Genomic DNA, 49,057 nt, shown 5'->3' with positions numbered 1-49,057 from the left:
GGAGTACTAACCGACCGAGGGCTTGACCTGATTCTTCTTTTCACCACTTTTTCCCTAGCTTTTGCAGTCTTGAGGGTTCTACCCTTCTTGGTGTCTTTAACGTGATGGCACCACTCCGATTCCATCCCGAACTCGGTTGTGAAACTTCACCGTGGCCAAGATACTTGTCGGGTTGCCGACCGGGACAATAGCTCGATGCCAGGATTATTCTTTCCTACCCCTCAATCTCACCAGATTGGGGGGTTTGGTTTTATCTAAGCTATGGTCTGAATTAACACAAAAGGTTGCACGATTAGTGTATTAAAAAGGTTATCGGGATGGGAATTCCAATCGCTTAATTGCTCCTGTGTCGGTTTTTCCAGTAGTTTTTCCCCGATCCAATTCTGCACTTGAGCAACCTGATCACCAGCGATCGCTTCTGCCACTTCGATTAAATTGAGGGAATCGGAAACCAGGATCAGCGCATCCCTTTGAGCATGGGGGATCAAGTCACTCCACTCCACTTCGGCTAATTCCTCTAATAACTGATCGTGAATACTACCCATACTGTCAATCCTTGCGAAAAAGCTCGCTCAATAACGAATTAGCTCCTCTTTCTAGCATACAGGCAAAGGGACAGCCGATTTCCTTCCATCTATAGTAATTGTAGCGGTTCTCACACCCGTGTGTGACAGTTAAACCTTTGCTGATTAAGCTTTTCAACATCGATAATGTACCTCTTACGAACAGGAAACGCTATATCACTGTTTACTGATCACTGAAAAAGCTGACGGCTGACGGCTCAGATGTGTAATTAATTGTGCTTAGAACCTTATGACCGAAACGATTTGCGCCCCTGGGAAAGGCAGTGCTTCTCCTTCTCTGCTGCCCCAAGAGAGTCCTTCCACAGAGTCAATGCCACTGGCGGCTTGACACCTCTCCTGAACGGTTACAAAATTACTACCGGACTTGACAATTAAATAATTAAATTTTGTTTAACTAAGTATTTTTACTTAGGGTAAGCCGCTAGAATAAAAATGGGAGCGGTAAAAATAAAAAACAGTAAGCAGTCTTTATTGAGTTTAGGTAAAGTAGACCCAGAGGAGGGATAGGGTAATCGCATAAAAAGACCTCTTGACAGATACAGCTTGGCCTCGACCATTGACCATGCAAACGTTTCAGACTTTTGCTTTGTAACGAAACAGTCATAAACCTGACGTAAGCAATACTAAAGCAAATAGGTTCTTCGGTTTGTGTTATGCAATGGAGGGGGGTTATAAAGGATAAAACCCTTACATAGAAAGACATTGCTTCGATTTTTGCCAATTGTTTTCTATCTAGAACGAGCTAATCAATTGAGTCTTTTGCCAGATAAGGATTTAGTCGATTTATGCCCCCCTATCGAACCATACCAAGTAACGAAGAACCAGCAAATATTCAATCAAAAGCCAAAACCCTGTATCAGCAAGACTTTTTGCCATTCTCAATTGTCAGGTTATGTTGAAGTGCGTGCGATTGCTTTGTAATTAGTTTTATGTTAAAAGAACTTCAGAAATCAGTTGTAGAGGAAAAAATGCTTGATCTGTCTGTAGAGTCAAAATCTCAAGGCGAAGGCGAAATTTTTCAGGACATTTCTACTTTTGTAGATATTTTGAACCATAGAGCATTGCAGCAAGCCGAGCAAACAGCTTATATCTTTTTGGCTAATGGAGAAACAGAAACCGCCAGACTGACTTATCAGCAATTAGAGCAAAAAGCAAAAGCTTTGGCGGCTCAACTTCAGTTACAAATGTTTCCGGGAGAAAGAGCTTTATTGCTCTATCCATCGGAGGAAGAATTTATCATTGCTTTCTTTGCCTGTTTATATGCGGGTGTTATTGCCGTTCCCGTTTATCCTCCCCGACGTAATCAAAAGCTCTCTCGACTACAAGCAATAACTAAAGATGCTCAAGCCAAACTGGCCTTAACTACTACATCCTTATTAAGTACTATTGAGGAAAAATTTTCGAGTGACCCTGAGTTAGTAACAGTACCTTGCCTAGCTACTAATAACATCCCGGATAAGCAAGCAGAAAACTGGCAAAAACCGAATCTTTCTTTAGAGGACATAGCTTTCCTACAATATACTTCTGGTTCCACAGGTATGCCTAAGGGAGTTATGGTTAGTCATAAAAATTTACTTCATAATGAAAAACTGATTGCTTCTGCCTTTGGACATACAAGCGAAACTATTGGTGTAGGATGGTTGCCACTATTCCATGATATGGGACTAATTGGTAACGTATTACAACCAGTATACGTCGGATTTCCTTGTGTGATTATGCCTCCAGAAGCATTTATCCAAAAACCGCTCCGATGGTTACAGGCTATTTCTCGCTACAACGCTACCAGTAGTGGCGGTCCTAATTTTGCTTACGAATTATGTGCTGATAAAATTAAACCTCAAGAGCGAGAAAATCTGGATTTAAGTTGTTGGGATGTAGCTTTTACTGGGGCCGAACCTGTTCGAGCGGCTACCTTAGAAAAATTTGCTAATACTTTCGCTGATTATGGTTTTAAGAGAGAGGCATTTTATCCTTGTTATGGGATGGCTGAAACTACTCTATTTGTATCGGGGGGAATTAAAAGCCAATCTCCTGTGATTGCAGCAGTTGATAAATTAGCTCTTTTAGAAAATAGTGCCGTTACTATTAACTCTCAACACCCGAATGCTCAATTATTAGTTGGTTGTGGTCACGCTTGGTTATCAGAAAAAATTGTAATTGTGAATCCTGAATCTTTAACTGAATGTCGAGATGGGGAAATAGGAGAAATTTGGGTATCTAGTGATAGTGTAGCTCAGGGTTATTGGAATCGAACCGAACAGACAGCAGAAACTTTCAAAGCTTATTTAGCTGATACCCAGGTTGGGCCATTTCTGCGGACAGGAGATTTAGGATTTTTACTGGCTGGTGAGTTATTTATCACAGGAAGACTCAAGGATTTAATTATTGTTCAGGGACGTAATCATTATCCTCAAGATATTGAATCCACCGTCGAAAAAAGTCACCCGGGATTGCGGCAAGGGTGTGGAGCAGTATTTTCAGTGGAAATTGCTGGTCAAGAAAGGCTAGTAGTTGTTCAAGAAGTCGAACGAAGCTATCTGCGTAAATTAGACTCACCAGCGGTAATTGAGCAAATTATTCGCTCTGTTGCCGAAGAACATCAACTAGATGTTTATGCTGTGGTACTGCTGAAAACAGCAAGTATTCCCAAGACATCTAGTGGCAAGATTCAACGTCAAGCTTGCCGAGCTAGTTTTCTAGCAGGAACTCTTAATGTGATTGGGGATTGGAGTAAAAATCCTGAACATAAGAATGGATTTAAGCAGCTTAAATCAGATATTAACTCTCTGCTAAAACAAGTCAAAAGTTATCAGGTTGTTGAAGAATTCTCTGAGGTCAGTCAGAATCAAATTGTGTCCGATACTCAAGAAGCAATTGAAGAGTGGCTAATTAAAAAAGTTGCAGAGAGCTTGCAAATAGCACCAGAAAAAATAGATATTCAACAAGACTTAGCAAGTTATGGACTGAGTTCTTTAGCGGCAGTAAGTCTTTCGGGAGAGCTTGAGCAATGGCTCGGGAAAAGTGTATCTCCTATGCTGGTTTATGAATATCCTAGCATTCATGCAGTTGCTCACTATTTAGCCCTAAATGGATTAAGTTCTGAAGCTCTAGCTACAACTTCATCCACAGTCGCTCAAAAAACCTCATCACAACCTCAAAATGAGCCGATCGCTATTATCGGTATTGGCTGTCGTTTTCCTCAAGCTAAATCTCCAGACGCATTCTGGCAACTATTACGCCAAGGAGGGGATGCAATAACAGAATTATCTTCTCAAAGATGGAATCATCAAGAACTGGGCAATTTAAACCCCATAAATGGTGGATTTTTAGATAATGTTTATGATTTTGATCCTCAATTTTTTGGCATCTCACCTCGGGAAGCAGTGGAAATGGATCCCCAGCAAAGACTTCTCTTAGAAGTTAGTTGGGAAGCTCTCGAAAATGCTTGTATTGCCCCCGAAACTTTAGCAGGGAGTCAAACAGGTGTATTTGTTGGCATCAGTAGTGATGATCATGCTCGCTTGTTATCTAAAGATAATGAGTCTATAGGCACTTACTATGGCACGGGTAACGCTTTTTGTGTGGCGGCTAATCGTTTATCTTATTTTCTAGATTTCCATGGGCCTAGTTTAGCTATAGATACGGCCTGTTCTTCCTCGTTAGTTGCTGTCCACGAAGCTTGTAAGAGCTTAACAGATGGGGAATGTCATCTCGCATTAGCAGCCGGGGTAAATTTGCTGCTATCTCCCCAATTAACTATTAATTTCTCAAAAGCAGGGATGTTAGCCGCTGATGGTCGCTGTAAAACCTTTGATGAAAGTGCTAATGGCTATGTCAGGGGCGAAGGTTGTGGGGTGGTTATCCTCAAACGCCTAGAGAAGGCTATTCAAGATGGCGATCGCATTTATGCAATTATTCGCGGTTCAGCAGTTAATCAAGATGGTCACAGTAATGGACTAACTGCACCCAATAAACAAGCTCAACAAGCTGTTATTAAAAAAGCCTTAGCCAAAGCTCAGGTAAGCGCCAAAGATATTAGCTACGTGGAAGCTCATGGTACAGGTACATCTTTAGGGGATCCGATTGAGCTTAATGCTCTCAAAGAAGTATTAATGGAGGAGCGTCAATTAGATCAGCCCTGTTGGATCGGCTCTGTAAAAACTAATATTGGTCATCTCGAAGCAGCCGCAGGAATTGCCGCACTGATTAAAGTTTGCCTCGCTTTACAAAATCGTGAAATTCCTCCTCACCTTCATTTGCAAAAACTCAATCCTTATATTTCTCTAGAAGGAACTTCCTTATCTATTCCTACTCAATTACAGCCTTGGAAAAAGGGTAAAAAAGGGCGATTAGCTGGGGTATCTTCTTTTGGTTTTGGTGGCACTAATGCTCATGTTATTTTAGAAGAATTTGTTCCAGAAACCTTGGAGCAAGAGCAAAATAAACCATCTCTTGCTATCTTGACTATTACCGCTAAAACTAAGTCATCTTTGCGAGAATTAGTATCAAGTTATCACAATTATCTTCAAGCAAATCCGCAAATCAACTTACAAGACTTTTGCTTTAGTGCTGATGTGGGGCGCTCGCATTTTCATCATTGTTTAGCTATTCAAACTGAGTCTTTAACTCAATTACAATCCCAGTTAGAGGCTATTATTGAGGGCAAAGAAGCTGGGGGAATTTTGACCGGTGAACTATCGCACCAGAAGCACCAGAAAATTGCGTTTCTTTTTACAGGTCAGGGGTCACAATATATCAATATGGCCCGGGAACTTTATGAGACTCAACCTACTTTCCGTAGAACCCTTGAACACTGTCAAGAGATTCTTAGTATCTATTTAGACAAACCTTTGCTATCTATTCTCTATCCTCAAGAGGGAGAGAACTCACCCATAGATGAAACAGCTTACACCCAACCCGCCTTATTTGCCATAGAATACGCACTCGCTCAATTATGGAAATCTTGGGGTATTGAACCTAGTGCAGTTATGGGTCATAGTGTAGGAGAATATGTGGCCGCTTGCATTGCCGGGGTGTTCAGTCTTGAAGATGGGTTAAAACTCATCGCTTATCGAGGTCGTTTAATGCAAGCATTACCTTCTAACGGTAAAATGGTAGCAGTTACTGCCGACGAAGAAACTGTCAGACGTGCCATTATTTCTTATGAAAAACAGGTTTCTATCGCTGCTATTAATGGGCCATCTAGCATTGTTATTTCTGGGGACAGTCAAACCGTTGATGCAGTAGTCGCTAATTTAGATACCGAATGGGTGAAGACAAAAACCTTACAAGTGTCTCATGCTTTTCACTCACCTTTGATGGAGCCAATATTGGCCGAGTTTGCCAAAATTGCCCGAGAAATCACCTACTCAAAACCAAATATTAGCTTAATTTCTAATGTCACTGGTAAAATAGCGACAGCCGAAATAGCTACGCCTTCTTATTGGGTGAATCATATTCGCCAGACCGTAGAGTTTGCCGCAGGAATGAATACACTAGCGAGCCACGGTTATGAGGTTTATCTAGAAATTGGTCCCCAACCCATTTTAATAGGAATGGGAAGTCATTGTATTCCAGAAGGCAAGGGAGTATGGTTGCCAAGTTTGCGATCTAGAAAATCAGATTGGCAACAAATGTTACAAAGTTTGGCAGAATTATATGTTAGAGGAACACCTGTAAATTGGACTGGATTTTCAAAAGATTATTCCTATCATCGTTTGAGTCTGCCAACTTATAAATTTAGCCGACAATTGTATTGCCATGGCAGTATATTGTCCGACTGCTCCACTACAAGAGTTGAGTCAACCAATGGTAAAGGACATATTTCTCACAACAATCCTCAGGGTACTCAGCAATTTGAGTTATACTCTAGCAATGGCAATGGACATCTTCATCCTTTAATAGGAAAACGGTTACATTTGCCACTAAAACCAATTATCTTTGAATCTCAAATCAGTCAAGATTGTCCCAATTATATTCAACACCATCAGATTCAAGCAACCACTATTTTCCCTGCTACTGCTTACTTAGAAATGGCTCTTGTCGCCGGGATCAATGTTTTTAAATCCGACTCAATCAGCCTAGAAGATGTGAAGATTGAGCATCCCTTATTTTTCGAGGGTAATCAAGTCAAAGACATCGAGTTAATTCTGACTCCTCAAGATTCCCAGACTTATACCTTTGAAATCTTTAGTCTTAATCCTGTTGGCGATTCTTGGACACTTCATACTTTGGGTAAAATTATCAAAGTAACAGATATTACTCAACCCAGTCCAGTCAACTTAGAAAACTTATCAATTGATTCTCTTGAATCCGTAAATGTTGAAGATTATTATCAACAATTACAACAACGAGGAATGGACTACGGAGCAAGTTTTCAAGCCATTACAGACCTGTGGCAGTATGAAGGAATGGCTCTCGGACAGATTCAGTTACCAGAACCCTTAGTTAATGAAGCTTGTAACTACAAATTACATCCCGTTTTACTGGATGCTAGTTTACAAGTATTAGGGGCGGCTTTATCAAGAGAAGACTCTGGCGATGCTTACCTACCTGTGGGTTTAAAGCAATATCAAGTCTATGGTTCTGTACCCCTTCATCTATGGAGTAGAGTTAAGTTAAATCAAGACTCTTCTGAGCCTTCCCAAACCATCACCGCAGATGTGGACTTATTTGATGACAGTGGGGTACTGCTTGCCGAAATTCAAGGATTATCAGTTAAGCGTATTAGTTCTCAAAAACTGGGGCAAGTTGTGCAAAAAGAGGAGACAGAAAACTGGTTATATGAAATAGTCTGGCGACCACAAAACCGTGATTTGAACTTACCTTTAACCGGAGCAGAAAATCTTGGCACTTGGTTACTGTTTACCAAGGGTGATGGAATGGGTTCATCTTTAGCTAATCAACTAACACAATTAGGTGAATACTGTATTCTCGTTTCTGTTGGCTCTCACTATCAAAAGCTAAACCCAGAAAGTTATACAGTTAATCCTCTTGTTACTGATGATTTTACCAAACTTTTCCAAGAGAGCTTAGAAAATAAACCTCCCTTAAAAGGAATAGTTCATTTATGGAGTTGTGAGAATAATTCATCTACAGATTTATCTCTAGAGGCCTTACAAAAGGCGCAAGAAATAGGCTGTGGTAGTGTCTTGTCTCTAGTTCAAGCTTTAACTCAAAAACGAGGTACAAATTTACCCCGTCTGTGGTTAGTTACTCAAGGTGCACAAACTTTAGAACCCTCAGACACATCCTTAGCTATTGAACAAGCGCCTTTATGGGGACTTGGCCGAACGATCGCCCTAGAACATCCAGAATTACAATGTGTATGTGTGGATCTAGAAGCATCACCCAATGCTAACCAATCCCTACTTGTAGCGGAAATATTAGCTCCTGACAGCGAAAATCAGGTGATTTATCGTCAAGAAATCCGTCATGTTTCTCGACTGGTGCGACATAGTGCCCACAGCACAAGTCAACAAGAGAAAATACGCCCTGATAGCAGCTATCTAATTACTGGGGGTTTAGGAGCATTAGGATTAAAAATAGCTGATTGGATGGTTTCTCAAGGTGCTAAATATTTAGTTCTCACTGGACGAAGTGAACCAAATACAGAAGCTATCACATTGATTGAACAATGGAAACAGGCAGGAACTGAGGTAGTTATCATCAAGGCTGATGTTTCTAAACAAGAGGATGTTCAAAAATTATTCCAGAAAATGACAGTATCCTTACCCGTTATGCGTGGAATTGTTCATGCAGCAGGAGTGTTAGATGATGGACTCTTATCACAACTAGATTGGCCACGTTTTACCCGTGTTATGGCTCCCAAAATAACAGGAACATGGAATCTACATTGTTTTAGTTGGGATCTACCTTTAGATTTCTTTGTCTGTTTCTCGTCCATAGCCTCATTAATGGGTTCACCGGGTCAAGGTAACTATGCCGCAGCTAATGCGTTCATGGATGCTCTAGCTCACTATCGCCGGAGTTTAGGACTACCCGGACTAAGTATTAACTGGGGTCCATGGTCTGGAGTGGGTATGGCAGCCAATTTAGACAATCGCTTTTTTGCTCAAGGCATTAATCCCATCAGAATTGAGCAAGGGTTACAGATATTCGGTGAATTAATTCAAGAAAATATAGCTCAAATTGGGGTTTTATCCGTTGATTGGCCACAATTTATAGCATCTTATCCCTTTAATATTCCTCTATTGACTCAAATTGCCCAAGATGTAGGAGGATATGATGGATTATCAGCTACTCAGTCGCCAATTCTGTCTCAGTGGCAAGAGTCTTCCAGTGATTCGAGGATTTTGCTTTTACTTGCTTACATTCAAGGTTTAGTTGCTAAGAGTATAGGGACAGATGCTGCTCAAATTCATCTAGATCAGCCCCTAAAAACAATTGGTTTTGACTCCCTAATGACTGTTGAAATGAAAACTAAGCTAAGTGTTGATTTGGGAGTTGATATTCCTCTAACTAAATTTCCTGAAGATGTTACTGTTACCACTCTAGCCATTTTCGTGAATGAACAATTAATAGAGAAAGTCTCCATTTCTCCTGACCCTGTAATCAATCAAGTTGATGAAGAGCAAATTTCTGAGGAGTTGTTAGCTCAACTAAACCAGTTAACGGATCAGGAACTTGATGTTCTTTTAAGTTCTATATCATCTAATTAAGGAGATTCGAAAATGACTAATACTAGCCAAACTCTAGCTAATCTTTCCTCTCAGCAAAAACTTCAACTCATTGAAAAATTGCGACAACAAAAGGAAAAAGCTAATTCAGCCCCAGTTACTTTAGTTGATTTTTCTAACTTTGATCAACAGCCAGCTTACCAGCAAATGAAGCAGCAATTGATGCAACTTGAAGCAATTGGTTTACAAAACCCTTACTTCAAAATTCATCAAGGAGTAGCTCGCAATATTACTCAAATTGGTGAGCAAGAATTGATTAATTATTCAACCTATAACTATCTGGGAATGTCAGGAGATCCCAAGGTTTCTCAAGCAGCCAAAGATGCTATTGATCGTTATGGAACTTCTGTTTCAGCTAGTCGTGTAGCATCAGGGGAAAAACCCATCCACCGAGAATTAGAACAGGAAATTGCTAATTTACTGGGAGTAGAAGATGCGATCGTTTATGTGGGAGGACACTCTACTAATGTTATTACTATTAGTCATCTTTTCGGACGCAATGATCTGATTGTTTATGACGCACTGAGTCACAATAGCGTTGTTCAGGGTTGTCTTTATTCAGGAGCAAATTTGTTCTCTTTTGCTCACAATGATGGGCAAGCTCTCGAACAAATTCTTAAAGACAAACGTTCCAGCTATGAAAAAGCTTTGATTATCATTGAAGGAGTCTATAGCATGGATGGTGATATTGCCAACTTACCTAAGTTTATTGAACTTAAGAAACGTTATAAGACGGCTTTAATGATTGATGAAGCTCACTCTATTGGTGTACTTGGAAAGTCAGGACATGGTATTGGAGAATATTTCGGAGTTAACCCTACAGATGTAGATTTATGGATGGGAACTTTAAGTAAATCTTTCGCTAGTTGTGGTGGATATATTGCCGGCAACCATGCTTTGATTGAGTATCTCAAATATACTGCTCCCGGTTTTGTCTATAGTGTTGGCATTTCCCCGCCTAATGCCGCTGCTGCCTTAGCTGCCATTCGATTATTAAATGTAGAACCTGAGCGTGTAGAACGTTTGCATCAACGGGCAAAACTGTTTCTCCAGTTAGCCAAAGAAAGGGGACTTAATACAGGATTAAGCGATGATTCTGCTGTTATTCCCGTGATTGTTGGCAATTCTTTGCAATGTATTCAACTGTCTCAAGCTCTTTTCTATCGTGGTATTAATGTTCAACCGGTGATTTATCCGGCTGTCTCAGAACAAACAGCAAGATTGCGGTTTTTTATGAGTTGTACTCATAGTGAGGAAGAAATTCGTTTTACGGTTGAAACGGTTGCTGATGAATTAAAAAAAATTCACAACAGTTTATAGGTTGTGATTTCTGCTTAATCTAAATATCTTAGTTTTCTCAATTCAGAGGTAAAAAAATGACTGCGCTTTTAAAAATGCCAAGACTTTTCTATCAAGTTGCTAAAGTCAAACTTAGCCAAGTTAAATCTAATCAGACTGCTGATTATGACAAGGCAGCTATTTCTTACGATGATTACTACTCTCAATATCTTGGTAGTAGTGCTTTAGAACTATGGAAAAAATTACCTGTTAAAGAAGGACAATGTATTCTTGATTTAGCTTGTGGAACAGGGTTTTTTACGAGCAAATTAGCTACAAAAGTTGGTCAAGAAGGTAAAATTACGGCGGTTGATCTTTCTACTGGAATGCTTCAAAAAAATAAAGAGAAAGCATTGAATAAGAATCTCACTAACATTGATTTTATTCAATCAGATGCTCTGGCATTTTTAGCCAATCTGTCTAGTGGATCTTTTGATGGTTTAGTTTGTGGATGGGGAATTTGTTACATGAATCATTCTAAGTTGAGTAAAGAGATAGAAAGAGTATTAAAACCGGGAGGTTTTTTAGGAATCATTGAAAATCGGGCTTGTTCTCTCAAAGACGTTTCCGATCTTTTTACCCAAGTTTTGATGGATTATCCCCAAGCTATGACCAAGAATATCGATCTTCATCTTCCTAAGGATAAAGATTACTTGATTAAGGCTTTTTGTAAGAATAATCTTGAGCAACAAGAGGCATGGAATGGAGAAGTTATAATTCCTTGTACTAATGGAGAGCAAGTAGCTGATTATATGTTGAAATCTGGAGCATCAGCCGGTTTTATCAATGCGTTACGACCGGATTTAGTATCTGAAGTTTTTCAGACTTTTATTCAGTATGCTGAACAGCGATTTGAGTCTCAAAATCCTGTTTTAGTCAAACATGATTTCTGTGCCTTATTAGCTCTCAAGAATTAAATCAACCTAGCCGGATAGATATAGCATCAATATCTGGCTTTTTTTAGCTTTTTGCCCAGGAGATTTTAACTTATGATAAGTTGGTATTATCTGATCATTGCTATTTTATTTGAAACAGCAGGGACAACCTGCATGAAATTATCGAATGGATTCACTAATCTTCTACCATCTGCCCTAATTTTAGTCTGTTATGTTGCCAGTTTGTCTATCTTTACAGTCGCCCTGAGAGGTATTAATTTGAATATTGCTTATGCTGTGTGGTCAGGACTGGGAACGGCTCTAGTTGCAGTGTTAGGATTTTTGATCTTTAAAGAAAATCTAAGTCCTCTAAAAATTGTGTCAATTATTTGGATTATTATCGGAGTAGTTGGTTTAAACCTTAATATGAAACTTCATTAAACATTAATTAAGGGATGTATGTAAAATGGGAAAAAACAATGATAACTATCCTCTAAATAAACAGGTATTACCTAAACAATACTCTAATTTTTTGTACGGACTACGAGGTCTAGCTGCTTTATTTGTCTTAGTAAGCCATATATGGTATCAAATTTGGCCAGCAGATGCAGAACCTTTAGGGTATTATGAACGTCCAACAGGATTAATATTGTTTCTAACCAGTTGGCTGTACTATGGACATTTTGCTGTTGTTATTTTTATTCTCCTTTCTGGATTTTGCCTAATGTTACCTGTTATTCAAGGAGATGGAACTTTGCCGGGAGGAACGGTGGAATTTCTCAAAAAGCGTTCCCACAGGATTTTACCACCTTATTATTTTGCCCTTTTATTTTCTCTATTCCTGATCGATATTTTTATCGGGACAAAAACCGGCTCTCAATGGGATATTAGTATTCCCGTGACTCGATTAGGAGTAATTGCCGATTTGTTAATGCTTCAAGATTTTATTGCCCCTGTCCAAGTTAATTATGTGTTTTGGTCTTTAGCTGTAATTTGGCAACTTTATCTTTGTTTTCCCCTAATTATCCTTAGTTGGCAACGCTTGGGAAGTTTGGGAACAACAATTGCTGTAGGTTTTTTATCCTACACAATTATCTTACTTCTTGAGGCGGCTCATGTCGAAGATGTGCCTCCCCAATATATCGGTTTATTTTTCGATTTTACTTTAGGAGTCTTAGCTGCAACTCTTGTGTTTTCTCAAGACAGTTTATGGATCAAAATACGTGAGTATTTTTCTAGTCAAATTATCGCCGTAATTTGTGGATTATTAATTATCGGCTTGTGTTATTTGTGGGGATTTGATAAAGTTGAACAAAACTTAGCATTTTTGGATAACTTATGTGCGTTTGCTACTCTATCTATACTGGTTGCAGGAGCAAGTCTGAAACCAAATTTTATCAAAGATATACTCTGTTTCAAACCTCTTGTTTTTGCGGGAACTTTTTCCTATATTCTGTATTTAATTCATGCCCCTCTTTTACAACTGATTTGGCAGTATTTTCTCCATCCATTAGGATTGGATAAGGCTTCAGAATTTTTCGGGCTATTGGTAATTGCTCCACCCCTGATTATTGGGTTTTCCTTAATCTTTTTTCGGTTCTTTGAACGTCCTTTTTTAAATCGTCGCTCACGGTCAGTGAATAACGACAAAAGAAATAGCTATGAAACTTAATTTATGCTCAAAATCTTTTCCTTCTTGGCACTGGATTTTAGCTATCGCTGTTATTACTACGACTATCACCAGTGTGGGTATAGTTTATCAAGTTTTGCCTCTCAGATGGAATAATTCACATCCCTCTGAATCAAAAGCAACAATACTCCCTATTACAAAAGTAGCTGCTTTGGGAAGATTAGAACCCGAAAGTGAGGTTATCCGTCTTGATGTTCCTTTGCCTTTAGATGGCGATCGTGTAGAACAATTATTAGTTAAAGAAGGGTCGAAAGTATCAGTTGGACAAATAATAGCAATTTTAGATTCCCGTAACCGCTTACAATCAGTAGTTAAACAAAATCAAGAACAGTTAAAAGTAGTTCAAGCGCGTCTAGCTCAAGTTAAAGCAGGGGCAAAGGTTGGAGAGATTAATGCTCAAAAAGCGACGGTAGAAAAGGCTAAAGCTGATTTAGAGGGACAAACTAGAGAGCAAAAGGCAACTATAGCCAAACTACAAGCACAGTTACAGGGAGAAAAAGCCACACAAAAAGCGACAATTGCCCGTTTACAAGCAGAACTAGAAAATGCTAAAACTGAATGTCAACGTTATCAGATGTTATATCAAGATGGAGTCGTATCTAGTTCTGATTATGATAGTAAGTGTCTCAATCAAAAAACCCTGCAAGAAAGTCTCAAAGAAGCGCAAGCAGATCTACAACGTATTATTACCACTTATCAAGAACAGATCGCCGAAGCTCAAGCTAACTTAGAGCGTACTAAGGCAACAGGAATACAGCAAATTCAACAAGCAAAAGCTACCCTTAATCAAGTGGCTGAAGTTCGTCCAGTTGATCTACAAATAGCGCAAGCAGAAGTTGATAATGCTGTGGCTAATTTACAACAAGCACAAACGAACTTAAATCAAGTTTATATCAAGAGTCCTATTAACGGACAAATTCTCAAAATTCATACGCGAGTTGGCGAAAAAATTGGTGATTCTGGTTTGCTAGAACTAGCACAAACAAATGATATGGTGGCTGTGGCAGAGGTGTATCAAACTGATATTGATCAAGTGAAACTGGGACAACAAGCTGTCATTACTAGCCAAGCTTTTTCGGGTAAATTAAAGGGTACTGTCTCTCAAATTGGTTTACAAGTAAATCGGCAAAATGTCTTTAGTAGTCAACCGGGAGAAAACCTAGATCGCCGAGTCATAGAAGTCAAAATTCGTCTCAATTCTCAAGATAGTCAACGGGTAGCCAGCTTAACTAATTTGCAAGTACAAGTGGAAATACAAGTTGACAATCCTAATTCTTAAACCCTTAATATTGAGCCAGTATATGCCCAAGAAACTGTTCCGTAAAACCCCCCTAGCTTTACTTCAGCTAATGAAAGAAAAAATTCGTCTTAGCGTTGCGATCGCTGGAATTGCCTTTGCTGATATTCTTATGTTTTTCCAATTGGGAATGTTAGATGCTTTGTTTGATGGTGCTGCGAAATCTCATCAACTTTTACAAGCGGATCTAGTCTTAGTAAACTCTCAGTTTCAAACCCTATACTTGGTTAAACAATTTCCGAGAGAACGATTATTTCAAACCCTCGCTTATGAACAGGTAGAATCAGTTTTACCTATCTATATAGGGTTTGCTCAGTGGCGCAATCCTGAAACTCAAATCAATCGCAATATTTTAGTTTGGGGAATTGATCCTGTTAATCCACCTTTTCTCCCTACAGAAATTAAGTCACATCAATCACAGTTAAACCAACTCAACCGAATCCTATTTGATCAAGGATCTCGACCAGAATACGGACCAATGACTGATTCATTCAAACAGCAAGGAAATGTAGAAATCCAGATGAATGATAAAACAGTAGATTTGATAGGTTTATTTAATATAGGAGCTTCTTTTGTAACTGATGGGAATGTCATTACCAGCGATTCGACTTTTCTTAACCTCTTTCCTGATAATAAACCTGATAGAATATCTATGGGTTTGATTAGGTTAAAATCAGGAGCTTCTGTTGAAAAAATTCAGGAACAATTGACAGCTAATTTACCCAAAGATGTGAAAGTGTTTACTCCGGCTCAATTAGCTCAAAATGAGATTAATTACTGGGAAGCTCAAGGGATTGGTTTTGTTTTTGGTTTAGGGGTAATGGTAGGGTTTATTGTTGGTATTGTAATTGTTTATCAGATTCTTTATGCTGATGTATCAGATCACCTACCAGAATATGCTACTATGAAAGCTATGGGCTACAGTGATGGCTACTTACTCGGTGTCTTAATACAGGCTTCATTATTATTAGCTATTTTAGGTTATATTCCAGGTTTTTTCTTTTCGATCGGACTGTATCAACTTGGTTATAGTGCTACTCAATTACCAATTATGATGAAGGTTAGTCGTGCTGTCATGGTATTAATATTGACAATTACTATGTGTGCTGTTTCTGGGGTGATCGCCATGAATAAACTGCGTTCTGCTGACCCGGCTGATATTTTTTAGTTTCGAGGATAGTTACAACTATGGAAATGCTGCAAATTGAATCTGTAACTTCATTAGAACCTGTTATATCTATCAATTCTCTTAACCACTATTTTGGTGAAGGAAAACTGCGTAAACAGGTATTATTTGATATTAATCTTAATATTAATCTAGGAGAAATTGTCATCTTAACAGGTCCTTCTGGCTCCGGCAAAACTACCCTACTAACTCTGATGGGGGGGTTACGTTCCGCTCAAGAAGGGAGTCTCAAAATTTTGGGACAACAAATATATGGAGCAAGCAAAAACCAATTAACCCAGCTTCGTAAACAACTTGGCTATATTTTTCAAGCACATAATTTAATGAGTTTTCTGACTGCTAAACAAAATGTTCGCTTATCTCTGGAACTTCATGAAGAATTTCTTCAGGAAGATTTAGACATCAAAGCACAAGCGATCTTAGAAACAGTTGGCTTAGGAAACCGAGTCGATTATTACCCAGAAAATTTGTCTGGGGGACAAAAACAACGGGTTGCGATCGCTCGCGCCCTCGTCAGTCATCCCAAATTAGTCCTCGCTGATGAACCGACCGCGGCCTTAGATAAACAATCCGGGCGCAATGTGGTGGAAATCATGCAGAAATTGGCAAAAGAACAAGGTTGCACGATTTTACTTGTCACCCACGATAACCGGATTTTCGACATCGCCGATCGCATTGTCAATATGGAGGATGGTCGTTTAGGGGATTAACTGCCCAAAAATTACTTGCCAAAAATCGGCCTTTCATGTTAGACTAAAATAATGTCATCTTGGAGAGGTGGCAGAGTGGTCGAATGCGGCAGATTGCTAATCTGTTGTACGAATCGTAAGACCGTACCGAGGGTTCGAATCCCTCCCTCTCCGTCTTCTTTCGGTATTTTCGATGACTGCTCGCCAAGATTATTTCTGCTCCGTATATGGTCCGGTTGCCTCTTGGCGTTTCGGCAGCTCTCTGGGCATTGATCCGATTGGTTTAGTTTCCACCTGTTCCTTTAACTGTGCCTACTGTCAGTTAGGAGAAATTGAGCAAAAAACCGAGCAACGAAGAATTTTTATCACCAGCGAACAAATTAGCAGGGATTTAAGTGCCTTTGCCCCCTGGGACGTGGATATCGTCACTCTCAGTGGTAGCGGGGAACCTACCCTCGCCCTCAATTTAGGGGAAATACTGGCCACCGTCAAGGAAATAACCGAGCGGCCGGTGGCGGTCTTAACCAATAGTACCCTCTTGGGAGATGCCCAAGTGCGTCAAGACTTGAGCAAAGCTGATATCGTCGCCGCTAAAATCGATGCTGTTTCCGAGGCCCAATGGCGACGGGTTAACCGTCCGGTCTCCGGTCTGGATTGGCAGGAGCTTTGGTGGGGATTAAGACAATTTCGCCAAGAATGGTCGGGAAAACTAGCAATTCAAACCATGCTACTGGCCTCTTGGTCGCCCCAAGATCAAGACCGATACATCGATTTGATGCAACAGCTACAACCGGATGAAATTCAACTTAACACCCCGACCCGTCCCCGGGCAAGACAAAGACAATTAGAAACCCGTGGTAATAATCCCCTCAGCGCGGGCGACGGAATGCAAATTCTCAAACCCGTAAACGCTGAAATATTGGCGATTTGGGCGGAAAAAATCGCCACGGCCACGGGAATTACCGTGCGCTGTGTGCCGCTTACCGCCACAGGTCTCTAAGGCTTCGGCCGGGGTTTTTCTTCTTTCGGCTTCACATTAAAATAAGCCTCCATTACCTGACGTACCATAGGTGCGGCCACTTTACCACCACCACCGCCGGAATGTTCCGCAAAGGCGACCACGACAATTTCGGGCTTATCAAAAGGGGCGAAAGCTCCAAACCAAGCGTGGGACTTGCCTGGAGGTGCTTCTGCCGTGCCGCTTTTGCCCGCTACAGGCGGTAAAGCGGGGTCTGATAGGGCCCGCCCCGTTCCTTCCGCTACCACGGCTCTCAGGGACTTTCTCAGGGTGTCTAGGGTGCTAGGTTTCATGTTCAAAGACTTGCGCCATTCCTTAACATCCCGGGCATCCTGTAAAAGGTGCGGTTTCACCAAAAAACCGCCGTTAGCGGGGACAGCAAACATCACAGCTACCTGTAGGGGAGTCGCCAGGGTAAATCCTTGACCGATCGACATATTAATCGTATCCCCTACGGACCAATCCCAGTTTTTAAAATTACGCAGTTTCCAATCGCGATCGGCAATTAACCCCGGAGTTTCTTCCGCTAATTCTATCCCGGTTTTCTGACCGAAACCGTAGCGCCGAGCCATGGCAATTAAAGCCGGTCCCCCCACCCCGCGACCTATTTGACCATGAAAAGTGTTACTACTCATGGCCATGGCCCGGACAAAACCGATCGGACCAAAACCGGCGTGATTCCATTCCCCAAAAGCTGTCCCCCCCACATAAAGGGCAGCAAAGGTATTTAAGACCGTATTGGGGGGAAATTTACCCGATTCCATGCCAGCAGTGGCAGTGACGACTTTAAAGGTGGAAGCGGGGGGGAATCCTTGCAGAGCGCGGTTAACAAACGGGTTGCCCTCCGCTTGTAGTTTTTTCCAAGTGGCGGTGGTAATTGGGGCTGAGAAAACATTGGGATCAAAACTAGGATAACTGACCATGGCCCGCACGGAACCATCCCGGGGATCGATCGCCACGATCGCACCTTTGCGTTTTCCTAAAGCGGCCTCGGCGGCTTTTTGGAGTTTTAAATCTAGTGTCAGGGTGACATCTTGCCCCGGTTTAGCAATTTTTTGGCCGAGAATTTGGATTACTTGTCCCGATCCGTTGACCTCTAACTGCATTCCTCCCCATTCTCCCCGCAATTTTGACTCGTAGGCGGCTTCCACACCCATTTTACCGAGGACATCTCCCAATCGGTAGCCCTGGGGTCTTTTGGCTTGATATTCCTCCGGGGTTAGTTCCCCCGTATAACCGAGAATATGCGCCCCGACTTTACCATTGGGATAGTAGCGCACTGATTCCACGTCCACTTCAATGCCGGTTAATTCGTCTTTGTATTCCTCTAGGGCGATAATTTGAGCCGGAGTTAAACCCCTAGCGATGCGGATCAGGGTGGAGGGGTTTTCGTCCGCTTCGTTAATGCGTTTTTCTAGGTCGCTTTTGGGAATGCCTAAAATACTGGCTAAACGGTCAAGATTGAGTTTTTGAGCGGGATTACGCTGGGATTTGGGCCAAATATAGGCCGCATGGGTTAAGCGGGCCGTAGCCAAAACTTTGCCATTGCGATCGAATAAGTTGCCCCGGACTGGGGGTTTGGGAAGAATGCGAATCCGGTTATTTTCTGCCCTTTCTCGGTTAATTTGTCCTTGCTGCAGTTGTAAATAGGCCAATCGTGAGCCGACTCCTCCTAGCAGGACAAGGCTAATTAAGCCCATAATTAGCCATGACTGACGCTGACGACCGACTAGACGCTCTTTATCTTTGATTTTATTCTGTAATTTATTCGGCGCTGGCCGCGTCGGCGAGGTGAGCGTTTTTTTCCGTTTCAGTTTGACTTTGGTTTTTGATAGGAGTCCGCTATTACGCATTTGCTTAAAGTTAAAAATTTAAAAGTTATTAGGGCAGTTATCAGTTATCAGTCATCAGTTATCAGTTATCAGATTTGAGTTCTAAGTGAGTAGTATGTATTAAGTGAGCAGTATTAAATAGTAGTTTGCCACTGTCTTTTCACTGTTTACTGCTTACTGAAAAGGACGCAATACTAGGTGATTTAGCTCCTCTGTTTACTAAAGTTCAGGGTATCCGCAATATATCTTAACAAAATCGGAGTAAATACTGGGAGTGGAAGGAACCACTCCAGACACAGAGGACACAAAGATTGAGCGCTTCTATAGTAAGTTAAAGAGAGCCTGGAAACTGGCGCATACATATAGTTAAAAGTTTGTCAAGTATTTCTTAACCCAATTTAACATTATCCCTGTTCAAAATGTAATCACACTGCGGATAGAATCCCCTTGGCGCATCAGGTCAAAAGCCTCGTTAATCCTTGCCAGAGGTAGAACGTGGGTGATTAAATCATCAATGTTAATCTTGCCCTCCATGTACCAATCGACTATTTTTGGTACATCTGTACGTCCTCTCGCTCCACCAAAAGCCGTACCTTTCCAGACGCGTCCGGTGACTAATTGAAAAGGACGGGTACTAATTTCTTGGCCGGCCCCAGCTACACCGATAATAGTGGCAACACCCCAACCCTTATGGCAACATTCCAAAGCTTGACGCATAATCTGGACATTGCCGATACACTCAAAACTATAATCGGCCCCACCCTTAGTTAAATCCACCAGATAGGCCACTAAATCCCCCTCGATTTCTTGGGGATTAACAAAATGAGTCATCCCGAATTTGGTCGCTAAAGCTTGTTTCTGGGGATTGATATCGACCCCGACAATCATATCGGCCCCCACTAAGCGGGCCCCTTGAATAACATTTAAACCGATACCTCCCAGACCAAAAACCACCACTTTTGCCCCCGGTTCCACTTTAGCGGTATTAATCACCGCACCGATACCTGTAGTGACTCCGCAGCCGATATAACAGACTTTTTCAAAGGGAGCATCGGGGCGAATCTTAGCTAGGGAAATCTCCGGCAGCACGGTATAGTTAGCAAAAGTCGAGGTTCCCATGTAGTGATAAAGAGGCTGACCATCGAGGGAAAAACGACTGGTTCCATCTGGCATTACTCCCCGACCTTGGGTAAGACGAATTGCTTGACAGAGATTGGTTTTAAAGCTGAGACAGTATTCGCACTGACGACATTCGGGAATGTATAGGGGAATAACATGATCCCCCACTTTTAGGCTAGTGACACCTTCTCCCACTTCTACCACGATTCCGGCCCCTTCGTGGCCTAAAATTGAGGGAAATAAGCCTTCAGGATCGGCCCCAGAGAGAGTATAGGCATCGGTGTGACAAACTCCCGTGGCTTTGATTTCTACTAACACTTCCCCCGCTTGCGGTGCTGCTAATTGTACCGTTTCAATAGTTAGGGGTTTTCCCGCTTCTAGGGCAACTGCCGCTCGAACATCCATAGGCTCAAAGCAATAGGTTTTTTCCAGTATAATACCGTTAAACTGCTGAAGAGTTGTAATAGAACAATTCTCAACTTATCTCTATGCCAGTCCTCACCATCCGCGAAGAAGGAATTAACGATGGTGGCTTTACTGCTACTCTCAATTTTGATAGCGGTAACAGCTACCCAATTACGGTTACTGACCCCTTTACTAACCAAGAAGAAAAAGACCTAGAATGGTACTTTGAGGAATGGTTAGTATTTCCGACGCTAGGGACGGATAAGGCGCAAAAAGCCGCCAACAGTGTCCAAAACTATGGCGAAAACCTATTTAAACAGGTTTTCCAGAGTAATTTAAATGCTTATGGGGAATATCGAGACTTGCGAAAGCAGTTAAGTCAACTGCAAATTATCATCGAAAGTCAGTCGCCAGAATTTCAAGCTTTACATTGGGAAGCGCTGAAAGATCCTGATTTACCGCGTCCCTTTTCTATAGATTGTATCATCTCCCGCCAGCGTCGAGGGGCTACAGTTGTCCCGGTGCAAATGGCCACTTATCCTACTATCAATCTTCTGGTGGTGATTGCGCGTCCTAATGAGGAATCTGATGTTAACTATCGCACGATTTCCCGTCCTTTAGTAGAACTGGTAAATAGTAGTGAAATACCGGTAAAAATTGATATATTGCGTCCCGGAACTTATGAATCACTAACCAGACATCTGGATGAGAAGGGAGAAGGATACTATCATGTTATTCATTTCGATGTTCATGGCGGATTAATGGAATATGAACAGTACCAAAGACAGGTTCACGGGGATTCTTGGCGCTATCAAAGGGGATGGGGACTGGAGGATTTAGCAGAATATGAGGGAGTAAAAGCTTTTCTGTTTCTGGAAGGAGAAGAAAAAGGTCAAGCAACTCCGGTAGAAGCGACGGAATTAGCGAATTTACTCACTGGGAAAAATATCCCTATTTGTATTCTCAATGCTTGTCAGTCAGCAAAGCAAATTTCCCAGGAATCAGAAGACTATCGGGAAACCAGTTTAGGAAGTCGTTTGATGACTGCGGGAATGCAAGCAGTGGTGGCGATGGGATATTCGGTGACGGTTTCTGCAGCTAAGTTGATGATGAAACCAATTTATCAGCAATTATTGAACGGAAAAGACCTAACGGAAGCGATGCGAAAAGGACGGTTAGAGTTATTCAATAATAAGCAACGCCGCGCCTATTATAATACGATAATAGATTTGGAAGATTGGTTATTACCGGTGATTTATTGTCGCGGTAAAATTAATCTCAATTTGCGTCCATTTACTCCAGAAGAGGAAGAAAAATACTGGGAACATATCGGCAATCAATATGTCTTTCCTTTACCAGAATACGGCTTTGTCGGCAGGGATTTAGAAATTCTCAAGATGGAAAAGGCGCTGCTGAAACATAATATCCTTTTACTCAAAGGAATGGGAGGGACAGGAAAAACTACCTTACTCAATTATCTACGAGAATGGTGGCAGAAAACCAACTGGGCGACCCATATTTTCTATTTTGGTTATGATATAAAAGCTTGGACGTTAGAACAGATTGTCCATGAAATTGGTCAGGGAATTTATAATCGCTTTGAACAGGCGAGTTTCCAAAAGATGAACCTGAAAGCGCGAGTAAAGAAACTAGAGCAAAAACTCCGCAGTGAGGCGTATATTCTCATTTTAGATAATCTGGAGTCGGTGACGGGACAACCGTTAGCAATTCAGAATACTTTACCGGAGAATGAGAGGGAAGAAATCGCCGAATTTCTCAAGAATTTGGTCGGGGGAAAGACGAAGGTTATTTTGGGTTCTCGCAGTGAGGAAACTTGGCTGCAACGCAGGACTTTTAAGGAGAATATCTATCACTTACAAGGATTAGACCAAGAGTCGAGAACTGAATTAGCGGAGAGAATTTTAGAACGTCAGGCGAAGAGTCGGAAAAATGCGATTAAAAAGGATGATTATTTTAAACGTTTGATGAAGTTGTTGGCGGGATATCCGTTGGCGATGGAAGTGGTATTAGCGAATCTGAAGCGACAGTCACCGGAGGAGATTTGGCAAGGGTTACAGTTGGCGGAATTAGCTGATGTGGGGGATGAAGATAAGACTAATAATATCATCAAGTGTGTGGAATATTCCCACAGTAATTTGTCGGAGGAGGCGCAGAAGTTGTTACTCTGTTTAGCGCCTTTTAGTGGGTTTATTTGTACAAATTTTATTCCTCAATATAGCCACCAACTACAGCAATTAGAACCTTTACAAGGCTATCAGTTTGACCAATTTGATGCAGCGATAGAAGAAGCGATTCATTGGGGTTTGCTTTCGCCGATGAGTGAAGAAATGCCGAGTTTATTGACTATCCAGCCCATTTTTCCCTACTTCCTGAAGACGAAGTTAAAGGAATTAGCACCAGAGACACAAGCAGCAATTTGGGAGGGTTTTAAGAATCATTACCGAGACTTGGCAGGTAATTATAGTAACTTACTAAATTCCAAAAATCCGCAAGAGAAGCAGTTAGGGATATTGTTCTGTCGCTGGGAGTATGAAAATCTGTTTAATGCGTTGCAGATTTGTTTGAAAAAGCAGGAAAATATTGGGATCTTCTTTTGCTTAAATAACTATTTTTCTGTTACCAATGATGTTAGTAGCAGACTGAAACTATGCGAGAGTGTTTGTCAAGCTTGTCAAAGTTATCCTGAGCAGATTAAAACTGGGATAATCGGTAGTAACATTGTTGGTGCTTTGGGCAGTCTCGCCATCGCCTATATCGCCTATAAAGATACAAAAAACTATGAACAAGCGAAACAGACTTATCTAAAAGTCATTGAATTAACTCAAAATCTCCAAGGGGTGGACGAGCAACGAAAAGCCTATTCATTGGGAAATGCCTATCACAATTTGGGAATGGTAGCGCAAGAATTGAGGGAATGGGAGCAAGCCCGAAGCTACTACCAGCAAGCTCTTGAGATCAAGATTGAATATGGGGATCGCTTCTCTCAAGCCAGCACCCTGCACGGGTTGGGAATAGTAGCGCAACAATTGAGGGAATGGGAGCAAGCCCGAAGCTACTACCAGCAAGCTATTGGGATCTGCATTGAATATGGGGATCGCTACTCCCAAACCAGACCCCTGCACCAGTTGGGAATCGTAGCGCAACAATTGAGGGAATGGGAGCAAGCCCGAAGCTACTACCAGCAAGCTCTTGAGATCTACATTGAATATGGGGATCGCTTCTCTCAAGCCAGCACCCTGCACGGGTTGGGAATAGTAGCGCGACAATTGAGGGAATGGGAGCAAGCCCGAAGCTACTACCAGCAAGCTCTTGAGATCTTCATTGAATATGGGGATCGCTTCTCTCAAGCCCGCACCCTGCAGCAGTTGGGAATCGTAGCGCAAGAATTGAGGGAATGGGAGCAAGCCCGAAGCTACTACCAGCAAGCTATTGAGATCTTCATTGAATATGGGGATCGCTACGGGCAAGCCGGAACCCTGCACCATTTGGGAATCGTAGCGCAAGAATTGAGGGAATGGGAGCAAGCCCGAAGCTACTACCAGCAAGCTATTGGGATCTGCATTGAATATGGGGATCGCTACGGGCAAGCCAGCACCCTGCACGAGTTGGGAATCGTAGCGGAAGGAGTTGGGGAATTGAGCCAAGCCAAAAGTTATTACCTGCAAGCCTTACAAATTTGGGCAGAATTTAACGATGGTTACAGCGTACAAACCTTTTCTTTGCCTCGTCTTGTTGCTCTTTATCGGCAAACGCAAGATGAGGAGATTTTCGTTGCTGCGGCTGATATTTTGGGGATTGGGGTTGAGGAGGTGCGGGGTTTGCTGGAGGGTTAGAATGGGTTTTGGGCGTAGGCTGCGTGTTTGCGGCTATCAATTCAGTTAACGTAAGTAGCTGGTTATAATTAAATTAAAAATGGATTTTAGGTTCGATCCCCCCTGCCCCCCTTGATAAGGGGGGAATAACGAACCTAGTTTGTTGTTGCGCTCCCTTCGCTAAATTCTCTCCCCTTTCCTTGTAGGAGAAAGGCCAGGGGAGAGGTCAATAATTAAGAACCCAATGCGATCACACTATCTGGTAAAGATCAAGTATAATAATAAATATAAAGACCAAATTATTCATCTACCGTTAACTTAATGAAAGCCAAATGAACTTATTAAAACAATCGGACATTCAAGAAAATCCCACAACACTTTACGAACAAGATCTTCAGTTGTGGATTGAGCAAACTATTCATCAATTACAGAATCGACAGTTTGAACAACTGGATATAGAAAACTTAATTGAGGAGTTAAAAGATTTGGGTAAGTCAGAGAAACGCGCCTTAGAGAGCAACTTAATGGTCTTGTTGATTCACTTACTCAAATTAAAGATACAGCATGATGCTCCTGAGACAATGAAAGCAAGTTGGTATAATTCAGTAGATGAGCATCGCCAGCGCGTTCAAGATGATTTACTTAAGACTCCCTCTCTTAAATCTTATCTCTTAATCTCCATCACACAAGCCTATTCCAGCGCTCGTAAAGTCGCCATCAAACAGGGTAAACGCGCTCAATTTGGTATTCGTATTCCCCAAGAAAGTGAGTATCCCCTCGCTTGTCCTTTCACACCTGAACAGATTCTAAATGAGGACTTTTACGGATAAAAACGAAAGTAAACATTATCAATAATAAAACCATGAAACCAGAATAAGTACCTAAGCAAAATTAATTACACATATCTAACCACCTCTTGCCTCTTGCCTATCTTCACTAGGAAATTAATTTTGCACGACTACTTATCAACCATGAAAACAGGTGATATTGTTTTAATGATTAAATTATCATTGAACCCTAACGCACCATCTTCATAAAATTGGTTTGTTACGCTACAAACTACTACTAAATATAGATATAACCCAAGCCAAAGACACGAAGCAAATCTCGGCATCCTTCTTCAAAATTATCATTAAAATTAATAATTTGGAAGCTAGGTAAGACCCAAGAAAGTTTTGTATATTCACAAGGTTGATAGAGAATTGGCAAAATTTTATCTTCAAAACGCTGATCCTGTAAAGTAAAAATTAGTTCTCGCTTTACCCACATAGAATCGACCGCATCAGGAGAGAGAACGATAATAAACCAATCACATCGCCTCAAAGCTTTCCCAATTTCATCATGCCATTGCTGTGCGCCTAAAATATTAGTTTCACTATACCAAACGGGAACTCCATGACGGCGTAATTCATTGGCCAAATGAGAGACAAACTCTCGATTTTTGCTAGAATGGGAAAGAAAAGCTTCTTGGGGAATCATCTCATACCTATAGTTAAAATTAGACAAAGCATAGCTTGGGATGAGACAAGCCAAATCTAAAAGTGGTGTATCTCATGAGTCAGTCCGTCGGAGCTTGTCGTATTTTTAAGTGCCTGTGTAATTTCTTTCAATTCTTGATTGTCTTGTTCAAGATTAGGGACGAAAATCATTGGAAATTTTTTGAGAATCCAAGGAATATGTTCTAGGTTTGAATTATCTGAGGAAGAGACAATAACAGGAATGATACGACCTTGATACTTTTCTTCTCCAATTGCATAACTAATATCAGAAACAACATTAAAAGGCTTCAGTGATTCTGGTGTTAATAAGACTATCATTGCTTCAGATTCTTGTAAGGCTTTACCTATGTTATTAGCCCAGTTTTCCCCGGGTAACATTTCAGCAGCATCCCAAACTTGAAAGCCATCTTCTTTGAGAGAATCAGCAACTCTCTTAGCTAACTTAGCCTCAGTAAAGGCATGACTAATAAAAACTTTCATATTCTTTCTAGCTTCCTCGATATTTAAATTAATTCAACTGATTTATTCATAATCTGCTGACAATTTACTAAGAGTATAGCGTTTTTAGTCGCTAGAGAAACTCATTTACTCCTCGACTTCATCAGGAATAGATTCAGCTAACTTAAGCATAGCGCCTAAATCGACTGTTTCTTCAGCGAAATTTCCTGTGCGGGCTTCTGCGAGTCCCCGTTTGAGCGACTCGCGGACCCTAGGATTCTGAAAAGCCCATAGTTCTCCCCCCAGAATCGCCACCATGGGAACCAAAAGAAGCTCCCCGCTTGCATTCATCAGTATTCGATAGTGACGGTTGCTACATTCAGTCCCAAGGCTAATCCGTCCGCAAGCATCAGCCTGAATATCTTCTTTAATGAGCGAAAAATTCTGATACTCCATCACGTCTCCTCCTCTCTTCATATACTTATTCTAGATAAGTTACCCAATTTGGGCAATAGGGTTATGTCCATTTAGCTCCTCACTATCTAAAGAAAACAGGTTAAACTTGTTCGGGCGAGAGCCTTGACAACAAACCCAGTTTGTAGTCGAAGCTCTCTTCGCTAAATTCTCTCCCCTTTCCTTGTAGGATAGGGTTCAGGGGAGAGGTCAATAATTAAGAACCCAATGTGATCGCACTATTCGGCAACGATCAAGTATAATTAAGATAACAATTTTACTTAAAAAATAAAGTTAAGTTTGAATCTTCAATTAGGATAACTCATGCAACTCGAAGACTATTTTAATTTTCTTGCCCCTAACGATATCCGACTAAAAGAAACCCGCATCGGTATTGAAACCATTTTATACGATTTTATTTACCAAGCGAGAACTCCCGAAGAAATTGCCAATACTTATCCGTCTTTAACCCTCGAACAGGTATATGCGACGATTCTTTATTATCTTCATGAAAAAGAAAAAGTGAGCCAATATATCGCCGACTGGCTAGAATGGGGGCGAAAAATGCGAGAAGAACAGCGAAAAAATCCTCCGCCTGTGGTTGAACGACTGAGAAAATTGAAAGCTGAAATAACAGCCAAGCAGAAAGCTAATGACACTGAAATATTTAATTGATGAAAATGTTAATTCGGTGTATCCTCAACAATTGCGTCGCCGAGAACCAGAAATCATTGTTCGAGTAGTTGGTGAACCAGATACACCAAAATTAGGTACATTAGATCCAGAAATTTTGATTTGGTGTGAGGTAATGGGTTTTATTTTAGTGACAAATAATCGTGCCTCTATGCCCGTTCATTTAATAGCTCACTTCAGGCAAAATCGTCATGTTCCTGGAATTTTTATTCTCAATCAAGATTTAAGTGTTGGTGATAATTTGTTAGAATTAATTGTAATTGCTAAAGGCTCTTTTGACAATGAATATGAAAACCAAATTATTCATTTACCGTTAACCTGATCAAATTGAAATAATCTTATTAAAATAACTAAGAATCCCAATTCACGATCGCTACGAACCCGGTTTGATGAGGAGATTTTCGTTGCTGTGGCTGATATTTTGAGGATTGGGATTGAGGAGGTGCGGGGTTTGCTGGAGGGTTAGGATGGGTTTTGGGCGTAGGGATTGTTTGGGCGCAGGGTGCGTGTTTGCGGCTATCAATTCAGTTAACGTAAGTCTTAATTAAGGTGGTAAATATGGTTCAAATTTTACAAGCAAAAGAAGTCACTCTCAGAGATTTAATTAATCATTTTCAACTACAGTTTATAGAAGATGAGCATTTTTTTGGGGAATGGCAGCAAGACCTAGAAGCAATCTCTGAACAAGAAAAAGAATTGTTAGATAAAATCAAAACAGGTTATTTTAACTTATTAAATTATCCTCCCTTTTTAGAAACTTCGGTGAGGATGACGGTTTTAGACCCATTATTATTTATTGGTAACTTTTATCTATTTCCCTTTCAGATTAAAGCAGAAGAGTCCGTTGAAATTATTACAGAAGATCAAGATTTAATAATTAAAGGAAGGTTAGATACTTTAATTCTAAAAGAGCAATTATGGGTAATGATTATTGAATCAAAACGGGTTATTTATTCCGTTGAAGCAGGTTTACCGCAATTATTAGCTTATTTAATGGCCAATCCTCATCCCAACCGTCCTAATTATGGAATGTTGACCAATGGTTCCGAGTTTTTATTTGTTAAATTATTATGGGACGGTAAACCTTTATACGGAACCTCTCGTTTATTTGCCATGAGAAATCCGGGGGATTTATATGAGGTTCTCAAAATCCTTAAACATCTCTGTCAACTAATTTGAGTATCAAGATAATCAGTACCTACAAAATCATTACTCTCCTATTTCCCTCTGTTGTATAATTTGCTCTGAAAGGAACAAATCAGAGGCATAAATAAAAATTATCAGGATTTTTTCGGCTTTTCTTGACTATTTCAGCCTTATTTGTCCTAACAAGCTCAAGAATACGAGATTTTTTCTCTAGAATTGCCCAGCCTGAGAGGGGAATGATAAAGTTAGATAAGAAAATTAAAGATGGTGTGATTAAAGTGAAATTTGCTGCTAGTACCTATTTTTCCCTGCTGCGTCATTGTGCCGTTCCTTTGTTGTCGATCGCCACTTTTACGCCAATTCTCTTAACTTATTTAGCCAAGGAAAAACCAGAAACCCCGCAACCGCAGGCAAATCTAGAGACTGCTGCCTTTCCTTCCCCTATTATCCCATCTCCGATCGCACCCTTAACCGCGCCATCGCCGAAACTAGAGCCCTCTCCCCAATCTTCCCCCTTGGCGCCGAAAAAATTAGCACCATCGGCCCATACTGCCCCTAATACTGCCCCTAATACTGCCCCTAATACTGCGGTTAAACCGGTAACTAGACAACCCTTAGTGGTTCCCGCTAATTATACGCCGCCAGCCATAGAAATTCGCGTGGCGATCAAAAGGGATGTGGCCAGTGTTTTGATTGGAGTTAACGGACCTGCGGTGATCACTGATCGCCAAGGTCGTGGTTTAAAAACGATTGCCACTAACGAGGGTTTACCGGTCATTGCCAGTGCCAAGGGCTTAAAAATGGGCGATTTATCGCTGCCAGAGGTGATTTTTGTGCAGCCCACCAGTGCCGATGGTTTAGTTTATGTGGATGATAGTTGGTATCGGGGCAAAATCCTCCTTGTCGCCCAAGGCGATCGCTTGTTAGTGGTCAATCATGTTAATTTAGAGGCCTATCTCTATAGTGTGGTGGGTAGTGAAATGCACTCCACCGCGCCAATGCACGCTTTAAAGGCACAAGCGATCGCCGCTCGTTCCTACGCCCTAGTACATATAATCCGCCCCGCTAATGCTTGGTTTCATCTGGGCAATAGCCAACGCTGGCAGGTATATAAAGGCATTCGCTCGGAGTATCAATCGACTCACCAAGCGGTTAATGCCACTGCTGGGCAGATTCTCAGCTATAAAGGGGGTGTAGTCGAGTCTCTTTATGCTGCCACCGATGAAATTGTCGCTTGGGCCCACGGTGGTCGCGGTATGAGTCAAACTGGGGCTTATAAATTAGCGGAAAAAGGCCTAGATTATCAACAAATTCTCGGTAATTATTATCCCGGAGTTGGTTTAGCCCGTCTAGTTCTACAAAATTAGATGGATTGGCTTTCTCGATCGCTGGTGCTAGGCTGTTGACTATCTAAATTACTTGTTAAGACTGTATGGGAGCGCCGGAGCCGGGAGAATTGCCAGATTCTGTCTTTTGCCTGTTGCCTCTTGCCTTCAGAAGCTGATAACTGATCACTGATCACTGAAATGCCGACCATAGCAGATTTCTAGTAACCGTATTACAATAAACTTTCAAAATGCTATAGCAGTAAATCTCTCTATGAATAGCCCCTTTCTCGACTACCTCAACGGCCCCAAGCATCCCGTCCTCGTCTTTGATGGGGCGATGGGAACTTCCCTACAAAGCCAAAATCTGACGGCCGAGGACTTTGGTGGGGCAGAATACGAAGGGTGTAACGAGTATCTTGTCCATACTAAACCTAGCGCCGTAGCGAAAGTCCACGAAGCCTTTTTAGCCGTGGGTGCGGATGTGATTGAAACCGACACCTTTGGGGGAACCTCGATAGTTTTAGCCGAGTACGATTTAGCCGATCAAGCCTATTATCTCAACAAAAGCGCCGCCGAACTGGCCAAAGCTTGCGCTAATAAATACTCTACCCCCGAAAAACCCCGTTTTGTGGCGGGTTCCATGGGGCCGGGGACAAAACTGCCCACTTTGGGTCATATTGACTTTGATACGCTCAAAAATGCCTATGTGGAACAGGTAGAGGGTCTGTACGATGGCGGGGCAGATTTATTATTAGTAGAAACCTGTCAGGATGTCCTGCAAATTAAAGCGGCTTTAAATGCTATTGAAGAAGTATTTCAGCAAAAAGGTCAACGATTGCCCCTCATGGTTTCAGTGACGATGGAAACCATGGGAACGATGTTAGTAGGAACGGAAATTAACGCCGTTGTCTCTATTTTACAACCCTATAAAATCGATATTTTGGGACTTAACTGCGCCACTGGTCCCGATTTAATGAAACCCCATATTAAATATCTCTCGGAAAATTCCCCTTTTATTGTTTCTTGTATTCCTAACGCTGGTTTACCGGAAAATGTCGGCGGTCAAGCGCATTATCGCCTCACTCCCGTAGAATTAAAAATGGCTTTAATGCACTTTATCGAAGATTTGGGAGTACAAATTATCGGCGGTTGTTGTGGTACTCGTCCCGACCATATCCAAGCTTTAGCGGAACTAAGTCAGGGGTTAACTCCGAAATCTCGTCATTATCATTATGAACCCTCCGCCGCTTCTATTTATAGTACCCAACCCTATATTCAAGATAATTCTTTCCTTATTGTCGGGGAAAAATTAAACGCCAGTGGTTCTAAAAAATGTCGGGAACTTCTCAATGCTGAAGACTGGGATAGTTTAGTATCGATGGCGAAAGCGCAGGTAAAAGAAGGGGCGCATATTCTCGATGTCAACGTCGATTATGTGGGCCGGGATGGGGTGCGCGATATGCACCAATTAGCCTCTCGTTTAGTTAATAATGTCACCCTACCTTTAATGTTAGATTCCACCGAATGGGAAAAAATGGAAGCGGGGTTAAAAGTAGCGGGGGGTAAATGTATCCTCAACTCTACTAACTACGAAGACGGGGAACCGCGTTTTTATCAAGTCTTGGATTTAGCGAAAAAATACGGCGCAGGGGTAGTAATTGGAACCATTGATGAAGAAGGAATGGGACGCACTGCCGAGAAAAAATTCCAGATAGCTAAACGGGCCTATTATGCGGCGATAGAATACGGAATTCCTCCCTACGAAATCTTTTTTGATCCTCTAGCTTTACCGATTTCTACCGGTATCGAAGAAGACCGAGAAAATGGCAAGGCTACCATCGAAGCAATGGGACGAATTCGCCAAGAATTGCCAGAATGTCACATTCTTTTAGGTGTGTCTAATATCTCCTTTGGCTTGAATCCGGCAGCGCGTCAGGTATTAAATTCCGTCTTCCTCAACGAAGCGATGCAGGTGGGGATGGATGGGGCAATCGTCAGCGCTAATAAAATTCTTCCTCTGGCAAAAATTGAACCAGAATATCAGCAAATTTGTCGAGATTTAATCTATGATAATCGTCGTTTTGATGGCGATATATGTGTTTATGATCCCCTAACCAAATTAACCGAATTATTTGCGGGTAAAACCACTAAAAAAGACCCCTCTAGTAATGCTAATTTACCTGTGGAGGAACGCTTAAAACAGCATATTATTGATGGGGAAAGATTGGGACTGGAAGAAGCTTTAAAGCAAGCTTTACAGGACTATCCACCCCTAGATATTATTAATATTTTCCTCCTGGATGGGATGAAGGTAGTGGGTGAGTTATTTGGTTCAGGACAAATGCAGTTACCTTTTGTTCTCCAATCTGCCCAAACTATGAAAGCAGCTGTTGCTTTTTTAGAACCCTTTATGGAGAAAAAAGAGGGGGATAATAATGCCAAAGGGACTTTTATTATCGCAACAGTTAAAGGGGATGTTCACGATATTGGTAAAAATTTAGTTGATATTATCTTGACAAATAACGGCTATAAGGTGATTAATTTGGGCATTAAACAACCCGTAGAAAATATCATCGAAGCCTACAAAGAACATAAAGCCGATTGTATCGCTATGAGCGGTTTATTGGTGAAATCAACGGCTTTTATGAAGGAAAATCTAGAGGTTTTTAACGAAAAAGGAATCACCGTTCCCGTTATCCTTGGCGGGGCAGCTTTAACTCCCAAATTTGTCCATGATGACTGTCAAAAAACCTACAAGGGACAGGTTATCTATGGTAAAGATGCCTTCTCTGACCTGCATTTTATGGATAAATTAATGCCCGCTAAAGCTGGGGGTCAATGGGATGATAGCAAAGGCTTTTTAGCGGAGTGTGCCGAGACAGAAAAAACCCCGGTTGTCGCAGAAGAATTAGAGGTTAATCCCGATACTATTTTTACCGATGGCACCCTGGACAAAGAATTAGTTATTGATACCCGTCGTTCGGAAGCGGTGGAAGTTAATATTCCCCGACCAACACCGCCCTTCTGGGGTACTAAAATATTAACAGCAGCAGAAATTCCCATCGAGGAGGTTTTCTGGTATTTAGACCTACAAGCTTTATTTGTCGGTCAATGGCAATTCCGCAAACCCAAAAGCCAATCGAAGCAGGAATACGACCAGTTTTTACAGGAAAAAGTTCATCCAATTCTGGCAGCATGGAAAGAGAAAATTGTCAAGGAAAATTTACTAAACCCCACATTAATTTATGGTTATTTTCCCTGTCAGTCGTCCGGTAATTCCCTGTTAATTTACGATCCCGAATCGATAGAAGCGGGCGAAAAACCCGAAAATCTGCAACCGATCGCCATTTTTGAGTTTCCTCGCCAGAAATCCGCTCGTCGTCTCTGTATTGCTGACTTTTTCGCCCCGCAGGAATCCGGTATGATCGACGTTTTCCCGATGCAAGCGGTGACAGTGGGGGAAATCGCCACGGAATACGCTAAATCTCTCTTTGATGCCAACCAATACACCGAATACCTCTATTATCACGGCATGGCTGTCCAAACCGCCGAAGCCATGGCCGAATGGACCCACACCCGCATCCGTCGCGAGTTAGGTTTCGCAGAGTTCGATCCCGATAATATCCGCGATATACTGCAACAGCGTTACCAGGGTTCTCGCTATAGTTTCGGCTATCCCGCTTGTCCCAATATTCAGGATCAATACAAGCAACTAGCTCTGTTAGGATGCGATCGCATTGGGATGTCTATGGACGAAAGCGAACAATTGTACCCAGAACAATCCACCACCGCCATTATCACCTATCACCCCACCGCTAAATACTTTAGTACCTAATCAGTTATCAGTGATCAGTTATCAGTTATCAGGTGTGAGTTTTTATCGGTAAAACCCCACACCCCACACCCCACACCCCACACCCAGGAAAAACTTTTTGCCGCAAACCCCAATTAGGGCAGCCATTCCAGTAAAATTCCTAGGGAGCTATCTTTACGGGCGCGGGAATTTTGGGCTTGAATATCGGCGGCTAAACGTAAATTAGAGGTAATCGCATAACCAACCGAAAGAGTAGTCAATCCCACCTCGTTAGCACCCCCCGGTGAGATAAAACTCTGACTGACGGTGATATCTGCTGCCCCCGTGCGAGAAAGGGCTAATTTGAGCTTTAATCCTAAGTTAAGCCCATCGGTGCTGTAATTTTCTGTCTGAATGTAACGATAGCCCACCATGGGAGCCAGATTGACATAATCACCCAAAGGGAGGAGATAGTATTGTAAATTGGCTCCTATTGCCGTCCTTTTGCCGTTAAAAGCCGTCTGATAATCGCCGCTTAGGGTTAAACTGGTTTGACCGAAAAACACATCTTCTACCCCCAAAATCACGCCACTGGAATTATCGCTAGAAGGAAACTCTGCATATCCTAAACGGATACGAGTGCGAAAACTAGGATCGCGGCGAATATCTTCGGCGATATCGGGTATTTTTTCTAACCAACGCTCTAAAACCGGGCTTTCTTGCCGAATTTTCGGGTCTAGGTCTAACTCCGTTTCTGCCCACACCGGACCAATCGCCCCCCATAATAAACCAAGAGCGATCGCATTTATAGAACAGCAAGAGAGCTTAAACATGATCTGCATTATACCCAAGGAGGCAGGGGGCGGTCGGCAAGAGGCAAGAGAAAGAATCTGGCAATAAAGCTTTTAGCTTAACAAATTACTGGTTACTGTTTACTGATCACTGAAAAGCCGGCACTCCCCCAAAGGTTACAATAAAAATAAAGATTCAGATTCCCCGTTATTCTTGAGAGGACGGGGGGCAGTAGGAGCAGCAATAGTGGTTAGAATATTAAAACTTTCGCAATTAAGTAGCGCGGAACGGGCAAAACTTCAGAAAAGAGCCGAGTTAGATATTGATAACGCCCTCAAAGTCGCTCAAACGGTCATAGAAACCATCCGCGAACGGGGGGATGCCGGCGTTGTGGACTATGTGCGGCGTTTTGACTACGAAGGTGCGACGGTAGAAAATATCAAAGTCAGCGAGGCAGAATTTGAGCGGGCTTTTCAGTTAATTGAACCGGAAGTAAAAACTGCCATTGAACAGGCTTTCCGGAATATTCAAGAGGTACATCGTCGCCAAATGCCGGAAGAAACACTACTGGCAGAAATTGAAACCGGTGTCTTTGCCGGCGAAAAAATCTCTCCTATCCCCAATGTGGGTTTATACGTTCCCCGGGGCCGCGGTGCTTTTCCCTCGATGATGTTAATGTTAGCCATCCCGGCAATGGTGGCAGGAGTGGAAAGAGTTGTCGTTTGCACTCCCCCCGATAAACAGGGCAACGTCGAACCCGTTTCTCTGGTGGCGGCGCAGATGGCTGGAGTCAGAGAAATTTATAAATTAGGGGGCGTACAAGCGATCGCCGCTTTGGCTTTGGGAACAAAAAATATCAAAAGGGTTGACAAAATTACCGGTCCGTGCAGCGTCTATGGGGCGGCGGCCAAACGGTTACTGTTCGGTACTGTGGATGTGGGTTTGCCGGCCGGTCCAAGTGAGTCGATAGTTTTGGCCGATGAGTCCACCGATGCCCGTTTAGCGGCCTTGGATTTATTAATTGAAGCGGAACACGGGGCGGATTCGGCGGCTTTATTAGTCACCCACTGTGAAGATTTAGCGATCGCTGCTAGTGAATATGCACAGGAATACCTGCAAAAACTCCCGGATTGGCGACGGGAATTCTGTGAGGCGGGTTTAGCCGCCTATGGGGGCATAATTTTAACCGATAGTTTGCAGCAATCCCTCGATTTTGTCAATGAGTACGCCCCGGAACATCTAGAGGTTTTAGTTAGTAATCCTTTTGCCATTCTGGGCAAGATTAAAAATGCTGGCGAAATTCTCCTGGGAAATCATACTCCTTCCTCTATGGCTACCTACGCCATCGGAGTCAATGCTGTGCTGCCGACGGGAAGTTTTGCCCGTTCCTATTCGGCGGTTTCGGTTTATGATTTTCTCAAGCGCTCTACTTTGGCTTATGTCACCCCTGAAGGCTTTGAAAAGTTAAAAGAAACCACGAAAACTTTAGCCGAGTACGAAGGTTTTCCCGCCCATAAATTAGCAATTCAACACAGGGAAATTTTACTCTAAATACAGGGAATAGGAAACGGGGAATAACTTAGATATGTAGGCAAGCTTATTTTTTAAATTCAGAACGTAGGTTGGGTTGAAGCATGAAACCCAACGCCCGCATGGGTTACGCTACCGCTAACCCATCCTACAAATAATTGTGCCTCCCTACTTAAAACACCTGAAGAAATTGCCAAAACTTACTCATCTTTGAGCTTAGAACAAGTTTATGCAATAATTTTGTACTATTTGCATGAGCAAGAAAAAATAACCAATTATTTAACCGAATTGTCTAAGGTGTAATCAGCAAGACTGAGGGAAAGTAAGTTCGGTAGCGGTTGACATCTCTCGTTAGTAGGGGCATGGCAGTGACAGCAGCGTGAGCGCCGATGTAGAAATCCGGTAAGGGAGAACGTCGCTCACCTCCACGACGACGATATTCCAAAAAGCTTTGTCCTGCTAAAAAAGCTGCAGTATATGGTAAAGAATCTCGGCGAAAGAAGTCTTCTGGTAGGGCTGCTTCCACCTCCTCGGGTTGATTAAACCCGATTGAGATTTCTGCATAAATAATTGGGTTAATCACTAAATTTCCTTGCTCCGCATAGTTTGTGAGCATTTGAGCCGACCACTCAAACCATTGCGGGTCTTCGGTTACAACATCAAGAATGACGTTGCTATCCACCAGAATGTCGGTCATGAGTCACGGGTCGCTTGCATGATGTCGTTGGTTGTTAGACGGCTAGTTGCTTTGCCACGGATAGCGGCAATCAGTTGCTTTCCCCGGCTTAGGGTTCTAGGCTTGCGAATTTGCAAGATATCCCCAATCACTTCCAGCTGGATTTCTGTACCGGGTAACAACCCAAGCTTTTCTTGAATATCAGGGGGAATAGTGATTTGTCCGTTAGGGCTAATTTTCATGGTGTTTTTCTGCATATACTAACAAATAATCGGAAGAGTCAGTGCCACTGGCTGCTTGACCCCCCCCAAACGTTTACCTGGGAATAACTCTGATTTATTATCCTGTATCCTATTTGGTACTATGATAAGAGCAGAGAATCAGGCAAGCATTTTATGAAAAAAGTAATTGTTATTTTAATTCTGTCTTTTCTGAGCGAACAAATATCAATAAAATCACCAATTTCTGGCAATCAAACCCTCAATAATTTAGCCGTAGCTAACAACAATAATCGTCCCACTCCCCAGAAAAAACCTAGTCCTTCTCCACAGTTTCGGTGCGATGGTAGAACTCACTGTTCCCAGATGACCTCCTGTGCAGAAGCGACTTTTTTCTTGAGAAATTGCCCCAATGTCAAAATGGATGGAGACGCTGATGGAGTTCCCTGTGAAAGTCAATGGTGTGGAAAAAAATCCTCAGAAAAATGTTGGGAAAGTTCTCAAAATAACTAATTTTGGTTCCTCACCCCAATTCTCTCACTTAAAGAATCGGGGTAGAAACAATTAAGAAGCAGTAATCACGGGAGAATTAAGATATTGATAATTCCAGTCCGATTGTTGCCAAACGCGACCATCAAGGGCAATTTGTTCGATTAAACTAGCTAATCGTAAAGCTTTTAAAGCTTGTTCCCCACCGACAGAAGGTTGGTCCCCACCGCGCACACAATGAACAAAATGTTCTAATTCCGCGTGTAGAGGTTCAATATTGCTGGTATAAACTTTTTCAATTAAACCATCTTGACGGTAGAGAACTTGACCGTAATCGGTGCTATAGTTAGCGGTGGTTTGCCGGTGAATGAGGATTTCATTGTTGAGAAAATCCGCTTCCGTGAGAGAATTTTTACAGTGGGCCGCTAAACGGCGAATCTTGCGATGAGTCACCTTACTAGCGGTTAAATTAGCCACTACTCCATTACTAAAACCAAGGGTTGCAGTGACATAATCGAGATAACCGGAATCAGTGGCAGCGCGACTACCACTAGCGGTTAATTTCACCACGGGAGCGGCGACTAATTCTAAAATTAAATCTATATCGTGGATCATTAAATCTAACACCACCGACACATCATTAGCGCGTTGGGAATAGGGACTCATGCGATGGGATTCAATCGCTAAAATTTCCTCGGTTTTCAAGACCTTCGATAACTCTTGGAAAGCGGGATTAAAACGCTCGATATGACCCACTTGCAGAATACAATCGTGATCGGCTGCCGCATTGACTAAAGATTCCGCTTCACTAATACTAGCGGCGATCGGTTTCTCGATCAAGGTATGTACTCCCCCTTGCAGACAGTCCATCCCGACTCGATGGTGTAACCGCGTGGGGACAGCGATACAAACCGCATCTACCCTAGGTAAGAGATCTAAATAATTTTCAAAAAAACGGACTCGGTATTTACTGGCAGTTTCCAGTCCCTTTTCGACGTTGACATCGGCCACCCCGACGAATTCCACGTCTTTTAATAAACTCAGGATGCGACTATGGTGTTGTCCCATGTTACCGACCCCGATAACCCCGACTTTAATCGGTTTGAGTTGATTTCTGTTACCCGGAAAGTTTGCTGGTTGATTGGACATGAATTTTAGACTCCTGTGTTCACACTCCCCACACCACTTGATTAGATTAATCAAGCTGATTTTGTCGATTAATTACCAAGATGGTATCATGGTTATCCAGATTCTGACACGATGTCGGTGTCAATGGGGGTTCTGAGAAGATTTTCTGATTCCATCTGCGGGTTTTTACTCCTAAATGCTTATCAAAAAATCATCCCTGAGTAGCGAGGACTACATATGGACAATTCAACGGATTTTAACTCCTTACGGGGATTAAGTGTTTTTTTGCTAGGAATGATGGGGGCCGGCAAATCCACCCTGGGAGAGTTGCTTTCCCGACGGTTACAATATCGTTTTTTTGATACAGATATATTAATAGAAAGGGTCGCAGGAAAGAAAATCAGGGAAATTTTTGCCGACGAGGGAGAAGCGACTTTTCGGGAGTTAGAAACCCAAGTTTTAGCCGAATTATCCTCTCTGACTAAAACTGTGATTGCCACCGGGGGAGGGATGGTTTTAAAACCGATGAATTGGAGTTATCTTCGTCACGGTTTAATGATTTGGTTAGATGTTCCCCTAGAAATCTTGGTTAAACGTTTAAAACAAGATACCTCTCGTCCCCTGCTGGAGTCCACTGATTTAGAAAGTAAACTGGAATTATTATTAGAACAAAGACGAGGACTTTATGCAGAAGCAGATCTTCGGATTGTTGTTTCTGACCTAGATACACCTGCTCATATCGTTGAGAAAATTTTAACAGCAATACCGACGGTGATTAAAGATTTTCATCCAGAAAGGGATCATAACTAATGATAGCAGCTTCAATTTTTGATTTACCTGAACTAATTCCCGACCGAGAAATTCTGGAAATTTTGGCCCAAAGTCAGGCTATTCGTCTGGAAAGAATTATTTCCACTGGTCAAACCACTCCCCGGGGTCAATGGTACGATCAATCTGAGTTTGAATGGGTGATTTTATTACAGGGATTCGCTGAGATTAGTTATGAAGATGGCAGCCAAGTTAATCTGCAAGCGGGGGATTATCTGCTGATTCCTCCTCACCAAAAACATCGCGTCGAATTTACTAGCAATAATCCCCCTTGTATTTGGTTAGCTATCCATTATCGCTAGTAAAATATAGTTTCTAACTATTGCCAGCGATCGAATAAATCGGTTAAAACTAGATTAGAAAACAAAAAACCTTCGGGGTCGCTTAATCTGACCCTGCTATCCCCCTCAATTATTACTAAATTACGCTGTTTATGCGGCTCTAAGACCTCTAAAATTGCTTTTTTGATTTCCGAACCAAAATTAGCTTCAATGGCAGGTAAACTCACCCCTGACCCTAACCTTAACCCTAGCATTAAGGTTTCGAGAAGATCATCAATCAAACTATTTTTCTCCACGTCAATCTGACAGCCTTCTTTTACCCAAGCGAAATAGTCGCGACTTTTGCGCGGACGGGTAAAACGTTGTTGATGAAGATAACTAGCAGCCCCCATACCAAAACCGTAATAGGGACGATTTTCCCAGTAAACTCGATTATGTCGGCATTGATAACCCGGTTTGGCATAGTTAGAAATCTCGTAATGTTGATAACCGGCTAAAGTTAGTTTTTCACCGGCTAAAACATACATTTTTGCGGTGGTTTCATCATCGGGTAAGGGTGTTTTCCCCGGTTGATACTGTTTACCGAAAGGAGTAACCGCTTCTAAGACCAAATCGTAACAGGAAAGATGGGCCGGTTGCAGTTCGATCGCTTTTTCTAGGGAATTTTCCCAATCTGTCAGGGTTTGTTGTGGCAATCCCGAAATCAAATCCAAACTATAGTTAACTATTCCCAATCCCTGAATTAATTCCACTGCCTGATAGATATCCTTAACAGTATGCGATCGACCAGAAACCTGTAATAATGGTTCTTGAAAAGCCTGTACTCCTAAACTAACCCGATTGACTCCCGCGCTAAGATAACCCTGTAATTGTTCTAAACTAAAGGTAGCCGGATCGATCTCCATAGAAATCTCTATATCGGCGGCAAAATCAAACTTTTTGGCTAAAGTATCCAGAATTGCTCCTAATAATTCCACAGGTAACAGGGAAGGAGTCCCCCCCCCAAAAAAAATTGTTTCTAGGGGTTTCCCCGTCCCCTGACTAAGGCTAATTTCTTCTTGTAATATTTCCACATACTCCACCACAGGGGGAAAAGTCGCCGGATTGGTGCGATTACCAAGGACAAAAATCGGGAAATCACAGTAAAAACAGCGCCGACGACAGAAGGGAATATGAATATAAACCGAGGTTACGGGGTCAAAATAGGGCATTACAGCAGTTATCAGTGAACAGTAATCAGTAATCAGTGAACTCATAAGCTGTTCGTAATTTAAATTGCTTGTTGAGACGAGGCAAGAGGCACTCTTGCAAAAGGCAACAGTAAAGGGATTGGGGGAGATTCGGCTAATCTAAGAATAAGCGATTTAAATACGTCTTAGCTTACAGCCCTTCCCGTCAAGGTGAGGTACAGACTAACCCTTGCTAATCAAGTATTTTAGATGCAAGAACGAACCTCATCTATCTGAGAAACGCTGTAACTCGTATCTGATCACTACTCGCAGCTAGAAATACGCTAGACCCTATCATACTTTGTGCTTTTTGTCAAAAAAACTTTTTTTTTGCAATAAAACTACACAAAAAAAAGATCATCGTTGTGGGTGAAATTGACTCATTTACCTGTCTTAATTAGGATGACCTTCTAGGTGTGGTAAGGGTTTCAACCGTTGCTGCCCAAAAAAGTACCAAGCAACCCATTATGAAATTCTATCAAATCGCTGTAACTATCATAACATCGTTGTTAAATAAAAATCTTTCTCAATTAATTCTTAAGAATTTGTAAATATTGCGGAATGTTAATTTAAATATTCTCAAGTTTTTGGAGTCAATAAATAATTTTTGCTTATCTTTGTCCAACATTGGGTTAGGAGTCAGGAGTCAGGAGATAGGGTGATAGGGATTTAGGGGTTTAGGGAAATTTCAGCCAAATGCTCTCCACTACCCCACTACCCCACTACCCCACTACCCAATTCATAATTCCCACTCTCGCCAACCCCTATTTTCCGTCTAAACTTTTGTATAGGGATAGTCTGGGAAAGTATGGATAACTCTTAGACTAAGTAATTCGGGACTCACATCACAATATAGACTATGGCTTACTATTGGTTTAAAGCATTTCACCTGATTGGGGTAGTTGTTTGGTTTGCGGGACTATTTTATTTGGTACGTTTGTTTGTCTATCACGCGGAGGCAGCAACAGAAACGGAACCCGCACAAGCTATTCTGAAAGCACAATACGAGATCATGGAGAAGCGACTCTACAATATCATTACCACACCGGGGATGATTGTCACCGTGGCCATGGCGATCGGTTTAATCTCCACAGAACCGGAAATTTTAAAATCGGGATGGTTACATATTAAATTATCCTTTGTGGCTCTTTTACTGCTCTATCATTTCTACTGTGGTCGCATCATGAAAAAGCTAGAAAAAGGGGAATGTAATTGGACGGGACAGCAATTTCGGGCGTTAAATGAAGCACCAACCCTGTTATTGGTAGTTATTGTCCTTTTGGCAGTATTTAAGAATCAATTACCCCTCGATTTGACCACTTGGTTAATTGTAGCTTTAGTGGTATTAATGGCGGTGACAATCCAACTTTATGCTAAAAAACGTCGCAAAGATCAAGAAAAACTTCGGCAAAATACTCCCCAAAAAGAAGAAGTAGCGACCAGGTAAATTATCTCAATCATTCCCTAGGTTTCTAGGATAACAGTTAAGAGTGGTTTGACAGCTGTGGGATGGTCTTTTTAGTCCATCCCAATTGTATAGGTAGCAACGTTTAGCTTTTAGCTTTTTGGCTTTTTGCTATTTTTGAGCTTATACAAAAACTATTTTTAATAGTGTGATGAACTTCCAAGCTATGGATTGTTTCTCCCTACTCCGGCGCTCCGCTGCTCCCCTATATAGTCATTTCAATTAAGATTGAGAAGATCAATCCCAGAGTTCCTAAGGACTTTGTCGGTCTAGACTGTATCAGACTTATCTGAAATGACTATACCTTTTAAACAGGATTTAGTATAAACCTCTTGCGAACAGCAAACCCTAAATAAAAACAATCTCCTGACGACCGAATCCTGACGACCGAATCCTAACAACAATTTTTGATTTTTACAAGAGGTCCTATGAATAGTTGCTGGATAGATTGGGAAAAAATAACTAGAGATTTTATCAGTTCCCGCAAGCTCAGACAAGTTGCTGAATTGCGAGGATTCTATCGAGTTAATCCCTCTGGTATTCCTAGAATTCCCCCCGATTTAGAATTGAGAGACTACCAAAATACAGCGATTATCAGTTGGTTTCGTAATCGGGGACGGGGAACTTTAAAAATGGCCACCGGCAGCGGTAAAACTATTACTGCTTTAGCTATTGCCATGGAACTTTACCAAGCGATAGAACTGCAAGTATTATTAGTAATTTGCCCCTATCGTCACCTAGTCAATCAATGGCAACGAGAAGCGGAAAAATTTAATCTTAAACCGATTTTAGCCTACGAAAGTGTCCATACATGGCAAAGTCAACTAGCCACAGAATTATATAATGTGCAAGCGGGTAATCAAAAATTTGTCACTATTTTAACTACTAACTCAACTTTTATTAGCGAGGGGTTTCAATCACAAATAAAATTTTTTCCCGATAAAACTTTAATCGTTGGTGATGAAGCACATAATTTAGGTTCCCCCCGATTAGAAGAATTATTACCCCGTTCTTTAGGTCTAAGATTGGCTCTATCCGCTACTCCTGAAAGATATTTTGATGAGGAAGGAACCGACGCTATTCTTGATTATTTTGGACAAATTCTACAACCAGAATTTACCTTAGCTGATGCTATTAGTAAAGGAGCTTTAGTCAATTATTTTTATTATCCAGTCTTGGTTGAGTTAACCGACGGTGAGGCTTTATTATACGCAAAATTAACCCAAAGAATCGGCTGGACTTTGCAGAAAAATAGTAATTTCAATGCTAATGAAAACCTCACCGCTTTGTTAATGCAAAGGTCACGATTAGTTGGTTCAGCAAGTAATAAATTACAGGCTTTACAACAACTGATGCAAGAGCGTTTAGATACGGATCATACTTTATTTTACTGTGGGGATGGTTATGTGGAAAATTATACTGCTAATTATCGTCGTCAAGTAGAGGCAGTTACTCATTTATTAGGCAATCAATTAGGTTATCGAGTTGCCACCTACACCGCAGAAACTTCCCTAGAAGAACGAGAAAAAATTCGCCAACAATTTGAGGAGGGTTATCTACAAGGATTAGTGGCAATTAGATGTTTAGATGAGGGAGTAGATCTGCCATCAATTCAAAACGCAGTCATTCTGGCTAGTAGTGGTAATCCTCGACAATTTATTCAGCGTCGCGGGCGAATATTGCGACCCCATCCCGATAAAAAACAGGCCACTTTATTTGATATGATTGTTATGCCACCGACCTTAGATCGAGAAACTTGGGAAGTAGAAAGAAATTTATTACGCAAGGAATTAAAACGCTTTCTAGAGTTTGCCCAATTAGCTATTAATGCTCAAGAAGCTGAGACTAAATTAGGGGAGATTCAAGATAGATATTGTCTTTTGTCTAATTAAAACCTGAAAAATTAAATCTTGGCAGCTTTTATGCTAGAATAGAAGTCAGTCAAGAATTGATCTGAAAGTCAAGATTGATCGCCGAGAAAAATTAACCCAACCGAATAGCGATCAATAAAGTTGTCTAATTTTCTTTCCTCTACTTCTAAACTTCTATGTCTCCCCGTCAACAACCCCGCCGCATTGCTCGAGAACTTGCCCTTTTGAGTTTAAGTCAGATTAAAGGCAATCCTGAAAACCTAGAACAGCAAACTTTAAACGATTTAATTTTAGTCGCGGTTAGAACCTTAACCCTGGAAATTCAAGAAACCTTAGAAACCGCCGCCGCCGAAATTAGTCGTGGTAATGAACGGATTCTCGCTAGTGATACTAAGGCGACAAATCTAAAAAGCGCCCAAACCATGGTAAAAGAAGCGATTTCTCTTACTCACAATGCCATTAATCGTTTAGGAACCGTGATAGATTTTCCCGAAATTGTCCAGTTATCTAGTCAGTACGAAGTGCGGGAATATGCCCTAGAATTAATCGGTACAGTCTATCGTCGTCGTGCGGAAATCGAACAGGAATTAACCGGCGCTTTAGTGGATTGGCAACTACATCGTTTACCAAGAATCGATCGGGATATCCTCCAAATTGCCGTGGCAGAAATGCTCTATCTCGATCTACCTCAAAAAGTAGCGATTAATGAAGCAATCGAATTAGCAAAACGTTATTCTGATGATGAAGGTTATCGCTTTATTAATGGCGTTCTCCGACGGGTAACGAATAAGCTAAACGAATCAGAAAAAGCCGTATCCACCCAGAGTTAACCACGAAAGAAATTCATACTACAATGACCACATTTTATAGGGATATTCCTGTAAATTGATATTGTAGTATCGCTCATCTCCCGTGACTTCTTCGCCGATCCAATCAGGAATAGTAATGACTTGATCCTCTTGTTCTAACTCAATTTCAGCCATAATCAAACCTTGATTATCCCCTAAAAATTCATCAACTTCCCAAGTTAAATTATCCAGAGAAATGCGATGACGAATCTTTTCAATTAAAGGTTTCTTACAGAGGTTTTCTAACATGAGCGCCGCATCTTCTAGGGGAATTGCATACTCGAATTCCAGCCGACTAATGCCCTCAGTCTTGCCTTTAATGGTTAAATAACCCCGATCTCCAACTACACGAACTCGCACAGTTGTCAATCCCTCTTGGGTAGGAATATATCCCTGACGATACAACTTGCCGGTCGCAAGCGATCGCCAAGAATCCCCTTTAACCAGAAACTTCCGTTCAATTTCAACAGTCATAAGCTTTTGATTAAGCCGTAGCCACGGCAGTACCTTGGGTTCCTAGTTGAATTAACTCGATCTTGTAACCATTAGGATCTTCCACGAAAGCAATCACCGTAGAACCGTGTTTCATCGGGCCCGGTTCCCGGGTGACATTGCCACCAAGAACTTTAATTTTCTCACAGGTGCTATAGATATCATCCACGCCCAGGGCAATATGACCGTAAGCATTACCGACTTCATAGCGATCGACTCCCCAATTATAGGTCAGTTCGATGACAGCATGATTAGCCTCATCGCCATAACCGACGAAAGCGAGGGTAAATTGACCATTGGGATAGTCTTTCTGGCGCAGTAACTTCATTCCTAGCACATCGCAGTAAAATTGTAGAGATTCCTGCAAGTTATTGACCCGGAGCATGGTGTGTAAGAGACGCATGATTATTTTTAGATGATATCGATCGAAAAATTACTTATCCTTGATTGTAACCAGTCCTTGTGCCTTCTTATCTCCTTGAGGCTCAACAATTATACTAATACAAATGTACGGAAAACTCACCTGTAAAATCACTTACCTTAAATGTCGGATGAATACCCCCGCTAAATTTTTCGACAAGACATCAACCTTTGCGGGGGATGAGAGCCGACCAGGATATTAACCGCGAAGCACGATGTTAAAAAACGGGACACCAGAACAATACCAGAGACTAGATGAAGCAATTAGGACATCTCAGTTTGTGCGTAACTCTTGTGTTCGTTATTGGATGGACAATAAGGGTACAACCCGTAATGATCTCCAAAAGCTTTGTGCTGTACTAGCTAACAATAAAGAGACCCCTTGGGTTAATAAATTAAACTCTCAGGCTCGTCAATCGGCTGCGGATAGAGCCTGGCAATCAATTACTAGGTTTTACCAGAATTGTCGATGCCCAGATACCAGGGAAAAAGGGGTTTCCTCGGTTCAAAAAGCCTAGCCGTTCGGTTGAATACAAACTAACAGGCTACCAACTATCTGATGAGGGACGTAAAATCAAGTTCAGCGATGGTTTTAAAGCAGGAGAATTTGATTTATGGTGTAGTCAAGGGACATTAGTTTATTGGTTCTTCCGAACTTACACTGTAGAAAATTCCTCAAGCTCCCTCTCTGCCTGGCAATGCTCTAAAGTTGATAAATATCAATTTAACAAAAACTCAAAGCCTTAGTATACAAGCTTGACAAGCATGAGTTATTGATAGTTTTACATGACAGGTTCGGTAGAGCCAGTTTCGCTTTTACTTTTGGTATTCTGATGGGAGAATGAAACAGCCCTAGGGGCAAGGGGGGGGGGAGAGTCCGACCTCTGGGTGTTTAATGGAGACATTGAGAATCTAAGCTGTCTCGTCGAAGCACGGAATTTACGATAGTGATAGGTCAAGAATCCCCCGTCACAGCGTAGCTTGACGGTGGGAGTATGTCAATCATCCTTGATTGTAACCAGTCCTTGTGCCTTCTTATATCCTTGAGGGTCAACAATTATACTAATACAAGTGTACAAACTCACCTGTAAAATCACTTACTCCCCAAAGCGATTAATAGCTGTGAACAAAATCACATTTTTGGCCATACCTAAATCACTATCTAGAGGATTTTCTCGGTCTATTGTGTAGTTAGCGGTGAAGTTAGTTAGGTCAAGACATTTTTGATCGGGAGTTTTCTGGGGAAATTGTCAAGGAAGTAGGTAGTAGTAAATTTTCACTGGTTTCCGAAAACCCTTTTCGACTTGATTGACCGATAGTTTAATAAAATCTCTGTGACTGCAATAAATGTTAAATATTTAGGCAAGTATATGAAATGGGAATCGGGACAGGTTAAAGCTATGCGTTTTTATTTAGAGTACATCAATCACTTGGGTCGTTTGCAGAAAAAATCCGCTCATCGTCGTCTGCAAGCGGGTTTCACGATTACAGAAGTCTTACTGGCAGGTTTGATGATGCTGATTGCCGTCTTGGTGGCCGGAAATGGCCTGATTAACCTGCTCAGAAGTAACTATCGAGCCAATGCCGATAGTGAAATCCGGAATAATCTTAATCGTACTCTAGAGTTTGTTTCAGATGAAGTGAGACGAGCAAGAATTATCGCTAATTCTGAAACAAAGATCACGAGTACTAAAGTACCCGAAGGAGCGAAAGCAGTTCTTGCTTTCCAAATTCCCGACCCCAACAATCCCAGTCAGGCTCCGCTCAATGAACAGATCGTTTACTATACCCAAAACAGTCAGACTGAAGATAGCTTGACCGGTCTAGTCTTGTGGCGCTATGGTCCAAACTTGGACGCTAATGGCAACTACACCACCCCCGCAAATGTAAAGGTTCCTTGGCAACATTCCCCCGTCACCGATATGTTAGCAGAGACTGTTAATGACCCCAACTGTCCTACGGATTTTAACCTAATCGTCGCCCCTAGCAGTACTGTGGACGGTTTTTTTGCCTGTGTTCACGAGGATGGTAATCAAGTGATTTTGAATGCCAACGCTCAGGTAAACCTCACTACTGGAGATACCGATAAAGATAAAGTTAAATACTCTGTCAGCACCAGCGTTTTCCCCAGAGTTATCTGTGAATCATCTTTATATTGCCTCGGAAGCCCCACCTCTACTACCACCTCTACTACCACCCCTACTACCACCCCTACTACCACCCCTACTACCACCCCTACTCCTCCTTTTTATCAGAAACCTGGTGGCGGGGCTATCAAACCAACTCTACCCATCGTTACCGTGCCGGCAACTGTTACAGCTGAAGTTATTACAGGAGGAACTTGTAAATTCAGTTCTTCCTGCGGTGTTGTTACTGCACCTGACCAATATTTGCCCGGGAAACCGGAAGGAGCTTTCGGTTCACCTGTTCTGGCAGATGCTGGAGATGGCATTATGGTTTCTGTGAATGGGTTGCGTAATGTCTATGAAAACGCTCAAGATCAAACCGTAGACGTATATACCTCTAATAGCAGCAATTTACCTACAAACATCGATCCCCTTACTAATAACCAAATTTTATTCGTGTTTACGACTACAACGACTCCACCAACCTCCTATCAGATTTTAGTAACCATTGTACCCAAGTAGCTAAACTTATGGCAATAAGCTGAAACCTTGATGTTATCCTAGTTAGGGTTTGCGGCAAAAAGCTTTTCGGTGGTGGCAGGGTGTGGCCCCCCCCAACCCCCTAGGGCTGTTTCATTCTCCCATCAGAATATCAAAAGTAAAAGCGATCACTATCAGGTAAAATGAGAAGTGACCGCCAACCTTTCAAATATATGTTGAGCTTAATAGAAAAACTGAAACAAGTCAAG

At 41.8% G+C, this 49,057-nt stretch carries 38 protein-coding genes, 1 tRNA gene, 1 rRNA gene and 1 pseudogene; 27 read left to right on the top strand and 14 right to left on the bottom strand.

Annotated elements, in window-relative coordinates; all coding sequences use genetic code 11:
- Positions 1–86 precede the first annotated feature (86 nt).
- Positions 87–204 (top strand): 5S ribosomal RNA (gene rrf / locus IM500_RS01720).
- A gap of 50 nt (positions 205–254) precedes the next feature.
- Here rrf and IM500_RS01715 read toward each other — a convergent pair.
- The gene (locus IM500_RS01715) at positions 255–545 is read right to left on the bottom strand and encodes a DUF2288 domain-containing protein (RefSeq protein WP_190720825.1); all 291 of its coding nucleotides are present in this window, start codon (positions 543–545) and stop codon (positions 255–257) included.
- A gap of 1,007 nt (positions 546–1,552) precedes the next feature.
- Between IM500_RS01715 and IM500_RS01710 the strand changes: the two genes are divergently transcribed.
- The 10 genes from IM500_RS01710 (at position 1,553) to IM500_RS01665 (ending at position 17,358) form a co-directional block, all read left to right on the top strand.
- Positions 1,553–9,265 carry a type I polyketide synthase gene (locus IM500_RS01710; protein ID WP_242034576.1) on the top strand — a complete coding sequence of 2,571 codons (7,713 nt, stop codon included), beginning with the start codon at positions 1,553–1,555 and terminating at the stop codon, positions 9,263–9,265.
- A 12-nt stretch (positions 9,266–9,277) separates the two neighbouring features.
- Positions 9,278–10,603: an aminotransferase class I/II-fold pyridoxal phosphate-dependent enzyme gene (locus IM500_RS01705; RefSeq protein WP_287737510.1), complete on the top strand. Its 1,326-nt coding sequence runs from the start codon at positions 9,278–9,280 to the stop codon at positions 10,601–10,603.
- Between the two features lie 56 nt (positions 10,604–10,659).
- On the top strand, positions 10,660–11,538 hold the full coding sequence (locus IM500_RS01700) for a class I SAM-dependent methyltransferase (protein WP_190720836.1): 879 nt from the start codon (positions 10,660–10,662) through the stop codon (positions 11,536–11,538).
- Between the two features lie 72 nt (positions 11,539–11,610).
- Positions 11,611–11,937, top strand: coding sequence for a DMT family transporter (locus IM500_RS01695; RefSeq protein ID WP_002798831.1), 327 nt, complete (start codon positions 11,611–11,613; stop codon positions 11,935–11,937).
- 25 nt (positions 11,938–11,962) lie between these two features.
- A complete protein-coding gene (locus IM500_RS01690) occupies positions 11,963–13,168 on the top strand; it encodes an acyltransferase family protein (RefSeq protein WP_287737509.1) in 1,206 nt (401 codons plus the stop codon).
- Positions 13,158–14,465, top strand: a complete 1,308-nt coding sequence (locus IM500_RS01685; RefSeq protein WP_287737508.1) for an ABC exporter membrane fusion protein — start codon at positions 13,158–13,160, stop codon at positions 14,463–14,465. Before IM500_RS01690 ends, IM500_RS01685 begins: the two co-directional genes overlap by 11 nt.
- Before the next feature lie 22 nt (positions 14,466–14,487).
- Positions 14,488–15,651 carry an ABC transporter permease DevC gene (gene devC / locus IM500_RS01680; protein ID WP_287737507.1) on the top strand — a complete coding sequence of 388 codons (1,164 nt, stop codon included), beginning with the start codon at positions 14,488–14,490 and terminating at the stop codon, positions 15,649–15,651.
- A 20-nt stretch (positions 15,652–15,671) separates the two neighbouring features.
- Positions 15,672–16,379, top strand: a complete 708-nt coding sequence (locus IM500_RS01675; RefSeq protein WP_002775594.1) for a DevA family ABC transporter ATP-binding protein — start codon at positions 15,672–15,674, stop codon at positions 16,377–16,379.
- A gap of 61 nt (positions 16,380–16,440) precedes the next feature.
- Positions 16,441–16,532 (top strand) — tRNA-Ser (locus tag IM500_RS01670).
- A 19-nt stretch (positions 16,533–16,551) separates the two neighbouring features.
- A complete protein-coding gene (locus tag IM500_RS01665; protein ID WP_287737506.1) occupies positions 16,552–17,358 on the top strand; it encodes a radical SAM protein in 807 nt (268 codons plus the stop codon).
- Here IM500_RS01665 and mrdA read toward each other — a convergent pair.
- Both mrdA and IM500_RS01655 read right to left on the bottom strand, forming a co-directional pair.
- Entirely contained in the window at positions 17,355–19,229 is a 1,875-nt protein-coding gene (gene mrdA / locus IM500_RS01660) for a penicillin-binding protein 2 (RefSeq protein ID WP_190720849.1), read from the bottom strand. The two genes, IM500_RS01665 and mrdA, sit on opposite strands and share 4 nt — an antisense overlap.
- A gap of 393 nt (positions 19,230–19,622) precedes the next feature.
- Positions 19,623–20,732 carry an S-(hydroxymethyl)glutathione dehydrogenase/class III alcohol dehydrogenase gene (locus IM500_RS01655; protein ID WP_287737504.1) on the bottom strand — a complete coding sequence of 370 codons (1,110 nt, stop codon included), beginning with the start codon at positions 20,730–20,732 and terminating at the stop codon, positions 19,623–19,625.
- An 83-nt stretch (positions 20,733–20,815) separates the two neighbouring features.
- On the opposite strand from IM500_RS01655, the gene IM500_RS01650 reads away from it, so the two are divergent.
- Entirely contained in the window at positions 20,816–24,586 is a 3,771-nt protein-coding gene (locus IM500_RS01650; RefSeq protein WP_287737502.1) for a tetratricopeptide repeat protein, read from the top strand.
- Positions 24,587–24,897: 311 nt separating this feature from the next.
- Positions 24,898–25,395: a DUF29 domain-containing protein gene (locus IM500_RS01645; RefSeq protein WP_002798842.1), complete on the top strand. Its 498-nt coding sequence runs from the start codon at positions 24,898–24,900 to the stop codon at positions 25,393–25,395.
- A 235-nt stretch (positions 25,396–25,630) separates the two neighbouring features.
- Here IM500_RS01645 and IM500_RS01640 read toward each other — a convergent pair whose 3' ends face one another.
- The 3 genes from IM500_RS01640 to IM500_RS01630 all read right to left on the bottom strand — a co-directional run bounded on the left by IM500_RS01640 (position 25,631) and on the right by IM500_RS01630 (position 26,958).
- Complete coding sequence (locus IM500_RS01640) at positions 25,631–26,044, bottom strand: toll/interleukin-1 receptor domain-containing protein (protein ID WP_002745372.1); 414 nt, start codon at positions 26,042–26,044, stop codon at positions 25,631–25,633.
- A gap of 56 nt (positions 26,045–26,100) precedes the next feature.
- Positions 26,101–26,544, bottom strand: coding sequence for a toll/interleukin-1 receptor domain-containing protein (locus IM500_RS01635; RefSeq protein ID WP_002735722.1), 444 nt, complete (start codon positions 26,542–26,544; stop codon positions 26,101–26,103).
- A 105-nt stretch (positions 26,545–26,649) separates the two neighbouring features.
- Positions 26,650–26,958: a hypothetical protein gene (locus IM500_RS01630; RefSeq protein ID WP_002798843.1), complete on the bottom strand. Its 309-nt coding sequence runs from the start codon at positions 26,956–26,958 to the stop codon at positions 26,650–26,652.
- A gap of 321 nt (positions 26,959–27,279) precedes the next feature.
- Between IM500_RS01630 and IM500_RS01625 the strand changes: the two genes are divergently transcribed.
- From IM500_RS01625 to IM500_RS01610, 4 genes are all read left to right on the top strand, one after another.
- The gene (locus tag IM500_RS01625) at positions 27,280–27,630 is read left to right on the top strand and encodes a DUF433 domain-containing protein (protein WP_272081756.1); all 351 of its coding nucleotides are present in this window, start codon (positions 27,280–27,282) and stop codon (positions 27,628–27,630) included.
- A complete protein-coding gene (locus IM500_RS01620; protein WP_002798845.1) occupies positions 27,608–27,970 on the top strand; it encodes a DUF5615 family PIN-like protein in 363 nt (120 codons plus the stop codon). Before IM500_RS01625 ends, IM500_RS01620 begins: the two co-directional genes overlap by 23 nt.
- A 236-nt stretch (positions 27,971–28,206) precedes the next feature.
- A complete protein-coding gene (locus tag IM500_RS01615) occupies positions 28,207–28,827 on the top strand; it encodes a type I restriction endonuclease (protein ID WP_287737501.1) in 621 nt (206 codons plus the stop codon).
- A gap of 203 nt (positions 28,828–29,030) precedes the next feature.
- Positions 29,031–30,161 (top strand): SpoIID/LytB domain-containing protein, encoded by a 1,131-nt coding sequence (locus IM500_RS01610; RefSeq protein ID WP_287737500.1) that lies wholly within the window; start codon positions 29,031–29,033, stop codon positions 30,159–30,161.
- On the opposite strand, the gene IM500_RS01605 is transcribed toward IM500_RS01610, so the two are convergent.
- Positions 30,158–30,331, bottom strand: coding sequence for a hypothetical protein (locus IM500_RS01605; protein ID WP_287737498.1), 174 nt, complete (start codon positions 30,329–30,331; stop codon positions 30,158–30,160). The two genes, IM500_RS01610 and IM500_RS01605, sit on opposite strands and share 4 nt — an antisense overlap.
- Before the next feature lie 62 nt (positions 30,332–30,393).
- On the opposite strand from IM500_RS01605, the gene metH reads away from it, so the two are divergent.
- A complete protein-coding gene (gene metH / locus IM500_RS01600; protein ID WP_287737496.1) occupies positions 30,394–33,957 on the top strand; it encodes a methionine synthase in 3,564 nt (1,187 codons plus the stop codon).
- Positions 33,958–34,070: 113 nt separating this feature from the next.
- On the opposite strand, the gene IM500_RS01595 is transcribed toward metH, so the two are convergent.
- A complete protein-coding gene (locus tag IM500_RS01595; protein WP_287733315.1) occupies positions 34,071–34,757 on the bottom strand; it encodes a hypothetical protein in 687 nt (228 codons plus the stop codon).
- 196 nt (positions 34,758–34,953) lie between these two features.
- Between IM500_RS01595 and hisD the strand changes: the two genes are divergently transcribed.
- On the top strand, positions 34,954–36,258 hold the full coding sequence (gene hisD / locus IM500_RS01590; RefSeq protein WP_079207808.1) for a histidinol dehydrogenase: 1,305 nt from the start codon (positions 34,954–34,956) through the stop codon (positions 36,256–36,258).
- Between the two features lie 271 nt (positions 36,259–36,529).
- Here hisD and IM500_RS01585 read toward each other — a convergent pair whose 3' ends face one another.
- Together IM500_RS01585 and IM500_RS01580 are read right to left on the bottom strand one after the other, a co-directional pair.
- Positions 36,530–36,934: a type II toxin-antitoxin system VapC family toxin gene (locus IM500_RS01585; protein ID WP_287737494.1), complete on the bottom strand. Its 405-nt coding sequence runs from the start codon at positions 36,932–36,934 to the stop codon at positions 36,530–36,532.
- Positions 36,931–37,155: an AbrB/MazE/SpoVT family DNA-binding domain-containing protein gene (locus IM500_RS01580; RefSeq protein ID WP_223212298.1), complete on the bottom strand. Its 225-nt coding sequence runs from the start codon at positions 37,153–37,155 to the stop codon at positions 36,931–36,933. The genes IM500_RS01585 and IM500_RS01580 overlap by 4 nt, the downstream gene beginning before the upstream one ends.
- A 153-nt stretch (positions 37,156–37,308) precedes the next feature.
- On the opposite strand from IM500_RS01580, the gene IM500_RS01575 reads away from it, so the two are divergent.
- Positions 37,309–37,644 carry an excalibur calcium-binding domain-containing protein gene (locus IM500_RS01575; RefSeq protein ID WP_190720880.1) on the top strand — a complete coding sequence of 112 codons (336 nt, stop codon included), beginning with the start codon at positions 37,309–37,311 and terminating at the stop codon, positions 37,642–37,644.
- A 51-nt stretch (positions 37,645–37,695) separates the two neighbouring features.
- Here the strand turns inward: IM500_RS01575 and IM500_RS01570 are convergent, their stop codons facing one another.
- Entirely contained in the window at positions 37,696–38,769 is a 1,074-nt protein-coding gene (locus IM500_RS01570; RefSeq protein WP_002791832.1) for a Gfo/Idh/MocA family protein, read from the bottom strand.
- Positions 38,770–38,985: 216 nt separating this feature from the next.
- Here IM500_RS01570 and IM500_RS01565 point away from each other — a divergent pair, with 216 nt between their 5' ends.
- Both IM500_RS01565 and IM500_RS01560 read left to right on the top strand, forming a co-directional pair.
- Complete coding sequence (locus IM500_RS01565; protein ID WP_190720882.1) at positions 38,986–39,558, top strand: shikimate kinase; 573 nt, start codon at positions 38,986–38,988, stop codon at positions 39,556–39,558.
- Entirely contained in the window at positions 39,558–39,878 is a 321-nt protein-coding gene (locus tag IM500_RS01560) for a cupin domain-containing protein (protein ID WP_004266823.1), read from the top strand. The genes IM500_RS01565 and IM500_RS01560 overlap by 1 nt, the downstream gene beginning before the upstream one ends.
- A 17-nt stretch (positions 39,879–39,895) precedes the next feature.
- On the opposite strand, the gene hemW is transcribed toward IM500_RS01560, so the two are convergent.
- Positions 39,896–41,068, bottom strand: coding sequence for a radical SAM family heme chaperone HemW (gene hemW, locus IM500_RS01555; protein WP_190720885.1), 1,173 nt, complete (start codon positions 41,066–41,068; stop codon positions 39,896–39,898).
- Positions 41,069–41,945: 877 nt separating this feature from the next.
- On the opposite strand from hemW, the gene hemJ reads away from it, so the two are divergent.
- From hemJ to nusB, 3 genes are all read left to right on the top strand, one after another.
- Positions 41,946–42,533, top strand: a complete 588-nt coding sequence (gene hemJ, locus IM500_RS01550) for a protoporphyrinogen oxidase HemJ (protein ID WP_079207816.1) — start codon at positions 41,946–41,948, stop codon at positions 42,531–42,533.
- 446 nt (positions 42,534–42,979) lie between these two features.
- Positions 42,980–44,443, top strand: a complete 1,464-nt coding sequence (locus IM500_RS01545) for a DNA phosphorothioation system restriction enzyme (protein WP_190723442.1) — start codon at positions 42,980–42,982, stop codon at positions 44,441–44,443.
- 155 nt (positions 44,444–44,598) lie between these two features.
- Positions 44,599–45,252 carry a transcription antitermination factor NusB gene (gene nusB, locus IM500_RS01540; RefSeq protein ID WP_002796775.1) on the top strand — a complete coding sequence of 218 codons (654 nt, stop codon included), beginning with the start codon at positions 44,599–44,601 and terminating at the stop codon, positions 45,250–45,252.
- Between the two features lie 18 nt (positions 45,253–45,270).
- On the opposite strand, the gene IM500_RS01535 is transcribed toward nusB, so the two are convergent.
- Entirely contained in the window at positions 45,271–45,744 is a 474-nt protein-coding gene (locus IM500_RS01535; protein WP_287737491.1) for a CYTH domain-containing protein, read from the bottom strand.
- Between the two features lie 10 nt (positions 45,745–45,754).
- Positions 45,755–46,165: a lactoylglutathione lyase gene (gloA, locus tag IM500_RS01530; protein WP_190723447.1), complete on the bottom strand. Its 411-nt coding sequence runs from the start codon at positions 46,163–46,165 to the stop codon at positions 45,755–45,757.
- A gap of 232 nt (positions 46,166–46,397) precedes the next feature.
- Here gloA and IM500_RS01525 point away from each other — a divergent pair.
- Together IM500_RS01525 and IM500_RS01515 are read left to right on the top strand one after the other, a co-directional pair.
- Positions 46,398–46,827: pseudogene (locus IM500_RS01525) on the top strand (RNA-guided endonuclease TnpB family protein); the annotation flags it as partial.
- Positions 46,828–47,582: 755 nt separating this feature from the next.
- Entirely contained in the window at positions 47,583–48,830 is a 1,248-nt protein-coding gene (locus IM500_RS01515; RefSeq protein WP_287737511.1) for a PulJ/GspJ family protein, read from the top strand.
- The last annotated feature ends 227 nt before the right edge of the window (positions 48,831–49,057 follow it).

The sequence above is a fragment of the Microcystis sp. M179S2 genome, from assembly GCF_020245805.1.
Classification (GTDB): Bacteria; Cyanobacteriota; Cyanobacteriia; order Cyanobacteriales; family Microcystaceae; genus Microcystis; species Microcystis aeruginosa.
Note: the sequence above shows the minus strand (reverse complement) of the source record. Positions and strands in the feature narration are given on the sequence as shown.

What these genes read in the sequence shown, in the direction of transcription:
- IM500_RS01715 (WP_190720825.1), bottom strand. Translation starts at nt 545, where the DNA reads ATGGGTAGTATTCACGATCAGTTATTAGAGGAATTAGCCGAAGTGGAG.
- IM500_RS01710 (WP_242034576.1), top strand. Translation starts at nt 1,553, where the DNA reads ATGCTTGATCTGTCTGTAGAGTCAAAATCTCAAGGCGAAGGCGAAATT.
- IM500_RS01705 (WP_287737510.1), top strand. Translation starts at nt 9,278, where the DNA reads ATGACTAATACTAGCCAAACTCTAGCTAATCTTTCCTCTCAGCAAAAA.
- IM500_RS01700 (WP_190720836.1), top strand. Translation starts at nt 10,660, where the DNA reads ATGACTGCGCTTTTAAAAATGCCAAGACTTTTCTATCAAGTTGCTAAA.
- IM500_RS01695 (WP_002798831.1), top strand. Translation starts at nt 11,611, where the DNA reads ATGATAAGTTGGTATTATCTGATCATTGCTATTTTATTTGAAACAGCA.
- IM500_RS01690 (WP_287737509.1), top strand. Translation starts at nt 11,963, where the DNA reads ATGGGAAAAAACAATGATAACTATCCTCTAAATAAACAGGTATTACCT.
- IM500_RS01685 (WP_287737508.1), top strand. Translation starts at nt 13,158, where the DNA reads ATGAAACTTAATTTATGCTCAAAATCTTTTCCTTCTTGGCACTGGATT.
- devC (WP_287737507.1), top strand. Translation starts at nt 14,488, where the DNA reads ATGCCCAAGAAACTGTTCCGTAAAACCCCCCTAGCTTTACTTCAGCTA.
- IM500_RS01675 (WP_002775594.1), top strand. Translation starts at nt 15,672, where the DNA reads ATGGAAATGCTGCAAATTGAATCTGTAACTTCATTAGAACCTGTTATA.
- IM500_RS01665 (WP_287737506.1), top strand. Translation starts at nt 16,552, where the DNA reads ATGACTGCTCGCCAAGATTATTTCTGCTCCGTATATGGTCCGGTTGCC.
- mrdA (WP_190720849.1), bottom strand. Translation starts at nt 19,229, where the DNA reads ATGCGTAATAGCGGACTCCTATCAAAAACCAAAGTCAAACTGAAACGG.
- IM500_RS01655 (WP_287737504.1), bottom strand. Translation starts at nt 20,732, where the DNA reads ATGGATGTTCGAGCGGCAGTTGCCCTAGAAGCGGGAAAACCCCTAACT.
- IM500_RS01650 (WP_287737502.1), top strand. Translation starts at nt 20,816, where the DNA reads ATGCCAGTCCTCACCATCCGCGAAGAAGGAATTAACGATGGTGGCTTT.
- IM500_RS01645 (WP_002798842.1), top strand. Translation starts at nt 24,898, where the DNA reads ATGAACTTATTAAAACAATCGGACATTCAAGAAAATCCCACAACACTT.
- IM500_RS01640 (WP_002745372.1), bottom strand. Translation starts at nt 26,044, where the DNA reads ATGATTCCCCAAGAAGCTTTTCTTTCCCATTCTAGCAAAAATCGAGAG.
- IM500_RS01635 (WP_002735722.1), bottom strand. Translation starts at nt 26,544, where the DNA reads ATGAAAGTTTTTATTAGTCATGCCTTTACTGAGGCTAAGTTAGCTAAG.
- IM500_RS01630 (WP_002798843.1), bottom strand. Translation starts at nt 26,958, where the DNA reads ATGGAGTATCAGAATTTTTCGCTCATTAAAGAAGATATTCAGGCTGAT.
- IM500_RS01625 (WP_272081756.1), top strand. Translation starts at nt 27,280, where the DNA reads ATGCAACTCGAAGACTATTTTAATTTTCTTGCCCCTAACGATATCCGA.
- IM500_RS01620 (WP_002798845.1), top strand. Translation starts at nt 27,608, where the DNA reads ATGACACTGAAATATTTAATTGATGAAAATGTTAATTCGGTGTATCCT.
- IM500_RS01615 (WP_287737501.1), top strand. Translation starts at nt 28,207, where the DNA reads ATGGTTCAAATTTTACAAGCAAAAGAAGTCACTCTCAGAGATTTAATT.
- IM500_RS01610 (WP_287737500.1), top strand. Translation starts at nt 29,031, where the DNA reads ATGATAAAGTTAGATAAGAAAATTAAAGATGGTGTGATTAAAGTGAAA.
- IM500_RS01605 (WP_287737498.1), bottom strand. Translation starts at nt 30,331, where the DNA reads ATGGTCGGCATTTCAGTGATCAGTGATCAGTTATCAGCTTCTGAAGGC.
- metH (WP_287737496.1), top strand. Translation starts at nt 30,394, where the DNA reads ATGAATAGCCCCTTTCTCGACTACCTCAACGGCCCCAAGCATCCCGTC.
- IM500_RS01595 (WP_287733315.1), bottom strand. Translation starts at nt 34,757, where the DNA reads ATGCAGATCATGTTTAAGCTCTCTTGCTGTTCTATAAATGCGATCGCT.
- IM500_RS01585 (WP_287737494.1), bottom strand. Translation starts at nt 36,934, where the DNA reads ATGACCGACATTCTGGTGGATAGCAACGTCATTCTTGATGTTGTAACC.
- IM500_RS01580 (WP_223212298.1), bottom strand. Translation starts at nt 37,155, where the DNA reads ATGAAAATTAGCCCTAACGGACAAATCACTATTCCCCCTGATATTCAA.
- IM500_RS01575 (WP_190720880.1), top strand. Translation starts at nt 37,309, where the DNA reads ATGAAAAAAGTAATTGTTATTTTAATTCTGTCTTTTCTGAGCGAACAA.
- IM500_RS01570 (WP_002791832.1), bottom strand. Translation starts at nt 38,769, where the DNA reads ATGTCCAATCAACCAGCAAACTTTCCGGGTAACAGAAATCAACTCAAA.
- IM500_RS01565 (WP_190720882.1), top strand. Translation starts at nt 38,986, where the DNA reads ATGGACAATTCAACGGATTTTAACTCCTTACGGGGATTAAGTGTTTTT.
- IM500_RS01560 (WP_004266823.1), top strand. Translation starts at nt 39,558, where the DNA reads ATGATAGCAGCTTCAATTTTTGATTTACCTGAACTAATTCCCGACCGA.
- hemW (WP_190720885.1), bottom strand. Translation starts at nt 41,068, where the DNA reads ATGCCCTATTTTGACCCCGTAACCTCGGTTTATATTCATATTCCCTTC.
- hemJ (WP_079207816.1), top strand. Translation starts at nt 41,946, where the DNA reads ATGGCTTACTATTGGTTTAAAGCATTTCACCTGATTGGGGTAGTTGTT.
- IM500_RS01545 (WP_190723442.1), top strand. Translation starts at nt 42,980, where the DNA reads ATGAATAGTTGCTGGATAGATTGGGAAAAAATAACTAGAGATTTTATC.
- nusB (WP_002796775.1), top strand. Translation starts at nt 44,599, where the DNA reads ATGTCTCCCCGTCAACAACCCCGCCGCATTGCTCGAGAACTTGCCCTT.
- IM500_RS01535 (WP_287737491.1), bottom strand. Translation starts at nt 45,744, where the DNA reads ATGACTGTTGAAATTGAACGGAAGTTTCTGGTTAAAGGGGATTCTTGG.
- gloA (WP_190723447.1), bottom strand. Translation starts at nt 46,165, where the DNA reads ATGCGTCTCTTACACACCATGCTCCGGGTCAATAACTTGCAGGAATCT.
- IM500_RS01515 (WP_287737511.1), top strand. Translation starts at nt 47,583, where the DNA reads ATGCGTTTTTATTTAGAGTACATCAATCACTTGGGTCGTTTGCAGAAA.